Source organism: Paenibacillus phytohabitans, from assembly GCF_013141775.1.
Lineage (GTDB): Bacteria > Bacillota > Bacilli > Paenibacillales > Paenibacillaceae > Paenibacillus_AQ > Paenibacillus_AQ phytohabitans.
In genome coordinates this window covers 1-57,671 of the sequence record NZ_WHOB01000039.1, presented here as the reverse complement: position 1 = coordinate 57,671, position 57,671 = coordinate 1, and the positions used below count along the sequence as shown (strand labels likewise).

Below are 57,671 nucleotides of genomic sequence, written 5' to 3'. Positions count from 1 at the left end.
GCGTGCCCAGTCCATCTTCATCTCTCCAAAAATTCCTCACACCTTCTGCAATCAGCGTCATCATATGCTTCTACCTCCTACATTTTTAACATCATCAGCGCCGGTGTCCCCACCAGCACAATCACAATTAAGAAGATAACCACCATCGGGAAGACCAGCTTTGAGGAAGCCTGTTCCCCGTGGGTCCGGCTGATAGCCTTCCGCTTCTCCCAGAGCATCCGCGACAGATCACGCAACGACAGAACAAAGTCAGCTCCGCCTCTGCGGTAATTTAGCAGTACTGTAGTTGTGAAGATGGAGACTTCCTGCACCGCACAACGCTTGCTGAAGTTCTCAAACGCCTGCTGGAACGAATAGCCGCCTTCCCATTCCGCTGTCATCTTCAGCAGTTCAGCATACAGCGGATGGGCACTGTCTCCCTGGCGGCTGTTGACACAGCGGAGGATTGCCCGCTGCACCGTCTCGCCGGCACCAACAAGTAAGACTAGGCTATTCAGCAGCTCCGGCAGCTCAAGCAGAATTAGCTGCTCCCGCAGGCGCACCTTCTTGTGCAGGTCACTGACCATCGCAACCGGAAGTAGAACTGCCAGGAGGCCGCCAATTGAGATTCCCGCCTGCTCACCCGTAAACAAAGTTAGTGCGCTGCCTCCTGTGATCAACAGCCAGCTGTAGCTGAACATCTCTCCCATGAATATCAATGTTCTTTCTGCGCTATGGCGCATGCCGTAGATCCGCTGCAGTGAGCGCTGAATTTTGAACATTACTGCCGGGATTAGGCTAACGACCTTCCCCTTCTCCACAAGCAGCAGGATTGGCTCGCCCAGCCACCGCAGCCGGAGCCCTGCCATGGGCAGTCCACGCAGCGCTGCGTAGCGGCCGCCGCATTTGAAGCGCAGACTCAGCCAGCCGGCGGTGAAGATAAGCATGACTGCAGCACATAACAGTGACATGTCAACCCTCCCTCCTCTTCACAATGGAATATCCATGATCTTGGAGGTCCAGAGATAGCAGAGAAATAAGGCAATCAGCGCCAGTGTGGAGACCGCTATTCCAGCACCTGTATACATTGGCTGCATATAGTCTCCCGCTGTCAGGCTCATGAACATCACCATCATCAGCGGAGAGACGAGTAAGGCCTTGGCCTCAAATTTCTTCTGGGCAATACTGACCGCAATATCCTGCTGGATATCCAGCTTTTCTCCAATAATTGTAGAAGTGCGGCGCACGATCTCCACGAGATCCCCGCCCGTCCGCTTGCAGACCATGAATACATCTGCAAAACGTTCCACATCCTCCATGCCTGCCCTTTTGCTGAAATCATACAGAGCCTCTTCCACCGGCTCCCCGTACTCCATGCGGGTACAGATAATATTCAGCTCAGCGATCATGTCACCGCTGCCCTCCGGGTCAAGCATCCGTAGATCAAGCACCGCCTCGCGAAATGCATTCTCTACCGACCGTCCGGCAGATAGCGATGAAGAGAGCGAGAAGAGCATCTGCTTGAACTGCAGATTAAGCGCTGAGCGCCGGCGCTGGAGCAGGTATTTGCGCAGCAGGCGGGGGCCTGCTGCACTGCCCGGCACTAGCAGCACAGAGAGAAGCAGATGATGATAGAACAGGTAACCAAGGCCAAATAACAGTACACCACCCGTCACAATGACCAGAATTCGTTGCATAGCGTTCAATTCGTACCGGGTATAATCCGGAAGTATTGCTTGTTCGCCCGCAGCAGACCCGCCAGGCGGCTGAACCGGCTTTATTCCTTTCGCGAATATCCTTCTATCCGCTTTGGGTACACTCTGACTTCTGTTCTTCAAGGCATTCAGGACATAACCTCCTCTGGCTTCCGGCTGGCTGCGCTGAAGCGCAGCAATGAATAATCACTGATTCCGGCCATTCGCAGTTTGTTTGTATGCAGCAGCGGATTGCCACAGGCGGCAAGGCCGCCCAGTACCCGGCCATCCCGTTCCCCGGTTTCCCGAAATTCATATAACGGATTCAGCTCGACCTCTCCGCTGCGCAGACCCGCAACTTCACAAATCTCCATGACTCTGCGCGAACGGTCCCGCAGCCGCGAGAGATGTACGAATATATCAATCGCTGACCCGATCTGCTGACGGACTACAGCTACCGGCAGCTCCGCGGCACTGAGAACCATAGTTTCCAGCCGGCTGACCATATCACGCGCACTGTTGGAGTGGCCTGTTGATAACGACCCGTCATGGCCGGTATTCATCGCCTGCAGCATATCCAGGCACTCTGCTCCACGCACCTCACCGACAACAATACGGTTCGGCCGCATCCGCAGTGAAGTGCGGATCAGATCGCGGATGGTAATCTCGCCCCTTCCTTCCGTGTTGGCATTCCTCGTCTCCAGCGAGACCAGATTCGGAACTGTGACAATCTGGAGCTCCGCAGAATCCTCTACCGTAATCACACGCTCCTGCGGCGGTATGAACTGCGACAGGGCATTCAGAAAGGTAGTCTTACCCGAGCCTGTCCCCCCGCTGATGAAGATGTTGTACTTCGCCGCTACCAGAATCTGCAGCAGCTCTGCGGCTTCATGACTGAGCGCTTCACGCTTCACCAGCTCGGCCATGGTCATAGGCGTCTCAGGGAACTTGCGGATGGTCATTGCCGGGCCCCTTAGCGCAGCAGGCGGCAGCACGATATTGACACGCGAACCGTCCTGCAGCCGGGCATCTACAATCGGTGAAGACTCATTCACCACCCGGTTAACGCCTGAGACTACAGTCTGGATAATATCCTCCAGCCGGCTTCTGGATTCAAAAGCCAGCGGCAGTCTGCGGAGCATGCCATCCTCCTCCACAAAGATCTCCTCATGGCTATTGATCATAATCTCGGTAATGGCCGGATTATCTATCAGCGGCTGCAGGATATCCAGCCCCCGGAAGGAGTCAAACAGCTTCTTCACCAGCTCGTGCTTCTCTTTGGCCGTCAAAAATTGCAGATTGTCCCGTCCAAGAATAATCCGTTCAATAAAAGCGGCAAGCTCATGGTTTCCTATGGCCGAAGTAACGTCCAGCCCTGCCCGGATGTCGCTGCGCAGTGCTCTGAACATTTCTTCATTCATGCAGAACTCCCGGTAAATACACCTGGCAAAGCCGGTTCAATTATGCTTCTGCAGAGCTGCTGTACCCCGGCTATGAATTGGGGTGAGCTCAGGCAGAGCTCTCCGTAATGCTGCATCCCCCAGGAAGGAATATACGGAAGTGTACCCGCCAGCCCGGTTCCGGCATCCGCCAGGTTGTCATTCACCGCTTCCGTGCAGCAGTTCATCACGAATCTGCTCCTGCCTCTCAGCTCCGAAGGCATGCCGGAATGCGGGCTGTCGAAGTAGGTAAGCCAGCGTTCCGTCTTGTGCCGGCTTACCTGCTCGTTCTTCAGTACCCACAGCAGAAGTCCGCATCTGTGCAATACAGCCTGAGCCCGCTCCTCCTCAATGCTTCCGGTATCCGCAATGATCACATCATAGCTTCCGGACGCAGCCAGCCCTTCTAATATCTCCAGCGTATCCTGACGTGACATCTGGAGCATTTCCCTGAAATTCTCCACAGGTCTGAATGCATCACAACGCAGGCTATCATGCCTGAACGCATAATCCTTCCATAAGGGCTTCCCCCTCCCTCCCTTGTTCTCTCCCCCAGCCTTGAGTTCGTAGAGCAGGCGTTCAAAGCCCGGAGCGTTACCGCCCGGCATCCGCAGATATAATCCGCTGCTGTCCACACTCTCCAGGTTGAGGTAGAACACCGAGAGGCCCAGTGCACCAAGCTGCTTCGCCATATTCAGGGCAAGCGTTGTTTTGCCGCTGCCGCCGCTTGCCGAGACAACTCCCAGCAGCAGTGTTTGCTCCTTGGGGGCAGCAGCAGTCCTGACCCGCTTCAGATCACACAGCTGGAGAACGGACTCCAGCAGCGAGGGAAGCGCCTGGTATTTGGCAATCCTCATTCCTCCTGCCACATTACCGGCATTCGGCAGGTCTCCCGCATCACTCAACACTGCCCACGGAACCGTGCTCCTTCCTTCCACCAGCCAGGCTTCAATGAAGGATGGGTCTCCGGCAACTGCATCCGGAATTTCGTCTCCCTTCATAAATTCCATAAAAGTGTCCAGCCTGCTGAACGCTGTGATCCGCAGCATTTCCCCATATTCACTATGGTGCAAATAATGCAGCAGCGGTTCAATGTACTCGCTCTCCCGGACTGCAAGTACAATTCTTGCCGTCATGAAATCACTCTCCTCTCAGAATATTGGCAAAAATGGCAGCAAAAAAAGCACCGCCAATAACCGTGGGATACGGTCATTGAACGGTGCTTCCGTTACTGTTCCTATAATTTACAGCTATAGTAGCATATATATAAGAGCTCAGCAATATCTTTTTTACCAATATCCGAGTGAACCTCCCAGAATCCCCCTATCTTACATGTCCTGCAAGGGATATGTGATCATTCTCCGCGTACCTTTATAATACATACGAACATACATAAGTTAGTCCAGATTATAGAGAGGAGTTTTACAATTATGAAACTAATTCCCGGATTCCTTGCCGTTCTTGCCTTATCCGGTGCAGTCAGCTTATCCGCTGCCGCAGCAGAACAACCTATTACTGTCCTTATTGATCAGCAGAAGCTGAACCTGAGCTCCAGCTCGCCGGTCAAAGACAACGATTCTATCCTCGTGCCTATGCGCCCGATCTTCGAGAAGCTGGGCCTGGAGCTAGCCTGGGATGCCAAGACCAGCACCGTCACCGCCAGTAAGGAAGGCCTGAGCATCAAGCTGCAGATCGGCAGCAAAAAAGCCAGCGTGAATGGAACGGTCAAGTCGCTGGTATCCGCTCCCCGGATGATTAATAATGTGACGTATGTCCCGCTGCGCTTCGTCAGTGAAGCTACCGGCAATCAGGTGAGCTGGGACGCCAAAGCCAACACCGTAGCGATTACCAGCGCAGTAGACACTGCTGTGTCCACCAAAGAAATCTCAGCCCTGTTCGATAAGTACGCCGACTATTTGAATAATGAGAATGCCAAAGGTTTCGTGTCGCTTATCGATCCGCAGTCTCCGCTAACTGCGATTGGTCCGCAGCTTGAGGAACAAATGGCGGAGTATGATACCAAGACCACCATCGAGCAGCTGAACATTATTGATGTGCAGAAGAGTGAAGCAACTGTGCAGACGATCGAAACCAGCAAGAAGCTCGGCGGTGCTTTTATGCTGAACAGCAAAGCTGAGTACATCTATTCCCTGACCCGGAGTACCGGCAGCACACAGTGGCAGATCAGCAATCTGCAGATCAAAGCTATAGAGTATTCCCTTCCGGAGGGAACGCTCGAAGCGGCAGTTTCGGTCCCCAAAGCTGAGGAAGATCTGATCAATGCTGTGGTTCAGGCTAATTTTGAATATACGAACAAAGAGAATCTCGACGGCCTGCTCTCGACCATTGACGAGACTTCTCCCGCATATACTCAGACCAAACAGGTGTATGCCCAGATGTTCCAGGTCTATGATCTGGATTCTGCTATTGAGTCTTCCAAGATCATTGATTATACAGCCGATGAAGCCTCCGTATATCTGGTGCAGACGACTAAAAAACTAAGCGGTCCTGCATTACCGGATAGCCGCTCCACCACTGTGATAACCCTGAAGAAGTCTGCTGATGGCAAATGGAAGCTTTTCCAGAGCTATATGCTTAAGACAGAACCTTTGAAGCCGTAAGGAACCGCTCAGGAAACATTGAATTCATTTGCGTCAAAATACCCTGCAACCCAAAAAGCAGCGCCGCCCTTCAGAGGACGGCACTGCTTTTTATTAAACCCGGTTTCCCGCTACAGGAATCTCCGCTTCAGATCCGGTGACGGGAGCAGACACTGCTCATCCCGGCCGAACCAGCGGTAGCGGTTCCTTGCCACAAGCCTGTACAAGGCGTTACGCAGCGGTTTCGGCACCAGGATGAACACATATGCGAGCGGCCACGGAAACCGCAGTCTGCGGGCAATCCGCAGCACTGCAGCCGACTCTGTATAATAGCTGCCGTTCTCCACAAGCACCACTGTGTTTAACTGATTGCCGGGCAGGCTGCCAGCCCTCAGCAATTCCTTGGCCGCCTCACTCTGCAAGGAGGCGAACATGAAGTTCGCCCGGGGATCACGGGGAACAATGAACCGGACCAGCCCCTGGCACAGATGGCAGACTCCATCAATCAGCACAATGGATTTACCCTGCCTTTCCTTGTACTCTTCAGCCACTTCGCCGCCCCCTTCCTCTTAAGCATAGTGTACCCTTCATATCCACTTCTGAAAAAAAACAAAAAACGCGGGATAGCTCCCGCGCCTACAACGTCCGTACGTGTAATTATTCAGCAATTGCCTTGTTAATCCACTCGTCCCCGAGCATTTGCCCTTCGAAATCAGCTGTGAAGGAATCCATGCATCTGCAGATGAAATCTTTGCGGCATACCGGACATGGCGTCTTGAGCAGGCGGCTGATGTTCGTCATTTTCCATTCCGGAAACCGATTGTAGAACGCGCGGCACTCCGTTCCGTCAGCAAGCTTGATAATGAACTCGTACAATCCTTCCTTATCATTGCTGCTGGCTTTGGTCACATTCGTAATATTCGGTCTGTAAGACATCTTCATCACCCATTATTTAAATTTTTGGTAGTTAATAGCACACGCGACATTAACAGATACTTAGACATATTAAAGAATTTCCGGGGTGATGTCAACCAAACAGCAAGCTCGCACCCGCTATTTATTGCACTTCTAACCTTCTCCGACTCTATTTAGCCATTATTCCCAGCTTTGTTCATTCCTACCCGTTGTTTCTGCGGCTCCACATAGTATAAGACCGGACAACGGCTGTCCGGCCTTATATTGGAACATATCATTTTCAATGATATAACTTCACCATTCCTTACAGTACGTTCAGTTCAACCTCAATATTTCCGCGGGTCGCCTTCGAGTACGGGCAGAAATCATGAGCTTTCTTCGCCAGATCTTCCGCTACAGAGCGTTCAATACCCGGCAGCTTCACATCCAGTTTAACCGCAAGCTTGAAGCCTCCGTCGCTCTCGTCCTTGCCAATCAGCACGTTGGAAGTGATCTCCACATCCTGCAGCTTCACGCCCTCCTTACGGGCAATGTTGGCTAGCGCACTCTCATAGCAGGCACCATATCCTGCCGCGAACAGCTGCTCAGGATTCGTACCGGCACCGCCGGGACCGCCAAGCTCCTTCGGAATTTTGAGGTCATGCTTAAGGGCTCCATCCGATGATTCCACTGAACCCTCGCGGCCCCCGCGAACGGTTGCTGTAGCTGTATATAACGCCTTCAGTTGCACTGCAGTCATCTTTGATCTTCTCCTTTTTCAAGCGAATTTTGTACCGACACATACCTTTAACTTAAACATCCCCTGCATTTTGAAACGATTATGCAATGTTGTCACAACCTGGAGGGTTGCTTCTGACGGTGAATAGTGTACAATTAAATTGTGATAAATCAATGTACGGGAGGAATTATCCATGAGTGTCTATGATTATGAAGCCAACACCCTTAAGGGCCAGGAAGAATCACTCTCCAAATACAAAGGCAAAGTACTGCTCGTCGTAAACACAGCCAGCAAATGCGGTTTCACTCCTCAATATAAGGGTCTCCAGGAAGTGTACGATAAATTCAAAGACCGCGGATTTGAAGTTCTGGGGTTCCCCAGCAACCAATTCGCCAAACAGGAGCCGGGCGAGAGTGAAGACATCGCCGAGTTCTGCGAGATTAATTATGGTGTAACCTTCCCTATGTACGAGAAAATCAATGTCAACGGCAATGAAGCCCATCCTTTATTCAAATATCTCTCCAAAGAAGCACCCGGCGTACTCGGCTCCAAGAGCGTTAAATGGAACTTCACTAAATTCCTGGTGGATCAGGAAGGCCGCGTGCTCAAGCGGTTCTCACCGCAAACCACACCGGACCAGATTGAAGCAGACATCGCCAAGCTGCTGGAGTAGAGCGACCTAATTCATCTGTCTGCCGCAAAATACAAACACCCTTACTGCCCGAATGAATGCCGGGTGTGAAGGGTGTTTTTTTCATCATAAGCTCACCGGTAACTGCCTGGAATTAGCCCCGGCGCAAGCCTTGCCTTATCTAGCCAAGCGCATCTGTTCACGTACGTCCTTCCAGGATATCAATCGGATTTCTTCGTCCACCAGCAGCTGTCTGAATTCCTTGTCCATACAGTAGTTATATTCCATTTCTCTTTTGGCGGAAGAGGGGGTAAGGGTGCGCATTTCGGCAGTATCCCTTGAAGGGTGCACGACCAGCTCCGTTATTCCAGCTTTCATTTCTTGGATGGCCTGCGATAATTGCCGCCTCACATCAGGATAACCCTCCCCCTGCTCCTGCTCATAAGGCAGAATGATTAAATCATCAATCAGCGGAATTCCCCGGCGGTCTGCCGAATCAATTCTCTTCCGGAACAACTCCCGCATCTGCGGAGATAAAAAAGACTGGTTCACAATGTTCCGGGGCAGCTTGAACGGCAGCCGGTATTCCTCACACAAATCGAAGGCCAGCTCCAGAAAATCGCGTCCGCCCGCCAGTCCCAATAGACTGCCCTCATGACTGTCCAGATGTGTCGGATCAATCCCCATCCGTATGGCGGCTTCGATCTGATTGCGTACTTCAGTCCTGACTGCTTCTTCAGCAGCCTGATGCTCCACTTCAGCTGATGTCCCCCAAAAGTGCCCCTCTTGAGTCATTAACGATTGAACCCTTCCATCTCTCGTCACCGGCCCCCACTTATACTGCGGGAAACTGGAAGTAAGCGTAAGATGCACACCGATATTCGCTTTGCGGTTATGTGCGGCATAGTCAGCTGCCTGCTTAGCCCAGGGACCCGGCACCATGATCATAGCCGAAGTAATGGTACGCGCCTCCCACAGCTCCATAATCGCCTCATTCATAGAATGGCACAGGCCGAAATCATCCGCAGTAATAATCAAATAGCGTCCATTCGGACACCGTCGCTTATTCAAGTCTTCACTCCATTCCTTATGCACAATCCTCATCCCCTTCCTATTTGACTTCACTCCATGCAGCTGCAAACCCAAATAAACAGCAAAAAACCTGAAGTCCCTTATGGATAAGGAATTTCAGGTTTCTGCTGTTACATGTTATGCGGTAGAGAGGACTCGAACCTCCACGGGTATACACCCACTACCCCCTCAAGATAGCGTGTCTGCCATTCCACCACTACCGCGCGGTGTGTACAAATGTTAAAGCTTTGTTTGAGGCCAACATTCAATATTATAAATCCATTGCCGTAAAAAGTAAAGATGCCCTTTTAAGAATTTTCACTCATGTCAGAGTATCGCTTATTTAATTAGAATTCCCGTCATCCGCCTTGCGCTTACGGTACTCTGTAAATTCAATGTATTCCTTGATAAACTCCTTCTCTTTCTGCAGCAGTTCATCCGTTTGGCAATTCAATTGCCGTATTTGGCCAAAAAAATAATCCTCTCCGCTTTCTTTCACCGTGTCCACACTCCGCTTGCCCAGAATCAGCCAATCGAGGCTGACATTAAAAAATGCGGCGATCTCAATCAGCTTATGCGTGCCGGGCGTCGACTTGCCCCGCTTCCAGTCTCCCATGTTGCCGGTGCTGATATTCAGCTGCTCACAGAAAGCTTTCTTCGTAAGTCCTTGCCGTTTGATGAGAGATTCAATTCGTTCGTAAATGGAGTGCATTCGGTAACCCGCCTTCCGCCAAAATGTTTTTATACGTAAAAACGTTATTTTTTATTGTAAAATGACGTAAAAAAGTATATAATTAACTATTATTATGTCTTTTCCTAATTATAACATAGCGGCTGGATAGTCGATAAGAGGTGAGTGATCTGAACAGCAAACGACCTATTACTCCATATGGCTGGGCTATCAAACAACGTCTGACAGAACTGCATTTGGACCAGAAGAAATTCTGTGAGTTACACGGCATCCCACCCTATCGGCTATCCAACCTGATTCACGGCACACGTAAAGCCGACCGCTACCGCCGCCAAGTCGCCGAACTGCTGAACCTCCCGCCATCCTAGCTTGTCATTCCTGCACCACCCAAGGAGCGATTACCATTGCCGGACAGTATCTCTTCTTCCATCATTCAATCCCTGAATGCCATGAAGCATAACTCGCTGGTAATCGGCAGCACTGGAGACATCCGTTTCGCCAGCGATCACTGGGAAGACTTTAACCGGCTGTACGGCTTCTCAAGTGCTGGGGACTGGCTCGGATTAAATGTGCTGGAGCTGTTTCGGCAAAAGCTGGCTGATCCGGACGGGATGGTAAAGCTGGAGCAGCTGCTGCGTGATATTTTCAAGGGAATCCGCCTTGTTGCCAGCGCTGAGCTAACACTCTTGACCGGGAATAACGGCAGCAGAATATTTCACCTGGATATTTTCCCGCTCCTTACTGAACAACAAGCACCCGCGCATCAGACTGCCGTCCTTACACTGCATGATATTGGACCTTCCCCTAATGCAGAGGAATCTGCAGGTCCTGCCCTTATAATTCAATGCCCCAGCGTCGTCCATCTACACCCAAGCCCCCAGCTCGTGCCCATCTGTGCAGCCTGCAAATCAGTCCGCAGCAGCCAGGAGGAATGGATCACCATCGAACGTTTCCTGAAGCTGCAGCTCTCTTTACAGTTCACCCATGATATCTGCCCGGACTGCATCCGCGAGCTGTATCCGAAATATGCCGCGGCCCTAAAGTGGTGAAGCAGCCAGCCTTCCGGTTCATTGGCGGATCTTCGCTTTCCTCTTAATCAGGATCATTCTTTGAATATCTTCAAGCTGTATGGCATTTTCGACCCTTATCCATAACCATTTTCCGTCATGAAACTGGGCTGCAGTATCAAACATGGAACGGAAAGAGCCGCCGAACTCTGCACATCTGTCCCGATATACTTCAATCTCCTTTTTTCCAAGGACAAGCAGGACGGTAAAGCCTTTTTTTTCGGGGAACATGCAAAATAGAGTTTTTCCGCTTTTACGGTACCTAACGTTCCAGCCGTAATTCTTACCGCCGTAGTTCCATTCTGCTGTATGGTCGTAATTCTGCGCCGCAAAGCTCATTAATCCGGCCCAGGCATCCTTTGCTTCAGTGCCAAGCGATGAATACACCTCGTCTTCCGTTGGCATATGACTTTTATCGATAAACCGGTCACTGTTCATACCCACACTCCCCTGAATTTATGATCCAAAGCAAGCATTAACAGGCTGTCATTGTGAATATTGTAGCATTATATTGCAAAAAAACGGAAACCCTTATCGCTAAGGATTTCCGTTCTTCATTACTTATGTATGCGGTAGAGAGGACTCGAACCTCCACGGGTATACACCCACTACCCCCTCAAGATAGCGTGTCTGCCATTCCACCACTACCGCATATTGAGGCTTCATCGAACCCAGGGAATTCTCATCCCTTCAATCGAAGAAGATTATGGTGACTCGTATGGGATTCGAACCCATGTTACCTCCGTGAAAGGGAGGTGTCTTAACCCCTTGACCAACGAGCCAGATGATAAGTTTGTGTGTTTGTCACAACAAAAATGAGTATATCAAACCTCGCTAAATTTGACAAGCCTTTTTTCAAAAGAAAATATCAGGGAGAAATACGGCGTGCAGCCTACGCTTCTCCCCATCCCAGCCCCGCCTTCCCGCGAGGCCGAAACTATATTCTCCCCTTCTTAAATACGTCCGCCAGCGGCAGCTAGGACGCGGATTCCATCCGCGCAGTCATAGCCCAGACTCTGCGCTACTGCGGGATTCGTTACGTGTCCAGCCACCACATTCAAGCCGCGGGCAAGCGCCGCATTGTTGACCGCAGCCACATGAATGCCATGATTGGCAATCTGCAGCGCATAAGGGATTGTCACATTGGTCAGCGCCAGTGTAGAGGTCCGGGCGACCGCCCCCGGCATATTGGCCACCGCATAGTGCACCACGCCATGCTTCACATAGGTCGGGTTCTCATGGGTTGTAATCCGGTCGATGGTCTCAATCGAGCCGCCTTGATCAATCGCCACGTCCACGATCACAGAACCCTCTGCCATTTGCTGCACCATATACTCTTTGACCAGCTTCGGCGCACGGGCACCGGGAATCAGCACAGCCCCGATCAGCAGATCGGCTTTGCGGACAGCCTGCTCAAGATGATAAGAATCCGACATCACTGTAACGAGCCTTCCGCCAAAAATATCATCCAAAGCCCGCAGCCGGTTCGCATTCAGATCCAGGACTGTCACGCGTGCCCCCATCCCCAGGGCAATCTTCGCCGCATTGGTGCCGACAATACCGCCGCCGACAATCACTACCTCTCCAGGCTGTACTCCCGGCACACCGCCCAGCAGGACGCCTTTGCCGCCCTGCGGCTTCTCCAGTAGCCCGGCACCGATCTGCACAGCCATCCGTCCGGCAACCTCGCTCATCGGGATCAGCAGCGGCAGGGAGCCATCTTCAAGCTGGATGGTCTCATATCCAACCGCCGTCACCCCGCCCTCCACAAGCGCCTTGGTCAGAACCGCCTCCGGCGCCAGATGCAGGTATGTGAAGAGAATCAGGCCTTTGCGGAAATAAGCATATTCCTCCGGCAGAGGCTCCTTCACTTTAATGATCATCTCCGCCTTGCCCCAGACTTCCGCAGCGGTGTCCAGAACTTCAGCACCTTTATCCAGGTATTCCTGGTCATCGAAGCCGCTGCCTGTGCCGGCAGAGGCCTGGACGAACACTTCATGCCCCGCCTTCCGGAGTGCTTCTACCCCGGCCGGGGTTATGGCGACGCGGTTCTCATTATTCTTGATTTCTGCGGGTACGCCAACAATCATGCTGATTCCCCCTAAAAGTTTTGTGAGCAAAACTCGCTTCAGAAGCATAGGCTTAGTTTGGTTAGCATGGCCTTCCTGTGATATGAGAAAAGAAAGGCTCAGAAATGAGCCTTTCTCTTCTCAGCTAAGGTGATGCAGGCGGCCGCACGGCCTCCTGCGGTTTAGAACCCCAATTCCATTCACCCTAGTATATGCGGATTTCCTTCTTAAGGATTAACCTTTGTTTCGAAGGTCTGTTTACCGCCAACGAATTTCAGAACGACAGCCGCTTTAACCGGGTCGTGTGTTTCGTTCAGGGTAATTTTGCCTGTTGCGAGCTGCAGATCTTTGGTTGCTGCCAAAGCTTCTGTAATTTTGGCCGGATCTGCTTCACCGGCACGGGTGATGGCATCAGCCACCAGCTTCAGTGCATCGTAACCAAGGGCAGCCATACCATCCGGAACAGCACCGCCATTAGCTGCTTTGTAGGCTTCAACGAAGCTGGTTACTTCAGTAGCTGTATCTTCAGGCGAGTAGTGATTGGACATGTAAGTGTTCTCCAAGGCTTCTGCACCAGCGATTTCAGCCAGCTGCGGAGAATCCCATCCGTCGCCGCCCAGGAATGGAACGGTGATACCCATTTCACGGGCCTGTTTCACGATTTTACCAACTTCTTCATAGTAGCCCGGCAGGTAAATTACATCCGGGTTAGCTGCTTTGATACGTGTCAGAACGGCTTTGAAGTCAGAGTCTTTCTGCTGGTAGGACTCCTGGCTCAGCACTTCGCCGCCTTTAGCTTTGAAGGTCTCTTCGAAGAACTTCTGCAGACCTTTGGAGTAGTCACTCGAAGTATCTGTATAGATTACTGCTTTTTTGGCTTTCAGGGAGTCGATTGCAAAGTTCGCCATCACTTCACCTTGGAATGGATCGATAAAGGCTGCGCGGAACACATATTCATTCACATTGCCACTGCGCTCATCTACAGTAACTTTAGGGTTGGTGGCACCTACTGCAACGAGTGGAATCTTCTTCTCGGTAGCAACCGGAACGATACCCAGCGTATTGGTAGAAGTGGAAGCACCAATGATTGTAACAACCTTATCATTGGTAATCAGCTTCTGTGCTGCTTGCGTTGCTTCTTCAGACTTCGAAGCGTTGTCGGCAATTACCAGTTCCAACTGCTTACCAAGAATCCCGCCTGCTGCGTTGATCTCATCAACAGCCAGCTTCGCGCCCTTCGATGCGGAGTCGCCGAAAGAAGCTTGACCGCCTGTGAGCTCAAGGTCAGCCCCGATTTTGATTGTGCCTGCGGCAGCATTTCCGCCGCTTGCAGAGTTACCGCTGTTCTCTGTGTTGTTGCCACAGCCCGATGCTAATACCGCAGTCAGTACTGTCGACAAAATAATGGCCCCAATTTTCTTCATTGTTTCTCCCAGCCTCCCGATTAATTAATTTTTATATGTTGTTTCTGTGATGCTGCTGTAGTTAGGCGTATCTGTTTAGTGACCAAGATAAGCCATTTTGATTTCATCGGAATCGGCCAATTCCTTGGCGTCTCCTTCAAGTACTACCCTGCCTGTCTCCAGAACATAGGCACGGTCGGCGATTTTGAGCGCCTGATGTGCATTCTGCTCAACCAGCAGCACAGTGGTTCCAGCGTCATTGACTTCTTTGATGATTTTGAAAATATCCTGGACCAGCAGCGGCGCCAGCCCCATGGACGGTTCATCCAGCAGCAGCAGCTTGGGGTGACCCATAATCGCCCGCCCCATGGCAAGCATCTGCTGTTCCCCGCCGGACAGTGTTCCGGCCTGTTGCTTCTTACGTTCCAGCAGACGCGGGAAGGTATTGTAGACTCTCTGGAAGTCAGCTGCCAGGCTGCTGGAATCCTGCAGATAAGCACCCAGCTCCAGGTTCTCCTCAACGGACATATTCGCGAAGACACGGCGTCCTTCAGGACAATGAATCAGCCCTTCCTTAACAATCGCTTGAACACTTTGATTGACAATCGATTTATCCAGGAATTCAATACTTCCTGTCTTGGGTTTGAGCAGCCCCGAAAGCGTCTTGAGCAGCGTTGACTTGCCGGCGCCATTGGCACCGATCAGTGTAACGATCTCTCCCTGCTTCACGTTGATGCTGAGATCCTTCAAGGCATGAATAGCTCCGTAATAAACATTGATTCCTTGTACTGTAAGCATAGTTCTACGCCTCCTGTCCCAAATACGCTTCGATAACCTTCGGATTATTCCGGATTTCCACCGGAGTTCCGTCAGCGATAAGGATACCGCGGTCCAGGACGTAAATCCGGTTGCAGACACCCATAACCAACGACATATCATGCTCGATCAGCAGAATGGTAAGGTCGAATTCTTCACGGATCCAGGCAATGAGATTCATAAGATCACGTGTCTCGTTCGGGTTCATCCCGGCCGCAGGCTCATCGAGCAGCAGCAGCTTGGGTCCGGCCGCAAGCGCGCGGGCAATCTCAAGGCGGCGCTGGTTACCATAGCTCAGATTGCTGGCTACCTCTTGACTCTGATCGGCAAGATTGAATATTTTGAGGATATCCATCGCCTTCTGAGTGATTTCGTCCTCTCCTTTGAAATGCTTCGGCAAACGGAGCATAGAAGAGAACAATGAGTGTTTCGCATGCTGATGAAAAGCAATTTTGACATTCTCCAGCACAGTCATAGCCGTAAATAAGCGGATGTTCTGGAACGTACGGGCGGCACCCTTATGGTTGATTTTGTAAGGCTTCATCCCGCCAATGGATTCGTTATTTAGAAGAATGCTGCCCGATGAGGGTGGGTACACCCCGGTCAGCAGATTGAATAATGTTGTTTTGCCGGCGCCGTTGGGTCCGATCAGACCGATCAGTTCACCTTTATCAATATGAAGGGAAACATCACTGACTGCCTTAAGTCCGCCAAAGGATCGGCTGGCCTCCTTAACGTCAAGGAGCACTGCTGCCTTCGATTGCGTCATTTGCCTTAGCCTCCTTTTTGCCGAACTTGCCGAATGAGAATTTGGTTGTGCCCAGCAGGCCGCTTGGGCGGAAGATCATCATCAGGATGAGCACAATGGAGTAAATAATCATGCGCCATTCCGGGAATTCACGTAAGTAGGTGTAGAGCAGGGTAACAAACACCGCTCCGACGATGGAACCAGCCGTGCTGCCAAGTCCCCCGAGAACAACCATAACGATAATTTCAAACGACTTCAGGAAGTTGAAACTGCCCGGAGTGATTACGTAGAACGTATGAGCTGACAGCCCGCCAGCAATCCCGGCAAACAAGGCGCCGATGGTGAAAGCGATAATTTTGTAGCGTGTCGTATTAATGCCCATAGCCTCTGCTGCAATTTCATTCTCACGGATAGCAATACATGCCCGGCCGTGTGTAGATCTAATGAAGTTATTAATCAGAACCACAGAAATCAGGGTGAAGAAGAATAACATCGTCCATGTTGTTTTGGCAGGAATACCACTGAGCCCTGAAGCCCCGCCGACGAATTCTGTATTCAGCATGATAATCCGGATGATTTCACCGAACCCCAGTGTGGCGATGGCAAGATAGTCACCATTAAGCCGGAGGGTAGGCATTCCGATCAATACGCCGAATACCGCTGCCAGGAGTCCGCCTGCAATAATGGCTGGAACGAATGGCACGTTGTAGTCAAGGGTAAGGATCGCCGAAGTGTATGCGCCTACGGACATAAATCCGGCATGACCAATGGAGAACTGCCCGGTAATCCCGGTAATCAGGTTGAGCGATACGGCAAGCATGATGTTAACACCAATTAGAAGCAGCATAGATTGGTTCACATCACTTAGCACTCCCGTTGTTAGAAGAACTTTAACGACTCCATAGAACGCAAGGGCAACGATAATGCCCATCCAGAACTTTTTATTTATATTTTTCACGGTAGTTCCCTCCTACACTTTCTCCCGGACATTCTTGCCAAACAGTCCGGATGGTTTAAAGATAAGGATCAGAATCAGTACCGCGAATGCCACGCCGTCACGCCATGAGGAGAATCCGAGTGAAGAAATCTCTGTCTCTACCGTTCCCAGCAGCAACCCGCCTACAAGGGCACCAGGAATACTTCCGATTCCCCCGAGCACTGCAGCTACGAATGCTTTGAGTCCAGGCATAACGCCCATCAAAGGATCGACTGAGTTATACGTCATTCCAAAAATGACTCCGGCAGCCGCAGCGAGCGCTGAGCCGATTGCGAATGTAGCTGAAATGGTGCGGTCTACGTTGATCCCCATCAATCGCGCCGCTTCCACATCGAATGATACTGCCCGCATCGCTTTACCGGTTTTGGTATAACGGACGATATACTGCAGGACAAGCATTAGAATAATCGTTGTTAGCAGAATCATTATCTGATTGGATTCCACTTGGATGGAAGAACCGAACAGATGATATTGCTTCTTCTCCATAATGTCCGGGAAGCCTTGAGCCTGAGGCCCAAGAATCAATACTCCGGTATATTCCAGCAGGAAGGATACACCAATCGCAGTGATCAACGCGGCAATCCGGGTTGACTTGCGAAGCGGCTTGTAAGCCAGACGCTCTATTGTGATACCGAGCAATGCGCTGATGGTCATCGAAATGATCAGCGACAAGAGCAGGACAACGATGGGCGGCAATCCGGCATTCGCCAGATATTTGGCACTGTAGAGTCCGATGAACGAACCTACCATAAATACATCGCCGTGCGCAAAATTGATCAGTTTGATGATACCATAAACCATAGTGTAACCAAGGGCGATCAGAGCATAGATACTGCCTACGGAAATCCCGTTAATTAGTTGCTGAATGAAGTACTCCATCGCCATCCCCTTTTCCCCATAATAATCAAAATTCCCCTTTCTCTGCCTTGCCTCTCTTTTATTTCTTTATGATGTCATTTATATTAACACAAGGGTTGGGTGTCGTCACTAATTTTTATGTGAATTAATATAAAATTCAAGATTTAATGTTATGTTACATAACATGGTATGTGTAGTATTCGGTAGGTTTTTGTTAGTTTTCGAAAAATTCGTAGAAAACGGGAGTAAAACAGAGGATTTTAAAGCAGGATAGTTTTAGGATTTGTTTCCTTTTCTTATACAATACTTTATTTTCACGCAATTAATATAACATTTGTCTCTTTACAGCATCACTCCTTCAATTTATTAAAGGGGTAACGGGTTGAACCAGCAGACTTTTTGTCGTTATTTGTCTAGAAAGCAAATAAGCTGGCACCTCTTACACCGCGAGGTCCAGCTTATTGGCCTGATATAGTCTGCAGACCGTCTAACGTTTAGTCCAAATAAACTGCCTTACCCGTCTGTGCAGATTCATAGATAGCCTCCAGAATCCGGGAGACTACATAAGCCTGTTCAGGAGTCACGACCGGATCTTTATCCTCTTCAATGGCTTCAATCCACTTTCTCAATTCCACATCTGTAGCCTTCTCTGTTTTTCCTTCATAGAAAGCTACTCCTCCGGCATCGAGCTCAATTTCATTCGTGTACAGCTTACTGTGCTTCTCCCCGTTAATTCTGAGACCATTCTTCATATCCGCACCCGCTTCCGTTCCGCTTAAGCTGCACTTGGCTTCATCCACGTCAAGCGAATTAAGCGCCCAGCTCGCTTCCAGCGTAATCGTTGCGCCATTCTCCATCACAATCATCCCGAAGGCAGAGTCTTCCACGGTGAATTTCTTCGGATCCCATGGCCCCCAGGCATTTGCAGCCTCTTCTTTCCGGGAAAGCTCATGGTATTTGGTACCCAGTACGACCTTCGGTTTGTAGTTGTCCATCATCCAGAGCGTCAGATCAAGCGCGTGGGTTCCAATATCAATAAGCGGGCCTCCGCCCTGCTTCTCCTCATCCAGGAAAACACCCCAGGTCGGAACCGCTCTCCGTCTGATGGCATGCGCTTTCGCATAATAGATATGGCCAAGCTCCCCTGCTTCGCAAACCTTTTTCAAATATAAGCTGTCTTGTCTGAACCGGTTGTCATAACCGATCGTCAGCTTCTTGCCTGTACGTTTCGCCGCCTCGGCCATACGCTTGGCATCTGCCGCTGTTTTGGCCATTGGCTTCTCACACATCACATGCTTTCCCGCTTCTAATGCCGCAATAGAGATATCTGCGTGCGCATCATTTGGAGTAAGCACATGAACGATATCAATAGATGCATCCTTCAATAATTCCAGATAATCCGTATAGACAACAGCATCCGCGTTTCCATATTGTTCTGCAGCCGACTCCGCCCGTTCCTTAATAATGTCGCAAAAGGCAACTACTTGGACCTTATCCTGTCTGCTCAAGCTCGGAAGATGCTTCCCGTTCGCAATGCCTCCACATCCGATAACTCCAACACGATACACTTTGCTCATATCCTCTCATCCTCACTTTTAATTTATTTTTTTGGACTTGCGGTAGGCCGCCGGGGTCATCCCGAGCCGCTTGCGGAAAACCGAATGCAGATAGGTCGCATTGGTAAACCCTTCGGACTCAGCAATGTGTTCTATCGGCAGGTTGCCAGCTTCAAGCTTGCTGCATACGGCCTGCAACCTTATCTCTTCAAGAATCCGGCTGAAGGTTTTATCCGGATCGATCTGCTTAAATATTCGCTGCAGCTGCCTGGAGCTGATATTCAGCTTCTCAGCCACATTCTCCAGGGTCACAGTTGCTGAAGAATTCGCTTCCATGTATTGAATGGCATATTGATAGCGGTAGGTCAACATATCCCGGACCGGTGCCGAAGTTCCCATCCCGCCTGCATCATAAGCTCTGGTTACCTTCAATAAAATACTGATCACGAGATGTTTAATAGAAGTATAATATCCCGTAAGCTTGCCGTCGCAGGCCTCATAAGCTTCGAGAAAGCATCTCATAGCCCTGTGATAATCCTGCGCAGGTACAGGGGGAAGCTTCCTCAGCTTCTCAACGCATTCCTCGGCTTCCGCAACCTCCCATGAATCCGCATCTTCTCTGAGCTTTTCCGCAATATTGACATGCAGACACAACTCATCCATCGCCTCTTCCGGGTCCGCTTCCTGACGATGCATCACTCCCGGTCCGGTTAAGTAGAGCATTCCTTCCGATAAAGGATACCGCTGATCGCCAAGAATGACCGTTCCCTTGCCCCGCGGAATGAAATGAAATTCAAACTCAGCATGGTTGTGGAAATCAATGACCTTTCCCGGCGGAAAAGAGGTCAAATGAAACCGGAGAACAGAAATTTCATAATGTCCCCACAGGATTGAAATATCCAGTCTTTCAAGCATATCCTGCTTCTCAAACATAATCCCGAAGGGAAAATGGCTCATTGTAATCCTCCTGCTTAAGCTAAGCTCTTCATGGATGAGTGATCAGGCGTTCAATTCGGCTAACCGGATAACACGGCCTGCCTTCGCGGAGAGATTCGCCGCCTCCATTAACCTTGTAAGCTCAGTTGCGATTTGAATATTCTCGGCAGCAAGCGTGTTGCTCTGAATGTGGTTGACCCATTGTTGAAATGCACTTTCCCGGTGGCCTTGCAGAGGCATATCTATCCAGGAATCCCCTTTGTCTGGCGCTTTAGCACTTCTAACGAGCAACTTCTCTTCAGGCGTTCCGTATAAAAGGGTTCCTTCCGTTCCATGCACCTCGATCGTAAACGGTGAGTAGCTATTCACGAACCCGGCTTCCACCACACCAATAGCCCCTGAACCGGTATAAAGCGTTGCCACCGCGTTGTCTTCCACTTCCTTACCCGTTACATATCCAAAGCTCGCGCTTACACCGGTCACCTCTTGACCCAGAAAGAGCCTGGTCAGGTACATGGGATGACAGCCAAGGTCAATTAAGGCACCGCCCTGGCATTGCTCCAAGCTAAAGAAATGCTCGGGAAGCCAGCTTGCAGTTGCACCATTATGAGATAAGCGGACTCTGACATACGTTATTTCTCCAAGCAGTCCCTGGTTTAGAATTTCTTGAACCGATAAAGTATAACCATCATTTAGACGCGGGAGGGAAACCGTTAGCTTCACCCCATGCTCCGAGACTTCTGACAGGATTTCATTGACCTCACTCAACGTTGCAGCCACAACCTTTTCGGTGAAGATGTGCTTGCCGGCTTGGGCAGCCGCAATGATGACCTCCCGGTGCAAACAGGTTGGCGCGTCGACAATAACGGCATCTATATCCTTCCGGGCAAGCAGGTCATCCAAGGAATCAAAAAACGGAACATTCAAGCTGTCTGCAGCCTTCTTGCCGCGCTCCGCATCCTCGTCCCACACCGCAGCGATTACAGTATCACTATGCTCCTGAGCCTGCTTCGTATAATCCCAGGCATGCACATGCCAAAAGCTGATTTTGCCAATCCTAATGCTCATTCTCTTGCACCTCCATATATATTATTCTGACATTACCTATAAGGTATCATATAACATGCAGGTTTTTTAGTAGATAAATGCGACAATAACTATATGTAATTACGACATCAAAAGGGAAGCTGCATCGTTCAATGATCCAGAACGACCCGACTGGATGCATGCAAAAAAGGAGCTCAAAATGAGCTCCTTCTGTATTAATTATACGGAGAGAGAGGGATACTCTCACTGCGCGAGAGATTGCGAAGAATCCCTAACGAAGCTTATGCTCCAACGAACCACTGAGGGTTCTCATCCCTAACAGGGAAGTATATCATACGGAGAGAGAGGGATTCGAACCCTCGCACCGCTTACGCAGTCTAACCCCTTAGCAGAGGGTCCCCTTATAGCCACTTGGGTATCTCTCCAAGTAATGGCTCCCCGAACAGGACTCGAACCTGTGACAACTCGATTAACAGTCGAGTGCTCTACCAACTGAGCTATCAGGGAACATTAACATGAACAAGGAATAATTTATCATGATTCTTTAGGTTAGTCAAGCTTAGCGAAAGAGATTGTAAGAACGTTTTCAAACTAGACAAATTTCCTTGGGACTACACCCATTCTCCGTCCAATGGTACAGCGACACGGTTAAGCAGTTCCTCTTGTTCAAGGCGGAGCTTCAGCAGTTCACGGGTAACGTGGCAGTGGTTAATGGCATCCATATGAACGGCAATCACGGATGCTTCCGGGGCTGCATGGCATACATCCACAATATCCTGTTCATTCATAGTGATATGTCCTCCGCTTACGAAGCTTGCCCCACCGGCATTCACGACGATAACTTCCGGGTGATAATCATCAAGTACCTGCCGGACTTCGCCGCACCAGATGGTGTCTCCCGCCAGGTACAGGTCGGGTTCTCCTTCCGCCTGGAATATGAAACCGGAGACTTTGCCCATTCTCTCTCCGATCTCTCCCGTTCCATGGCGGCCATCAGTACGCGTCAGGGTTACTCCACGCATAGAAGCTGCCGCACTGTCTTTAATCTCTGTAACATGGGCGAAGCCCTGCGCTGTAATTTTCTCTCCATCTCCCTCCTGGCATAGTACCGGAAGCTCATACGACAAAAGCTCCGCCGCCGCTGCATCCCAGTGATCCTGGTGGAGGTGGGTCACGAGCACAGCATCCGGCTCCAGCCACTGCTCTACAGGTCCCGGTAAAGGAACCAGCGGATTCCGCTGCTCATTCGTGGTATTTATAATTGGCGGATTGACTCCCTGTGCACTCAGCATCGGATCAACCAGAAAGGTTACGCCGCCGTATTCCAGCCATAATGAGGCGTGACGGATCAGTTGGATTTTGATAATAAACACCTCTTTCTTATACTTGTGCTTGGGTTCTGCTACAATTAATTATAAATCGGCCGCAGATAAGAATACATTGTGCCGCGAAAGAGATTAGACTGTTCTACTTTCACCCGGAAAGGAAATTACACTTATGACACCCTACCTCATTGACGATACGGATTACCGCATCTTACAGCTTCTAATAGAAGACTCTACATTAAGCCATAAAGATATCGGAGCTGAGGTTCACCTGACCGGCCAAGCCGTTGGCGCGCGTATCCGCAGAATGCGGGAGCTGGAGATTATTGAAGGCTACACCATCCGCTGGAACCCGCTCCGGATCGGGCAGAATATGCATGCTTTTATTACGGTTTTTCTCAGCACTAACGCCGCTCATCTGCCCTTCCAGAACTTTGCGAAGAACCATAAGAGTGTCGCGGAGCTGTACCGCATCAGCGGGGAGGGCTGTTACTGGATGCGCGTACGCACCGTGAATCAGGAAGCGCTGACCGCTTTTCTCGATGAACTGCTGGGATACGGCAATTACCGGGTCAACCTGGACATGGGCAAGATCAAGTAGTTCTGTGGCAGGCTGAGAGGAGGCAGAGCGAACCTTTTGGCAGGAGTGCGCTCCTTGCTTGAATTAGTTGGGGCTCATCTCTGTTTGCCCGCTCAGCCGACTTTGGGTGAAATTATAGCTACTCTTCCTATAGGAGCGGGATTGCTGGAGAATTGTTACCTTCAGATCCGGGATTGTTGTACTTTTTGCAAGATTTTTGGCGGTTTGGCGGTTGTGAACCCACATTGTTGTACTTTTTGCAAGAATTCTGGCGGGTTGGCAGTTTCGAGCCTCAAATTGTTGTATTTTCTGCAGGATTTCTGGCAAGTGAGTAGTTTTGAACCATACATTGTTGTATTTTCTGCAAGATTTCAGCCGTCTCGCACCTCTCCGTCCCTCCAATCTTCCGACTTTGGGCGATATATTAAACACACTTCCGCACTTCCCTCACTCCCTTCTGGCAACTTCGGCTAATTCCAACACATCCGCGTCTCTTCCCCTCCATTCTGCCGACTTTCAGCTAATTCAAAGACACGTCTGCGCTTCGATTTCCTCTTAGTCCACTTCCTGAGAATTAAAAGCACTGCCGACTGGCCTAGATAAAAATAAGCCGCCGCGAAGGAAGACGGGGAAAATCCCGCGTTCCTTTGCGGCGGCTTGTAGTTCGTTAAGCCGTAACAACTAGCGGCTACTCGTTCAGCAGCTTGCCGGCACGGAGCAGGCGGGTCAGAATAACGGCGGCTTCTGCACGGCTGGTGTTGCTGTCCGGTGCAAAGTATCCGGCGGATTGGCCGTTCATAATGCCGGTGGCGGTTAATGTGTCTACAGCTTCCTTAGCCCAAGCAGAGATACTGGCAACATCCTTAAATGTGCCTGGCCCCGGCAGTGCTGACGCAGAAGCTGCTTCATTAATTGCTGCATTGGCGTGAAGCAGCTTCCAGGCTCTGGCGGCCATGACCGCCATCTGCTCTCTGGTGACGGGCGCATCCGGACGGAAGGAACCGTCCGCGTAGCCTTGAACCAGCCCCAACAATACGGCGGTCTCCGCGTCAGCGGCGTACCAGGAGCTGGCAGGCACATCGCGGAAAGTGGCCGCTGCAGCTGGTAGAGCATCCGGCTGCAGGCCAAGCGAGCGGACCAGCATGGACGCAAATTCCGCCCGGCTGACGGTGCGCTGCGGCGCAAAGACACCGGCCGACTGGCCGTTCACAATCAATCTGCTGGCCAGCAGATTGATCTCATCCTTGGCCCAGTGGGCGGAGATATCGCCGAAGCTTGCCGGATTCACGGCAACGGCCATTATACCTCCGGCCAAGCTGCTCTTAACGGTAACCCGGGTCACACCTGCCCCGGATTCGAATACTGCCGGAACGTAACGGAAGGTTCCGTCCTTGGCATTATAGACCAGCGCCACTGCTGTCTTGACGTCCATTACTTCGTTAATGGTGAATGTACGCTCGACATGTACAGTGCCGAAGCTTCCGGCCGGAACTGAGGTCTTGCCGTCCGTAACATTCAAGGTGAAGCCTGCCGGCGTTCCCTTCACCTTATAGTTCTGCTTGCCTGCAGCGGCAAGCAGCCCCGCAAGCTCCGCGCCTGTCTGCGGCGCGAGCTTGAACTCCAGCGTTCCATCAGGCAGCTTCGCAGCCTTCAGGACGCTGTCTGCCAGGGCCAGCGGGAGACGGTAGGACGCGTCCCCGCTCCGCACCACCAGCACAGCGTCTGGACTCGCCGCTGCCGCTGCCCGCAGAGCAGTCCCGCTGAAGCGTGCGGTACCTTCTGCATTAGCCGCCACTTCAATTATCTTCTGCCCGGCGGCAACACTCTTAAGCTGCGCATCGTTATTAGCCGCAGGCACAATCACGGGCGCCGGGGTAGCCGCAGGAGTTGCCTGCGGGTTCGGGTTCGCATTCGGACTCGGAGACGCCGTCGGACTTGGAGCCGCAGTCGTACTCGGAGTCGGACTTGCAGCAGCAGTAGGACTCGGACTTGGAGTTCCCGGATCGACAGGGTCTACGGGGTCAACTGGGTCAGCGGCCGATATCACAAGATCATACACTCTTGTGCTGCCAAGGGCGGACACGGTAAAGGTAGTGTTCCCTTTAGCAACTGCCCGCAGCTTCCCTTCTTCCACAGTGGCAAGGCTGCTGCCTGCAATACTGATGACTGCCTGTGCAGTGATATCTGTACCCTTCTGATCCAGCACCTGCAGCTTGGAGCTGGTTCCTTCTTGTAATACCACAGGTCCGGTCTGTCCATCCCCAAGCTTGATCGAGAATGGCTTGACGCTGCTTGCGATACCTTGATTCTTCTCCAGAACCGTAAATGTTGACGAGGTGTTCGCCACCAGATTCATCCGCTCCCCGCGGATAATCAGGTTATCGGCCAGCAGACTGCCTCTCATCTCCTTCGTAATCTCTACTCCGTTAGTGCCTGCTCCATCGATCACGTTATCTGTTAGGGTGATTCCGTCCATATTCAGATTGCCGTGGACGATGAGTCCGGAATAGGTGCTGTCCAGCGCGATGTTATTGCGGATCAGCACATTGCTGTTGATGTTATTTTCCCCGGTATAGAGCCATATTGCCCCCAGATTCACACCATAGCCGGAATCATAGCTGCCGGTACGCAGCAAGGTATTGCGCTCCACAATGGTTGTGCCCTGGAACGGCTCTGCGCTGAAGCGTGTAGATACGGCAATCCCCGCTCCGTTCGTCACCGTGTCCTTCACAATATTGTCCTGGATCTTATTATCCTTGCCGCCGAACACGACGATATTATCAGCCAGCCACGGCAGAGATACATTGTTAAAGCGTGCCGTATTATTGAAGCTTGGCGTCCGCTCGCTGCCGTTGACATCATTCAGCCCGGCATCGGTGAAGGACCACATGGCGATACCATCATCGCCCGGATAGCGGATATCGCTCTGCTCCATCATGCTGTTCCCTGTACCTACAGCGAAGTTGATCCCGTCCGCCATCAGGTTGCGGATACGCAGGCCGGCCATATAGAGGCCATTGGTGCGCGCCTTCTCACCTTTGGGCTGGGTCAGCCATAAGCCTGCTTTGGTATGCTCAATCCATACATTCTGAATGACCGAACCTTGACCGAAGGCGCCGTGAAAAGCATTCGTAACCGCCTCATCGTCGCGCACGTTAATGCCGCCCTCAATCAGCAGATCGTATACTCCGGTCTTGCCGCCGTGCCCGAAGAACTTGGCGCCGTTCAGCGTTGTATACCACATGCCTGCGCCGCGGATCTCCGCATCGTCCAGATCCAGCAGTCCGCTGCCGACATTGAAGCTGCCTTCCGGGAACCAGACGCCTGCATCCTGAGCTCCGGCTGCGGCAAGTGCCGCCTTAAATGCAGCAGTATCATCGCCATCATCCCCGGCAATGGCTCCAAAATCAGTGACAGACAAGAACCCCTCAGGCTGAGCCAGCGCAGGTGCAACCTGCTCCATGTCCGCCAGATCGATTACATATGAAGCAGCATGATCATCCGCGCTTTTCTCTAGGCGGATTACTGCTCCTGCCGGAGCCTCACCGATCAGCGCATGAATCTCGTCATAGAAGCGGTGTCCGCTGCCTTGACGCGGGTCATTCGACCATGGGTAGCTGCCATATTCCCAGGCGTATTTTGACGTGAGATTAAGCACCCGGCGTTCCCCATTCACGAAGAGCGACAAGGTTTCTTCTGCTCCCGTCCCATCCGGACTGTCCGGTATGGAATAACGGAGTACGATAGAATTCGCAGGTTTGGCCAGCGTAAACTCCACATACTCACCGGTGTTCTTCAGGATGACTGCTTCGCGTCCTGAAGCCTCCGAAGCCAGACTGCGGTATTTCCGTGAAGGCGTGACCTGTGTTCCATTCGTAACGGCATCCTCCGCTTCATAGCTGATATAAGGAAGCGTAGCTCCGCGGTAGGTTTTATTGATGCTATCTTTGACAGTCAGGCTATCGATTGTGATCCCGCTCAATGACGCCTCTGCGCCACTGAATGAAACCGTATTGATTCCTGTCCGCAGGTCCAGCGTAAGCTCAGCCGTCTGCCATACGGAAGCGGAGGCTCGGGCAGCAAGGCTTACAACGCCCTGCTTAAGACCATTGACCCAGGTCTCCAGCTCAGCCGCAGCGGCGGAAGCATTCCGGTAACGGAGCACAACGTCGTATTCCCCCGCTACATCAGCATTCACGGCAAACCGCAGCACCCCGTCCCCATGGAACGCCTCTTGCCCGGCATACACAGCATCTTGAGGTATAGGAACAAAGCTCCACAGAGCGTCCTGCGCTCCAACCGCCCCTAGCTGAACTCCTGCGTCCCCATAAATAAGCGCAGATTGCTTATCCGCACTTAACAGCAGCCGGTATCCCAGCTTATCCTGGATACTCCACTGCGAATCTTCCTTGTCACCGGAATCCACAAGGACAACAGCGCCCTCCTGATCGCGCGCAAGATAATGGCCCGTCTGAACGTTCATCACCCGGTTCCGCCCGTTGAAATCCTGCACCAGCCATTGCGCCTGGGCGGGACCTCCGGAAGCATCGGCATAAACCAGCTTGCCGTCCTTTTCCGCCACTATCGTGCCGTCCATTCCTTGCGGTGCGATGGTAATGATATTCGTGTCGTTCTGAACCGGTGTAGCCGTATCCGTGTTTCCGGCTTCGCCTTCCGGCATGTTGAATTCTTGCGGTGCAGCTTCGAGTGTCCATTGCAATGACGCCTCAGTGTCCAGCAGCAATGCGCGCTCAGCATATCCCGTCTTATTCTGCAAGTTGATGTACTCATCGTTATATTCACCGTAGAGACTGCGGATGGTGTAATGCTTGGCATCTGCAGCGAGACTGACATCCCATGCTGAAGCGCCGGTATCTGCCGGATCACCGCCGGTACTCTCCAGGAAGGAGTAATCACTATTCAGAGTAATATAGTGGCCCGTGGCACGATTCACGATATATTGCTGCCCTGCATCCGTAACGATACTCCAGTGCGAGTAGCCGTTATCTGAAGCAGGCTGGCCGTATAGGACCACGCCGTGTTCGTTCTCATACAGGTAATCTCCGGTGCCTGCATTTTTGAACCGGACTGGGGCGACAGGAAGAGGTGGTACCGGTTCGTAAACCGGCTCAGCAGTAAACTGCGCACTGTCCCTGACGGCAGCATCCGCAGCCTTGCTAATCCGGATTACCGGATAGCCGTTATCATCAGCGGCACCATACAGGTAATGTCCTGCCCAGGCACTTTTGAAGGTAGTACGTCCGGTTTCCTGTATATCAACTATCCATCTGATGCTTGCCCAGACGTCATATACCGTCTGCTCCGTCCGGACGGGGCCTGCGGGCTCTTCCTGTTCAATGACCGGTGCCAGACTCTCCAGGGAAATGTACCTTCCGGTGCCTCGATTCTTCAGCTTGACCGCTCCGTTACTGCCGGGTATGTCGATCAGCTGCCAGACGAAGGAATCGTCTCCGGGAATAAGCTCTCCGTACGTAGCCTGACCGACTGTGGGATCAGCAGCACCGCCACCCGCACCAGCAGTTGCAGTATCACCTGCATCCGGAGCGAGCAATGCCTCTTCCTCTTTAGCAGCCTTCTCCGCTATATCCTCCAGGTCTCCGCCCGCCTGATCCTGCGGATCATACACATCCGTTGTAACTGTCGCATCATTAACCGGAAGCGTAACCTTAAGCACAGGGGCAGGAACAGCATCATCTTTAAAATACTGATCTACTCCGTTCACTCCATCCAGCTTGAAGCGGAACAAATCATGTCTCTTCTCGGTTACGAGTACGAACTTCCACTTGGGACTGCCCCAATCGGGATTGATCACCCCGTATTCGGCATATTTGGTCAGATTCTGCAAAGAAATATACTTCAGCGGACGCTGGTTCGGCTCCTTATCCAGCACACTCGCGATCACATACGTGCTGTCGCCGGTATTTCTGCCGGTCCAGATGTACGCCGGGTCCACATTATCCTTACTGCCAAGCGGAGCCACTGAAATATGGCCATCCGGCATCTGCGCTACATTCATGTAGTGGCCTGTTTTTTTATTCTGAAAAAGCTTGCGGCCGTTGTACTTCTCAATCAGCCACTGGTCTGACCCATCCTCCTGCATATTGCCGTATTTCAGCACACCGTCACTGCTCTCATACCAGTAGAAGGACTGCCAGGTATTCTGAATCCGGTAATAATGAAGGGAGCCGTCTGTCGGGACGACCGGATCAAGCAGCTGCCACTGGGCAGACAGCGAGCTTGCATCAGAGCCTGCGCCGGCATGTCCGCCTCCCAGCAGAGACAGATAGTTTCCCGGAGTCCCTACATTCTCAATCGTCTGGTAGTCATCATAATCATCCGATTCATTGAAATCCCACTGATCGGAAGGCAGACTACTATTCATCGTCACGGCAGCAGCCGCACCATCCGCATAGTTAAGATAATGTCCGGTGGCTGCATTGCGGATGCGTTTATGGCCGTCATAGTCCTCGGCGTACCACAGGTATTGACTCTCATCTGCTGCATCCGGGGCGATAATCCCATGCTGAAGCTTCCCGCCCGCAGCTTCATACAGGAAATCGGTTGCTACTTGCGCATCGGTATAGGTGGCAATCCGCACCGGCTGCAGCTCGCTAACCGTGACGATCCGCCACTGCGCACTTGGATTGCCTCCCCAGCCCGGCCAATTGTTGGAGCGCACATCGCTGTCACCGTCATACTGGGGATTGAGCCATAATGCATTCCCTTCATCGGTCAGACCCTGATTGCGGAAGGTTACAAGCCCTTCCCCGGAGGTGCCCGGCGCCGGCTCTTGGACCCACTCACTCAGATTTGCTTTGGCCGGATCAATCTCAGCCGAGAAGACCCCATACCAATGCTCTTCATTCTGCTTGATGTAGTGTCCGGTCGCCCGGTTGCGGATCAACAGTGTCCCGGAATCTGTACCCGGTTCCAGAAACCACTGTGCTGACTCATTACTGAGCGGCTGTGCACCGTGCTGTACCTTCCCCTCATTCTCAAACATGACATTGCCCGGGCGCATCACACTTTCGATCCGGACAGGCGCTGCATTCAGACTCACAAAAGCCCACTGCGGACTCTCAAACGTAATGTTGATATCCGCACTGGCCTGGGCATAACCCAGCTGATTCTCCTCATGGATGACCAGCTTGCTCTCCGGAGCCGTTGCACTGCGGATGACCATATAGCCGGCTCTGTTTGAAGTATCTATCAGCCATTGGTCAGCGGTGCTCCCCCCGCCCGGGGCAGCAGCTGCCTTGAGTGAATCCTCTTTGCCTGCATTGCCTTCAAGCGTAATGAAGTGGCCGGTCTTCACATTCTGAATCCGTGATGAGCCACCCTCTGTGACCACATTCCAATGGGAAGAGGTATCCACCGGGTTAGTCATTCCGTAGCGGACAACGCCTTCGCTTGTCTCATACAAAAAATTGCTCTTCCACTTGTTCTTAATCAGAACAGTACCCGCTGGAATTTGCACTGCGCCTGTTCCCCCGAGGCCGTCTGCGTAGACAGAATTCCCGGCTCCCGGCAGACCCAGATTGGGAAAAATAAGCAGCAACGCCAGCAGACCCGCAATCACGGACCTGAATCGTTTCATAAGTGCGCCCCCTCTAACTAAAATGGACTTCTTTTCCATCTTAGTTTGGTAACGCTTACAAAACGATGTGTGATTTTATCCATCCACAGGTGTATTTGTACGTACATGCTTAAGGCAAGCTGCAGCCGCTACAATTGACAAAAGCTCAGGTTCGCAGGATAGTTAACTCATTCAGCCGCCAAGTTGTCCATACTTGAACGGATGGAACTAATTCTACGGAGGCATTCATGAATAACAAGATCGAACAACCCCGAATCCCGGAACCGGAGCTATTGCTGCCGCAGCAGATTCACTCTCTGTCTTCCAAGGACGAATTCAGCCGCTGCCTCATTTCCGGAGCGCTAATTGAATACCAGGATGCTGCCAGAGTGTCCTTTGATAAGGTTATTTTCAAAAATGTAACGATCACTGAATCCTCTCTGCACGGCATTGAGCTAACCGATGTCATCTTCGATCATTGTGACCTGTCCAATGTCGATTTCAGCGATGCCTTCATGCATAGGACAGAATTCAGGGATTGCCGTTTGATTGGCACGGACTTCACGAGAGCGAGGTTTCAAAATGTATCGGTGACCGGGTGCATCGGGGAGTTCGCGGTGTTCCGGTTTGCTAATTTCAAAGGTGCATCCTTCGAGCGCAGCTCGCTGATCAGCGCCGATTATTACCAGTCCATCTTAAGCGGCCTCTATTTCTCGGAATGCAATCTGGATCAAGCCACACTGGCCGGGTGCAAGCTGAAGGATATCGATCTGAGCGATTGCGAGTTCACCGGCCTCGTGGTTGACCTCCAGGATCTGGACGGCTGTGTCATCTCGGCGGAGCAGGCGGCTTCTTTCGCCGGACTGCTGGGCCTCGTGATTAAATATTAAGTAGCCGGACCCGCACCTGCCTCCAGGGTGACCAGTTTCAGCTTGCCCGAACATTTCCCGCAGCGGTAACGCTTCGGATCGGCTCTGCGCTTACGCGGATATTCCATGGCGCAGGCTGTGCAGACCAGCTTGTACCGGTAAGGCTGCGGTTTCCGCGCCTTGTCTCCCGGCAGTGTCTGGCAGTAGCGGCTGCCCCCGACCCGGGCGAGCAGTGTTTTGAAATCGGCATCCCGGTGCATATATCCCCGCTTCGCCAGATGCAGATGGTAATGGCAGAGCTCATGCTTGATGATTTTCTCCGTCTCCTCCCGGCCGTGGATGGCAAGCTGCTGGGGATTGATCTCTATATTATGGCTTTTGGTAAAATATCGTCCGCCCGTTGTCGTAAGTCTGCTGTTAAAGCTGGCTGTATGCCGGAAAGGCACGCCGAAGCTGTTCAGTGACACCTGCTCGATCCACTGCTGCAGCTCTTCGTTGCTCATACTTATCATAGCGCTCCTTCACGGCTCCTCTCCTTAAGGAATTAAGATCTCTACTTGAATTGTAACTTGCCCATAGGCTACACTGTCAAGAAGGAAGACAAGTCCGGAGGGAGAATGAGTTATGCCGAAAATGCGGTATGTAATTTTGCAGCAGGATCAGGAACTGCAGTTCGTGGAGATGCCGGAGGAGTATGCTTACCAGCTGAGCGCCCTCAATCTTCGCCTGAATAAAGAAATTGACAAGCTGACTGCGGAGAATGTACCCGGTCTGCCGCGGGCGATTGCCGAGTGCGATTCCCTGGAGCTGCTGCGTGAGGAGCATCACCTGGAGTCCGGGCTGGCATATATCAACCGTCTGGAAAATGCTTTTGCCTCTATACAAGAGACTGAGTATCCGCTGATCTCGCTATTAACGGAAATCCGCGCGCTGCAGGCCCAGCTTGAGCAATGGTATGAAGAGGAAGAGGAAAGTGTGCAGTAGCTGGCAGTTATATGATGGAGCTGTACGGCTAATTGCCACATGTAAATGAATGCTGCTGCCGCACCTTTGGGCGGCCTTCCCCATATGCTATCTGTACATAGGATGCATGCCAGAGGAGGGGTACCCTTGCCGCAGTGGCTTTGCCAACAGCTCATGAAGGCTTATTTCAAGAAAGACCGCCGTCAGATCAAACTGCTGAATGAATGCTGGTTCTTTTACCGGAATTCTGCCGAAACCCGTGAATTCATCACCAAAGACGTATAGGTATTATTCCGGATTATATCCGTAAGCGCCAAAAGGGAGTGACCGCGCAGCCGTAGAAATCATGGCTGTGGGGCACTCCCTTTAACATATATATCCGGGCCGGATTCTGTTGCTTAGAACATCGGGAATACATACTTCACCAGGAAGAACAGCAGTCCAAAAATAATGATGATATACGCGGCATATTTAATAAAGGTGGATGCGACGAGACTGGAATCCGATTTCTTGTGTACCTCTGTCCGTTCGACCTCAATGCTTCTATCCTTGGTATTCGGTTCCATCTTCAATCTCTCCTCTCGGTTCGTTAGCTGTATGTCTTCCATTAACCCCCGTGTTTCGGACTGAAACAAAAAGAAACGGCGCCGTCCTAGGGACAGCATCCGTTTCTGCGGGAAATCAGCTTTTAGTCAAAACTGCGTTGGCCTGGCCAGGAGCCCTGCAGCTTGCGGACCAGTACGATCTGTCCGGTATGGTAGGAATCATGCAGAATCAGACTCATCACTTCTTCGCCCGGTGCATGTCCGGAGCCGCCCCATTCATAAGCACCTTCCTCAAGGGCCACAATAATCTCCCGCAAAGAGGCATGAACGGACTTCAGCTTGGCAACTGCCTGGTTCCACGCCTCTTCCCCGCTCTCCGTTACCGTAAACGTAGCATCATTGCTCTCAAGATCAGGCAATTTCTCCAGGCCCTTAAGCTTGCGCAGCAGACGTTCCTTATAATAAGTCAGATGATTGACAGTCTCCCAGATTGAATTGCCCGCTGCCCCCTCCGGCTTCCAGCTTGCCTGTTCACTAGTCACCCCTTCAAGCGCGTCTTTAAGCGGCGGCTGCCAATCCTCAACATCCATCACATAATCCCAGTTCTCCACCAGAACATCGCTAATCTTATTTTGCATATTTCACCCTCCTAAAAGTTTTGCGGAGCCTATGCACCTCGAGTTTCTTCGCAGTAAAGCAGGCTTCGAAAGCATCGGCTTCGTTTCTCGGAGCATTCGCTCCCTGATTACAGAGCTTAGAAAATCCGAATTTCGTAACGGTTAAACAACCTTAATGAAGGTTACATTAGAAATGTAGCATATTTGCCGGAGCGCTTCAAGTAACTAGCAAAACTTATTTTTAACTGTTACAATCAAAGGAAACATCGTGGTGAAAGGAAAGATGCAGCTTGCTGTGGGAGGATTTCATTAACAGCTACTGGCGGAATTGGCGGACAGGCGACCGGAGCAAGGACCGGGATAGGCTGGATGAACCGGAGTGGCTGGCAGAATGGCTGGCGGCACAGAAATTACCTGCGGCAGGACCGATTCTGCCGGTTGAACTGGAGCGGCTGAAGCAGCTGCGCGGATTATTATGGGACGAGGTACAACGGCTGGTGCAGGGACAACCTACGGAAAGCGCTCTGCTGGAACAGCTGAATGTATATATGAGCAACGGGCCTGTTCTGCGGAAAGTAGTCTGGGGTACCGGCGGCGAAGCCGGGATTTCATTGCTCCCCCAGCGTGCAGACTGGGAGCAGATTATGGCGGAGATAGCCGCTTCTTTTGCCGCGGCATTACTGGAGAAGGAAACCTCACGCTTCCGCATCTGCGGAAATCCCGACTGTCTCTGGGTCTATTACGACGATACCCGCAACCGCTCAAAGCGCTACTGCGACGACAAGCTCTGCGGGAACCTGATGAAGGTCAGACGGTTCCGGGCGCGCAAGAAGGCTGCGGAGGATGAAGGGAATCTGCCGGACTAGCATTTAGACAGACTGCAAATGCCGGGTCTCCTGAAGCGGAGTCAATGTTGTGTTTTTGCCTGATTTTTTGGCAGTATAGAGCAGTTTATCCACTTCCTCAAACAGCTGTTCTTTGGTGGCTCCTTCGGAGTAGCTTTTGAGTCCGATACTGACGGTCACTGCAGTATTCTCCAACTCTTCATGTAGAGTCTCCGACAGTTGCTGACGTACCCTGTCTGCCAGCTCGTAGGCTTCTTCGGATGTCTTCTCAAAGAACAGAATCGCAAATTCCTCGCCCCCATAACGCGAGGCAATATCCGCTGGAGAGATATTGTCTTTAATCACCTTGGCGACCCGCGCCAGCACTGCATCGCCGATACGGTGGCCGTATTTATCATTAATCCGCTTGAAATTGTCTATATCAATCAAAGCCAGATGAAACGGCGCTCCCTGATTCCCATACTCCAGCGCTTTGTCGTAGAACTCATGGAAGGAGATATGATTGTACAGGCCGGTCAGCGCATCCGTAGTGGACAGCTTGCGGATCACCGCATTCTCGATCATCAGATTCTGCTTGGCCGTCAGTGTCGCTTCCAGATCACTCGCCAGCTCCCGCCCGTTAATAATAATAATACTGGCTACCAGCGTACCCACCAGCAGAAATAGCGGAATGGCAATCAGATCGAAATCATTCAGATAATATTTGAACCAGTAATCCCAGCGGTAGAGAATGAAGAACGCAGCCGCCTGCAGGGCAGACGTAAATAAGGTCAGATCCAGCCGGAAAAAGATCGCCGACGCGAAAATCGGCAGCAGCATCAGCGCCCCGATAATCCGGATATCCATATTGAGATGGATAATCATCATGGCAATAATGGTCCCGGACACAAACAGCAGGACAAAGGAATATTTTGGCGCAATCGCATCAACGAACTGGGTCAACCCGACAACCGCACTCATCAGCAGCGTCGGATACAGCAGGACATCATAATAAAATTCATGCGGGCCCATTGGGTATGAAAGAAACAGAAAAGCCCAGAGCTGCGCAGCAAAATGCAGAGCAATTACGAGCCAATAGGTACGCAAAAAACGCTTGATCCACTTGGCCTGCCGCTGTGCGGAAGTATCCGAGGGGCCCATGAAATCTCTTAATCTCAATCCATTCACCCGCTGCATGTAGATTTGATCAACACATTTCTATTATTTTAACATGTATGGATCTGGTACGATACTCACTTGTGGGATATGTACTGGATTTTTTGGGGTTAATGCGTCTATATATAGTGAGGGAAATCGCGGCATGGGCTACTTGCTGTCTATTCCTTATAGTTTCCACAAATTCTGAGGTGCGAAGGACCCGGGGATTTCGTGGGAGCTTGGCATTCGCACCAGCTCTTAGAGCCTATCTTACTCTATTGCTTTTAATCTGCAAGCGACCGGAGCTAGTTATGAAGCCTGTATAGTTTTTCAGACAACTATTTCATTGAATTCCAAATTACAAACAGCCCAACCCGCGCATCGCGTAAGGTCCGGCTGTTTGTGGTGTCTCGGCTTATTGATCAGCGTCCTCAGGCATTCATCAGCAGCTGGATACGCTCCACATCCTGGCTGTATTTTTTGGCCAGTCTGGCTTTGCCGAGGTTGGATTTCACGATTTTTTGCATCCGTTTATCTTCGGTCACAGCGAATTTAGCCAGCATCCGGAAGCCTGCCTCAGGGGCACGCTCGACGAATACGCTGAGTGCATACTCCAGACCTTTGGACAGGACGCGGAAATCTTCCGTACCATAGCGGGTCTTCCCCTCAGCAATCTCATCCAGGATGTGCTCCGACAGCTCCAGAGCATACAAGACATGGGCAGCATCCTTCAGCATGGGCGGATGGGCCAGCGTCGCTACGAAAGCCCGCTTCTCCAGCGCACTGGCCTTGCCCATCATCGCATCGAACAAGCTTCGGAGCGCTCCAAAGTCCTGTTCTCCGATTCGCTGCAGCGCCATCGCTGCCGCTTCACGCATCCGCCAGCGGGAATCATTCATGGCTGCTTGACAACGCTCCAGAATGATCTGCTGCCTCGAAGAATCTGCATAGCGGTAATAGGTCCCCATCGCCTGCAGCGCACAGAAAGGCAGGAACTCACGGGGATCATCCGTCGGCGCATCCGCCTCCGCTCTGCTGCTCCATTCGGCAAGCAGCTCCCAGGCATCGCCGGTTACCCAATCCGACCCGAAGGCATCTGCGAATGTGGAGGCCGCCCCCAGATTGGCCCGCGGACCCGGCAGATTCGACTCGCCGAGCAACCGCTTCTCAAGCTGCTTGAATTTCCCGGCGTCCTGAAGATCCTCATAGAAAACGTTCTTGGTCACTTTGCTGTTCATAGTACCCCTCCATCATTTTGGAAAAGCAATTTTGATATGTTCCTCGCAAAACTCCTTACATACATTGTTGCCCCAGAACAATCCTTCAAAACGTGTTAGAGCAATAGTCTCCTCACGAATCTCCACCAAGCCTGCCTTTACAAACTTATCGAACAGCTCAGGAAAATGTTCCTCCGGGAAGGTGCCAAATTTACGGCGGAACAGTTGGCGGTCAATCGCAGTGCGGCGCAAGCCCATCGCCAGGAACTGGTTGGGCAGATCCTCCGGCGTCACCTGGTAGCCTAAGGAAACCGGCAGCTCTCCTGATGTAATTTTTTTCACATACTCCGGAAGCAGCTTCACATTCTGATAAGCATAGCCGCCCACTTCGCCGAATGCCCCCAGTCCGACAGAGAGCAGGTCCAGATGATCGTCAAAATGCTTACGGCTGTAAATATGATGTCCTCCCGGCTGCACGAAATCATAGGTGGATTCGACCGCGTAGCCTTGCGACTCCAGATAACGGCAAGCCTCGTAATACATCTGCTGCTCCAATGCAAGATCACCGCAGGCCGGAAGCTCGCCGCTGGCAATGCGTTTGGCGAGGCCGAAGCCGGGAATGATCTTCAGCGGGAATAACGTGACATGACCGATTCCAAGCTCCACCACCTTCTCCAGATCCTCCAGCCATTCCTCCATGCTCTGACCCGGCAGATTGTACATCAGATCCAGGCTGACATTGGATATTCCGGCCTCCCGGGACTGCTGAATGGTCCGCAGTGAATCCTCGCTGGTCTGAAGCAGTCCGAGGCGTCTCCCCAGCTCATCATTGAAGGTCTGAACGCCCAGACTGATTCGGTTGACGCCAAGAGCAAAGAGCAGCTTCAGCTTGGCTGCGGTAAATGAGGCGGGATTCCCCTCAAACGTGATTTCTTCAATATTGTGCATGGGGAGTGTGGCCTGCAGCTGCTCAAAGAGCGCCATGATCTCTTCCTCGTCCAGAACGCTTGGAGTTCCTCCGCCAATATAAAGCGCCTCCACGGAGCAGTTGCGGATCTGCGGCGCCGAACCGTACATCTCCAATTCGCGGAACAGCGCGGTCAAATATTCCTGGCGGGCTGTCTGCTCATTGAACGCCTTGGGATACGGGCAGAACGGGCAGATGGAGTCACAGAACGGAATATGTACATATACAAGTTTAGAGCTTGGAGCGGCATGATTCAAGTTCATCATGGACGGCAGACGTTTGCTGTCCTCCGGGGTAACCGGAGAATTGCCCATGGGATAGTGGCCGATCCCTATCTCCCGGAACGGGTATACAGGCTTGTTCATTCGATCAAGTCCTTCCTCCAATTGAATTCATAAGCATATCCTTATAGATGTGGCGCGATGCTGCCAAGACCTTGGTAAGAAGGGCGTCACTGTAATCCTTGGACTGATAGAACGCGGGAACCAGCAAGTTATCATTCTTATGGATAACTTGCTCCTTAAGGGCGATATGGTACAGTGCCGTATGAGGGTAGATACGAATCCCTTGACTGGCCAGAATATAGACGGGATTCAATTGGTTGACCAGTTGTACGGTCTCTGCCATGGTCTCCTCATGCTCTCCCGGCCCGCCGAACAGCAGCGACACCGAATATGGGATCTGATACTGCTCCAGGAGGCGTCCCAGCTCCAGCAGCTGCTCCGGGTGGAATTGCTTGCCCATCCGCCTGAGCATCCGCTCAGAACCTGAATCTGCCCCGATATCCACAAAGCGGCAACCGCTTCTCTTCAGCAAGCGGACCAGTTCCTCTGTAATATTGGCCGGGGTCAGGGCACAGCTCCAGTCCAGTGAAGTGCTTGTGCGGCCGATCAGCCCGCAGAACTCCATCGTATCATCCACATCATGATTGAAGACGCCGTCTACAAAAGTGATACTGTTCACTTGATAGTCTGCCTGCAGGATCTTCATGTCTTCCATGAATTGTTCCGCAGGAATCCGGCAGCCGCCGGAATTCTTATAGCCCTCTGAGCAATAGATACAGTGCCTGCTGCAGCCTCTGGAGGCCTGATAGCCCATGGAAGCCTTTTTGATGCGGGGATTCGGGATAAAATACTGCGGGGAGAACAGCGTCTTGGCGGGAATGCGGCTGTACACCGGATGATAGGCAGGAACCGCAGTAACTACCTTGTCTCTGCCTGCGGCCTGCCCCCGTTCAAGTTCATGGGCCAGCCGGACAGCCTCCGTCTCACCGCTTCCCTTAATCCCGTAATCCGCCCCCAGCTCTTCCACCAGTTCCTCCGGCATTACAAGCATCGCGGCTCCTCCAAGCAGAACCTTGGCTGAGCTGCATGTACGGCATACCTTCATTACTTCTCTTATAAAAGGCAGATAGCTCTCCGGCTGCTGAATCACCTGATTGTCGATGTTGCGCACAGACAGGCAGATCAGCTCCGGTTCAAACACCCGCAGTTCATCCCGGAGTGCCTCAAACGGTTCAGCCATAAAGGCCATATCCAGAAAACGGGTCTCGAAACCGGCAGCCGTCAGAGCCGAGTAGACCATCCCCGCCCCAACCGGAAGAACCGGCATCGGCTTCTTCAGGGTATTCGTAGACACTACCAGTATTCTCATGATTACGCTCCACCCTGTCTCCCTATTTTAAATAAACATCCAATCCGGATTCCGCTCCCGGTACGGACGGCATATGCTGCTCGCCTGCTCCAGATTTAGCTGGGGGGACATGAAGAACTTCGGATGGAGCAGATCATCCGGCTCCGGGGAACCAACGTACCTGTACATATCTGTTGACGGCAGAATGCGGATGCCAAACAAGCCGAAGATGCGCTGAACCTTCAATTCCTCCATAAGATCCAGCGTCTCCCTTAAGGTCTCGGAGGTTTCCTCCGGCCCGCCGATAAGCAGGCAAAAGCTGAAGGATAAATCCTGTTCCTGACAGAGCTGCACGACAGCCCGGATTTCGGTCTGGCGGAAGTTCTTCTTGAACGACCGCAGGCAGATATCGCTGCCTGAATCAATGCCAAACTCCACTTCCGTACACCCTGCCTGCTTAAGCAGCCCGGCGAAGTCTGCAGTGAAGAACCTGGGATTCAGGAAGCAGCCCCAGGACACAGGAACCGCCCGCCCGATCAGCTCCCGGCAAATATCCTCAGCATGCTCCAAGGGATAGTTGAACACACTGTCCACGAAATCAAAAGAACCGATGTCATGCTGCAGCACCATCTGCTCAATCTCGTCTGCAATTCCCTGCGGCGACCGCAGGCGGACTGCCCTGCCCTCCAGCGACGGATAGGCGCAATAGGTGCAGCTCAGCGCACAGCCTCTCTTGGTCAATACATTATGGCGCACCTTGCGCTCCACATCATAGCTATGCAGAAATCCGCTGCGGCTCGGAAAATAAGGGTGGTCCAGCTGTTCAGGCGCCTCCGGCGTCAAGTATTTCCATTCCCCGTTCTTTGTGCAGAACATCAGTCCGCTTACGGTGGATGGCTCCTCTCCCTTCTCCAGATGGGATAAGAGTTCAACCATACTGTCACAGCCATCGCCTACAATCCCGTAATCGGCCCCCGTCTCCTGCAGCCACTGCCTGGGAAGGAGCGAGAAGCCCGCTCCCCCCAGAATGACAATAGCCGCATGGCTCCATTGCCGGACCCAATCCACCAGGATGCAGACCTGCTCCACGAAACTCCGGGGATACTGCATGCAGCAATTATCCAGATTACGGATCGACACGCCGATGTAATCCGGTGCATAGGCATCCAGGTAAGAGGTAACAGCCTCCCGGGTATAGTCCAGCTGGGTCATATCCAGCATGCCTGCTTCATAGCCGGAAGCTACAAGACTGGCATGAATATAGCTGAGACCAAGGGGAAAAACGGGCGGCCGCTTCTCCGTATTCGCCGATATTAGCAGCACTCTGCCCATACTACTCCTCCTTGAGGAAAGTGAGCATTGCACTGGCTACGGTTTCGCTCTCCTCAAGAAACATAAAGTGTCCGGTGCCTGGAACCGCCAGCATCCGGGAGTCAGGCAAGTACCGGTTCAGCTCTAAGGCCTTGGGCAGTGGCGTGATCCGGTCCTCTTGGCCGGTTATAATCAGGGTTCTCTGGCGGATATCCTGAAGGATCGGCCGGAGATCGGGATGCTTAATCTGGATCATCAGCCGGTGGGTCGCGGCGGGCAGCTTCGACCATCCCTCCAGAATCAAATGCTGAACCTCTTCATGCTCTGCTGTGAAAAAATACGGAACCGCAGCTGCATTCGTCTGCTTCACTGTAACCGGCGTGATCTCCTCGCCGTGGCCCGGCCGCTTGAACGGAACCTGAAAGGTGGCGGCTGCCCCCATGAGCACCAGCTTCTTCACCCTGCCCGGATCACGTGCAGACAGCAGCAGCGCAAGCGTGCTCCCCAGAGAATGCCCCACAATGGAGACCTGTTTCAGACCCTGCTCGTCCAGCAACCTGACGATATCATCAACCATGTCCTCAAGAGTGAACGGCGGACCGGAGTAATCCGACTGGCCATGCCCCCGCAGATCAGCAGACAGCACCTGATAATGAGGCTGCAGCGCCTGGGCCAATTCCCGGAAGACGAGCGAAGAGTCCCGGTTGCCGTGCAGACACAATACGGCCTCGCCGGTGCCTTGACACCTGTAAAATAAAGGTATGCCCTTTGTCTTCAACATTTGTGACTTTCCTCCCTTGATCTTGTCCGCCTACCGGCTCATACGATGGCTTCCTCCAGATAGTCAACGACCCGGCCGATCTCCCGGCCCTGCGTCCCATCGACTGCAAACAGCTGCCACTCCTCCCTGGTCCGCCCCACCAGAATGGCCGGCACGCCGGGCGCTACGGAGCACCGTGAGGCCAGCGCGTCTTCCCAGTCATAATACAGCTCGAAGCCGGGAACCGCCTGCCCCGTCTTCTCCTTCACAAATTCATGGGTAATGAAGTGGGGCAGCTGCCCCACTCTTGCAATCAGCGCACAGGCTGCCTGGCCGCCGAATTGCTGCTCCAGCTGCTCCAGCAGCGGCCCGCAGCGGCTGCTGGCCTGCTGATCCCCAATGACGAAGATCCGCGGCTGCTTCTCCGCCAGCGCACCGAGCCTGACCTCCTCATCCCTGATGTTCTGAACGGTGAAGGCAGACCAGTCATCGGCCTGCTCCGCGCGCTCCTGCTGCTGTTCCCAGCGCACCTGCCCCTGCTCCGCCGGGCTGTCAAAGTAGGAGAATCCCAGAGCCGACGCGACCCGCAGCCCGACGGCCCGGGCCATCATTTTGGCGGATTCCGCTTCTTCAATCGGTTTGCTCCAGGAGCGTTTACGGATGCCCGGCTGGCCGTCGTATTCAATCAGGCTGATGCCTGCGCTGGCGATCATGGACAGCTTGATCGCCGTGAAGCAAGGCATCAGAGAGGCCAGCGCCCATTCATGCCCCGGCCCCGCTGCGACGACAATCTGCCCGGCGACCTTTCCCTTGAACGCTTTGCCCTTTACCCCCGCCACCCGGTCATAATTATAGTGCTCAAAATCCAGATCCTCGGCGGAGCACGGCTCGCAGCGGTCGATCCAGTTCTTCCAGACTGCCGGAAGCGAGAGCGCATAGACCGGGGAGGAGAAGATAAAGCCATCCGCTTCCTTCAGCTTGTCGTACAGTTCTGTCAACTGATCCTCCGGCTTCTTCAGCAGATGGCAGGGCTTGCCGTTCATGCAGTTGCCGCAGCCCTCACAAGGAAGAATATTGTAATCATTCAGCCGCAGCAGCTCCGTCTCCACCCCCTGCTCCTCCGCTGCTTCGAGCGCGACGGACAACAGATATTCACTGGAGCTGTGATGCTTCTTCATGGACCCGGCGAGCCCGATCATCTTCTTCATCCCACAGCCTCCTCCGCATCCAGCTCAGCCGTATCAAATCCAAGCGCCCTCAGGTCCATGAGTGCAAACATCCGGAAATCAGCCGGGGTACACAGCACATTGGCTTTGGCCACCTCATATCTGGATACCAGACCTGTTCCGTTTGCTGCGGCAAGCTCCTCGGCTTTCTTCCGGATCTCGGTGCTCGCCATGTCGCGGATGAACTCGGGCTTCCGTCCCACAACCCCCTCATAGAGGCTCTGGCTCTCCGCCGTCCAGGTCACCGGTGCTCCGGCGGCCGATTCGAAGAAGGTGCCTGAAGCCAGCGCCGCAAATAGCTGCTCAAACTCCTGGAGAACTGCTCCCCCCGGCTTCGCCACTTGAACAGTCCGGCTGGCCCATTCGGCACAGTATCCGCATTTGTCACAGTCCATCCTGTCACACCGCTTGGCACGGAAGCCCTCCAGGAAGCCCTCCAGACTCTCATTGTCAATGTTCGCCTGGAAGCTGAACAGCAGGCTGTAGACCTGTCTCATTTTTTCGGAAGGTGCGAAATCCTCCTTAATGTTCTTGGAGAAATTGGGCATTTCGAAATCGGCCTCCGCCATCCGCGAGTTGAGCAGACTGAGCAGATTGCCCTGATAACTCCGCCCGGAATAGGCCAGCGCCGTATCCGCAATCTTCTCCGTAGTCTTCATCCGCTCGGTCAGCTTGAATTTGTGATAGCCCAGTTCCTCATAGATATGCATATCTTCCGGGCGAATCCATTGCGATTTCAGCAGCTCCTCGGGATGCTGGAGCTTACGCTCCGTACAGCGCAGCATGTAATAATCCAGCGCAAAGCCGTCGGTCACATGATTGCACTGCGAGGCATGGCTCTGAAAATTCGCATGGTTCTGGCGCATCGGGCAATCCAGCAGGCAGTCATTGGTCGCAATGAGCTGATAGTCGCAGCTGGTACTCTTGCGCAGGCTCTCCAGAAAGGCAAAATCACGGTTCCGGCTCTCGGGCAGGGTAATCTCGCTGACGCCCCGTTCTTCAAAGTAATGCGCTTGTCTAAGCGTGTTGACGTTGGCAAAGGTAGACAAGCTGATCTTGACGTCGGGCAACGCTGTACGCACCATATCAACCAGCATGGGGAGGGACACAGTGACATATTCCGGCTGAAGCGTACCGATCCATTCCAGCAGCTCGCGCAGGCGGTAATGAAATTCCTTGGTCGTCTCCAGATTATCCAGACAAGTGGCATTCAGCAGGTAATTGAACTTGAACCCGTAGGCATGAAGGAGCTTCACATGCTCCTCCACCCTTGTCCGGTCTATGGTTGGCAGCGCAAACGTTGGCCGGCCGCCGCCCACCAGATCAGAGGATAACTTGCCATAGAATACATCCACATGTGAATCCTTCAGCAATAAAGGTAACCGGTCATCAAAATTGGTACCGACAGACAGCTTCATCACTTCAGAACCTCCCCTTTAACCTCGGCCGGTTTTTGTCCGCGTGCCAGCTTCACACGGCTCTCGAACGTCTGCTGGTTCGCTTCCGAGAAGAATTCCTTGCATACATTATTGCCCCAGACAATGCCTTTGGCGGACAGGCGAATCTCATGCTCATCCGTTTCAAGCAGGCCTTTGGATACCAGGTCATCGATAGTCGGACCGAAGACTTCTTCCGGCTGATACCCGAACATGCCGGCAAAATCCTTCCGCTTCACCGACAGCATGCGCAGGCCCTTGGCCATCATTCCATGCATCGCCTCCAGATCATCGGCTTTACTGGCGATGAAGACGGACAGGAACTGCTGCTCAAGACGGCTGCTGTACTCCTGAATGTCACCCTGATTGATGTACATCAGCTTGTTGACATAACCGAAGGCGGCCGGACCGTGCGCGAACAGATCCTTCTGTTGTGTATAGTACAGCAGGACATGCCGGTCTTCGAAGCCCGGCTTGGCAAAATCCCACACACTATACTGAACATATCCCTCTTCCTGCAGCAGCCGCTTGGCCTCCAGATACATATCCACTTCCAGATTAACGTCCCCGGTAGGCGGAATTGTGCCTTCCTTAATCATTTTGAACAGCGCAGTAAACGGCACGACACACAGGGAGAACACAGTGATATGATCGATTCCGAGCCGCACGGCCGTCCGGACATCCTCCAGCCACTCCTCCATGGTCTGCTCGGGCAGATTGTACATCAGATCAATCCCGATATTCTCAAAGCCCGCTTCTTTCGCCTCGTTCAGCACCTCGAAGGCCCGCTGCGAATCATGGCTCATCCGGAGATGCCGCCCCATCTTGTCGTTGAAGGTCTGCACCCCTATGCTGATCCGGTTCGCCCCTTGGGCACGGATGGCCTGCATTTTCTCCAGCGTTAAGGTAGCGGGGCTTCCTTCAAAGGAGATTTGCGCATCCGGCAGCACCCGATAATGCTCCTGCACGCTCTTCAGCATCTCCACCATCCGCTCTGCAGACAGAGCCGTAGGCGTGCCGCCCCCGAACGTCACTGCACTGATCGTGGACTGTGAACCATAAGGGGAAGAGGCATAGATGCCGATTTCGGCCTTGACGGCCTCCATATACTGCTCTACCTGCTTCTCCTGATAAGCCATCTTGTTGAAGGGGCAGAAGATACAGACCGACGCACAGAATGGAACATGCACATAGACTGCACCGACATTGTCCGCCGGAGGCTGACTGCTCAGACCCATCACTCCATAAATGTCGGCCGGAGCAATCTCGGTCACAGGATTCGGATAGTGGGATACACAGATTGGATCTCTATGGGGATACACATTATAGAATGGCTCATAGGACGTCTTAACTGCCATGATGAACACCCCGCTTGGATTCCATTGCCGTCATGGCCGCAGCCAGACCGGAGGATACAGCTTCAATGCCTGCTACAGGCAGGCAATTCATAACGGTCTCCGTCACTTCCTCACGGGTCGCCCCCAGCTCATATGCCTTCAGTGCATGCAGCCGGATGCCGTAGGTAGAACGGTCAGTCACTACACAAGCCAAACGGACCAATTCCCGCACCTTGGGCTCCAGTGTCCCCGTATCCTCAATCGCCTTGCACATGCCTTCAAATGCGGCGCCTACCTGCGGATTGACTCTCATCAACATATCGCTCATTTGCTATAGCCTCCTTATTATTTGACCGATTGCACCGGACGTCCCTTAGCCAGCTTCATCCGGTGCTGCAGCCCGTAATCCGCATACTTAGAGGAGAAGAATTGCTTGCTGACATTGTTGCCCCATATAATTCCGTCGTCGGTCAGCCGGATTCCTTCGGCATCCTGAATCAGCAGACCGTCCTGAACCAGACGCTCAATTGTATCCGGGAACAGCTCCTCCGGCTCCCGCCGGAACATCCGTACGAAATCCGCACGGCTGACTGACAGCATCCGCAGGCCCTTGGCCATTGCCCCATGCGCCAGCTCCAGCTCATCGGCCTTCTCCCCGCAATTGACCGGGAGCAGCCCATTCTGCACGCGGGACATATATTCATTCAGATTGCCGCTGTTGACATACATATAGCCGTTGATGATACCGAACGCGGCCGCACCGATTCCGATCATATGCGACTGCTCGCTGAAATATAAGGTCGCGTGCCGGTCCGTCTTGCCCGGCTTGGCGAAATCAATCACACTGTATTGAAGATAACCTGCCTCAAGCAGCATCTCCTTGGCGATGGTATACAGCTCGATCTCTCTGTAGACATCCCCGATTCCCGGAATCTTCCCTTCCGCTATACGCGAAGCGATCTGCGTATGCGGCACCACACAGAACGAAATCACACAGATATGGTCAATCTCCTGTTCAATGGAGGTGAGGATGTCAGCCCGCCATTGATCCAGTGTCTGACCGGGCAGATTGTACATCAGATCAATCCCGATATTGTCAATTCCGCAGCTTCGGGCATTCTTCACCAGCTCGAAGGAATCATCGACACTATGGTATAGCCCCAGCAGTCCGGCAAGTTCTTCCTGAAAGGTCTGCACTCCCACACTGATCCGGTTTAATCCCTGCAGGGCTAAGGCTTCAAGCTTGTCAGCCGTGAAATTCCGGGGGTTGCCCTCAATGAAGATCATGGCGTCCTCCGCAACGTGAAAAGCCTGCTTCATGTGCTGCAATATTCCCGTCAGCTCTTCCGAGGAGAGGCAGGAGGGGGTTCCGCCGCCCAGATTAATGGAGGAAACCGTAATGCTGCTTCCAAAAGGCGTAGCCGCATACTTGTCAATCTCCTTCCGGACAGCAGCCAAATAATCATCCACCTGATCCTGCTTCTTCAGATAACGGTTGAACGGGCAGAACGAGCAGGTTGCATCACAGAAGGGAATATGCAGATACAAGGCTGTCGGCGTATCTTTGGTATTCACCTGCTCAAGCTCCATCAGCGACCACACTTCAGACTCGGTGTGCTGGGAGATCGGCACAGGATAATGGGAGACACAAATGGAGTCTCTTTCCTTGAATAATTCAACATACTGCTTCGCTCTGCTCATATGGAGCGGCCTCCCCTTCATTTGGATTGCAGCATCCGTCCCGCGTACGGTGAATCTTCAGACGGCTCTACCGGGATGCGGCGGATTTCCATCGTCATCTGGTTGCGCAGATCCGGACAAGCCGAGTGCACAATATTACCCTCAGGGTCCCACGGCAGCTTCGCATCCATATTCAGCGCGAGCAGCATCGGGAAGACCGAATGGAATGCCGTTCCGCACAGATTGCCTGCGTTCAGCGGAGAGACCTTCATGACATCCCCTTCTTTATGCCCTGCCCGGCAATGCCCCTTAACGCCCGTTACCTTGAGTTCAAATTCATAATTCATTCGAAATGCCTCCTCCATATATTTGGTGATAGATTTCACTTACTCTGCCGCAGGCTCTTCGACAATGGCCACTGCCCGTACCCAGGCCGCTCCTGCCTGTCTGATCTTGATTGGAAAACAGGCCACCTTAAACCCGTAAGGAACCGGAATCTGCTCCAGATTCGCCAGGCGCTCCATATGGCAATAAGTCTGCTCTCTTCCCCAGAAATGGGCCGGAAACAAATAGGCGTTGTCCCGGGTTCGCTTATAATCCCCGATCATATTCTTGAACGGACGGTCGAACCCGTAGCTGTCAATGCCCATGACCCGGATGCCTTGGTCAGTCAGCAGCTTCGTGGCCTCTCTGCTCATGCCCGGATAATCCGTAAGGTATTGGGGCGTGCCCCAATGCCGGTCTGCACCTGTACGGATCAGCACAATATCCTGCGGCTTCAGCTCGTACCCGATCTTGGCCAGCGCCTGCTCAATATCCTGCTTCTCAATGGCTTCACCCGCTTGCCTATGCGTAACATCCAGCACCACACCGTCACAGTAGCACCACTCCAGCGGCACCTGATCTATAGACGCTGCAGGCTTGCCTTCGCTCATAGAGCCGAAATGCAAGGGGGCATCAAAATGTGTCCCGGTATGCGTGGAAGCGGAGATCATCTCCATATTCAAGAATTCTTCATCCGGAAAGTCTTTTCTGCTCCCGTCGAACTGGCGTGCAAAGCGGTCCGCCCCTTCCTGATGGCCGGTCTGCTCGAAACCATATGGAGCCAGCTCGCCCGGATTCTGCTCCATATGCACACTCAGATCAATGAATTGATATTTCATGCCCTCACCTACTTCATTATTCTCAGCGCGTTCAGCCCCAGGATGTTCTGGACATCCTCCTTCTTGATCTCCTTCACACCCATCATCAGCTTCATGGGCAGGGGAATTGCCACCTTCTGCATGTAATTCAGCACTTCGGCAATGTTCGGCGTTACCGTCCAATCCGATCCCCAGAGAATCTTGTGGCTGCCGCAGACCGAGATCATCTTGGCCAGCTCCATCCGAAACACCTTGGGATTGTTATGAATAAGGATATTGGCTACCGCAGTGATGGTCACATACATGTTCTCGTGCCGGCCCACCATGTAATAGCACAGGTCATTCCATGGATGTCCCATATGCTCCACAATCAGGGTCAGCCCCGGAAAATCAACAGCTACATCATCAAGCAGAATCGGATAGTTATGCTTCATCCGAAAAATACTGCCTGGCGTAATTCCGGTATGCACGCTTACCGGAATTCCCAGCTCGCTGCACCGTTCATACAGCGGATAGAGCAATTCCCGGTCGTTCAGGCCGAAGCCGCCATAATCATTAGGATTCAGCTTAAAGCCTTGCATTCCAAGCGTGTTAATCGCGTAATCCAGCTCCGCCAGCGCTTCCTTCCCCTTATAGGGGTTGACACTCGCGAATCCGCGCAGCTTGTCAGGGTGTGCCCGGACCGCCTCGGCGATTTTTTCATTGGACAGCACCTCATAGCCGTATACATCCTCAAAGCTGAGCTGATGGACCCAGCTCATGGCAATTTGATTCTCGGCCATACAGGAGAGGTAATCCTCGAGCAGATTGTTGTCATCTACGAATCCTTCTTGAGCAGCACCAACCATCTTCTTCAAATATTGCAAATCATCGAATCCTTTTTGCTTCTTGTAATCGGGGACGGTTCCGGCGCCAGCCAGACTGAGCTCCAGACTTTTATTCTCCTTGACGGCAAAATGGGCATGAGTGTCTACAATAACAAGATTGCTTTTCACGTTTCTCTTCTCACCCCTTTGGATTGTATGGAATTGCTTACTGCTGCCCGGGAGCTATACATCTCTGTGGCCCTTCTCTGCACTCGGGGCCAGCGGTGCCGTGGCGAAGACCAGCTCCATTTCGCCCGGCCCCTCATTTACCACCCGGTGCCGCTCACCCTTCCTCGCAATGAACAGGCAATGCTCCTGAAGGGAATGCGGAATATCTTCAATGAACGCCGTTCCTTGTCCCCGGACCACAAATACGGTCTCTTCACCGTAATCATGGAGATGCTCCTTGATCTCTTCCCCGGCGCGGAGAATCACATGACCCATAATCAGCTGCGAGGCTCCGACCGTTGCCGGACTCGCCAGCACGCGCATCTGTCCTCCCCTGGCAAGAACCACCGGCACATCCTCAAATTGAACCACTGTACTTGTGTACACCTGCTTCATCCTCGCACCCCTTTATCCGGCTGATTTATATTCAGATACACCCGATTCTTCCTTTTTGCCCAGGCCAAGCGAGATCAGAATCGTAAGCACCATCATTCCGGCTGCCACCAGATAGCTGGGATGCGTTCCGATCCTGCTGTAGAAGAAGCCGCCAAGCGTCGACCCCAGCGCAATCCCGACTCCCTGCAGGGTTCGGAAGGTCCCTAATGCCGCGCCCATTTCCATCGGATTGATCTTGATGACCTTATCCGTAATAATCGTGTTGACCAGAGTAATAATAGGCCCCTCTGTAAGTCCAATCAGCGCATAGCCGAAGGTCAGCAGCCAGGGGTTGAAGTCAAGCGCATACAGCAGCACGAGTGCTCCCAGACAGATCGACTGGGCCCAGATCAGGGGCGCATGTCTACCCACCTTATCCGAGATCCAGCCAATGAATACCGCCCCGAACGAGGCTACGGCTTCATAAGGAATGAAGAGCAGGCTGAGCAGCACGAGGGAAATATCCTGTTCCTTGGCAGCAAACGGCACCAGGAAGGTCGTAAACACACCCACCATGAAGCACAGGGTTCCAACAATTCCCGCCAGCAGGATTTCACGGACGCCCAGCCATTTGAAGGAGCTTTTGAAGGCTTGCCCGATGCTTCTGCTTGTATTCTTGACCCCAGTCTCCCTCAGCAGCACCGTGGTAACCAGCGTGGACAGCAGCAGGAGTGAAGCCAACACCGCGAAGGAGGTATGCCAGCCAAAATAATTGCTCAGCAGGCCGCTAAGCACATACCCCAGCACCGACCCGGCACCAATCGCCCCGGACACAATGCCCATCGCTCTGCCCCGCTCCTCGGGCTTGCACACATCCATCACCACCGCGAAGATCGGTGTGGACACGAAACCTCTGGCGAAGCCGAACAGCAGCCACCCCGCCGTAAACAGCAGGACTCCGTGGGATGCAGCTACCATGAATACGGCCACTGCCGACAGGGCCAGGGAAGCGATAATAATCTTCTTCCGCCCGTAGCGGTCCGCGAACACGCCGGAGGGAATCGACAGAAAGGTCATCACCAGCGAGGCAATCCCCGCTATGCTTCCAATCTCACCGGAGGTCATGCCGAGATCGCTGCTGATCAGGGGTGCGATGGGGAAGATACTGACCATAATCGAAAAAACGAGTAAAATATTGATGGCTAAGAGTGTGAAAATTTTGTTGTTGCTCATATCAATTGTCCTCTCCTCACAGTCATTGACTGCTCTCAATAATGATGAATGCAGCAGCATAATCACCGTGATGACTAATGCTTACGTGAATCGTCTCCTGCTGCTGTAGATAAGGCTCTAGGCCTCTGCTGCGGACCAGATAGGGCTGGCCGCTGGCATGGTTGAGAAACTCTATTTCATTCCAGCCCAGCTCACAGTTCATTCCGGTTCCGATGGCCTTCAGCAGCGCTTCTTTGGCGGCAAATCTGCCCGCAAGGAAGTCTGCGGCATGTCTTTTTTTACAAGTGAACAATTCTCTCTCTTCCTTCGAAAAATATTGCTGCATGAAGATATCACCGCATTTCGCCATCATCTGCTCCACAAAGCTAATGCTGATAATATCCGTGCCGATCCCTCTGATCATGCCTTCAAGGCAATAGCTTCCATCACCTGGCCCACGGAATAAGCTCTGAGCGCCTTGCCTTCAATAAAGATGCCAAAGGTCTTGGCCAGCCCTGTAGACACAAGCGCCAGCTCTGTCGAATCCAGAGCCAAATCTTCATACAAACGCGACGCCTCCGTAATTTCTTCCTCAATTCCGATATCCTCAATGATGGCTTTTACCTGGTCGAATACCATTAGATACACCCTCCCGCTTGAGTTTATGAGCCATAACCTTCGTTGTTCACAAGCCTTCGCCCTTCACAACCAGTGCCGAAGAGACCCCGCCCCTCCCTCTGGACAGAATAAGTGAGGACTCGACAGATACCCGGCGGCTGCTTCCCGCCACGAAATTCAAGTCGTTGTCCGGAGCCGATTCCGCTAAATACGGAAGACCGGGCAGCTGCCCGTGATTCATGGCAAGCACGCTTAGTGCCACATCGAACGCGCCTGCAGCCCCAATCGTGTTGCCGAAGGATGTCTTGGGACAGCCCGCCCATTTGTCCGATGCACTGCCACCGAATACCTCTTGGATTGCCGCGCATTCAATCCCGTCTTGACGGGAGGAAGCCGCCCCATCCAGTGAGAGATAGCCAATCTGCTCCGGTTGGATCTCCGAATGTCCGATGGCCAGCCGGATGGCCCTGGCATATTGCGTCACACTCTCCTGATGCGGGGCGGATTCCTGCCCGTCATTCGTGAATCCGAAGCCCTGGATACTCGCTCTCACCCGGCCGGTTGACTCACGCTTCCGGAGGCTGCGTTCAGATTCAAGGCAGAGGAAAGCCGCCCCTTCAGCCAGGGCTATTCCGCTCCGGGCCGCTACAAACGGACGATACGCAGTCTCCGGGCTGTCCGCCTTCAGGTTCAGCAGCCCCTCCGAGTTGTAGAAGGAGAGCGCCCACGGATCAAGCGGTGTCTCTGCACCGCCTACGATGGCGGCATCAATGATTCCGCTGCGAAGGGCTCTGGCCGCATAAGCAATGGCAAGCAGTCCGCTGCTCCGGTCTGCGATAACCGTCTTGCTGTAGCCCTTAATGCCGAAGGCCAGGGACATATGCCCCTGTGCAGCGGCCGGAAACCAGTTGCTTGCGAGGTTAGGATCAATGAAGGGGGCACCTTCGTTATGCAGAACACGCAAGCCATTCCTGGCACTCTCCCATCCCCCCGAGTTGTTGCCGACGAAGATGCCGATCCGCTCGCGGCTCATCGTGCCAAGATCCCAGCCGGCATCATCCATGGCATCCTTCGCTGCCAGGATCGACATTACAGAGAACCGGGAGCACTTCTTGAACAGACGCTTCGAGATGACCTGCTCCGGCTCCATCCCGCTGACTTGTCCGGCGAAGGGAGGCGCTTCTCCAACCGTACCCTCAAGCTGGAGTGGGGTCATATAGTTACGGCCGCTCAGGAGTCCGTCCCAGAAGGCCCCGGCAGTATTCCCGCAAGGCCCAACCATACCTACTCCGGTTACGAATACTTTATTCTTCATGGGCTGCACATCCATTGTTCAGTCTGAAGCTTCCCCGTCATATTACAGAACTCGCTCTTCGCCAGAATCATGGCGGAATGAATGCCGGAGAAGCCGCTTGCATTGGTCAGAATATGGTACAGGTCACGCTTTAAGGCTTGCCCCGGCACATAATTCAAATCGCAGGCCGGATCCGGCTCGTCCAGATTCGCCGTGGGCGGGATATAGCCTTCGTTCAAAGCCAGCAGACAATGTACGATCTCAATGGCGCTTGCTGCCGAGAGCGGATGACCCACCATCGACTTCGTGGAGCTGATCGGAATGGAATAGGCTAATTCGCCAAAGGTTCTTTTGTAGGCAGCGGTCTCAAAAGCATCATTCTGCGGGGTCGAGCTTCCATGCGCATTGATATATTGAACCTCTCCCGCTTCAATGCCGGCATTCTCAAGCGCCTCGTTCATCGTCAGACTGAGCGCCTCCCCGTTCTGGGGCAAATCGGTCATATGATAGGCATTGTTCGTGCTGGAGAAGCCGGTGACCTCACCATAGATTCTGGCCTGCCGCCGCAGTGCATGCTCCAGCTCCTCCATTACAACCACTGCACAGCCCTCACTGAGAACGAATCCGCTCCGGTTCCGCTCAAAGGGTCTGGAGGCACGCTTGGGATCATCGTTGAACTTTGAGGTCAATGCACCAATTGCATCAAAGGAAGCGATGGTCATGGAGCTGATCGGCGCTTCCGCTGCACCGCATATCATGATGTCATGTTCTCCTGCCGCGATAGATTCGTATCCATACCCGACAGCATCAATACCGCCTGTGCAGCCCGTTGACATGACCAGCGCTTCTCCCTGAAGCCCGAACTCATGCGCCACATCAAAGGCAATATAGGAGAACATGCCTTTGCGGTATAAATCATCCTGTCTAAGCCCCTGGGCAATCGGCCCCTGGCCGCCCTCCGTCACCTGCAGAAAGGTCTGCTCAGAGAATGGGGTGTCGGCAATCGCATTGGCGATGCAGACCCCTGAACGCTCCCGCATTTCCTTAGTGAACTCCAGCTGCGCATCGGCAACAGCCCTTACAGCGGCGTTGACTGCCAGAATTCCCGGCCGGCCCATGCCTTCCCTCGCTGCTTCATCGGCCGTCCTGCCGAGATGCTCAAAATCCGGTATTCTCCCGGTGACCCGGCTCTTCAAAGCCATATGCTCATAACCCTGCAGGCTGTCATATCCAACCTTGCACTGCAGGCTGTTCTTCCAGAAATTCTCCGGCGTATTCCCCAGCGGGGTAAGCAGCCCCATTCCGGTGATAACCACTCTTCTTCCCATCACATTTTCCATCCAGGCCTCAGCTCCGAATCCTTGGTTTCTCGATATTAAGCTTGACCGCCTCCATCTGCTCCTTCGTGGTACGGTTCAGATGGGCTTCCACCTGCTCTGCGGTGAGGCCGCTTGCGGGATCTACCTCAAACTCCTGAATCCAGGTCATGTACGTGCCCTCGCCCTGCTCCTCATAGAGCCATTCCAGATTCATGTGCTTGAACGGCAGCAGCGGCGCAAGACGTCTGGCCGTAATCCGGAAATTAGGCCGGTCTAACCATCTTTCGGATGTCCACGAGCGCGACGGGCGATTTGGCTCGGGAAATGTAGTCAATTCAAAACGGATGTAGGACTCCCCCTGCTCCAGCACCCGCGTTTCTTTATATTCCGTGAACAAATCCGTCCAGCCCGCAATATCGTTGGTTCTGTCAAATACGGTGTTCCTGTCTGCCTGAATCCAGATACTGTTCTGAATCGTTGTCACTGTACACGCCTCCCTAATAGTATTAATTACATGGTATCGTTAAATTTTGGAGGGGGACATAACCCGGCTGTTAAGCTTGCGTTAATTTACAGTTATTCTGCAGCACGAAGACAGCACAGGCTCCCCATCAAAAAAAATCAAAAAAAAGACCTGACAGAAAACTGTCAGATCTAAAAGCTAACCGAATATCCGATTCCCCGGCGGAAGTGAATGATGTCGCTTCTGCCGGCTGTCGTTTCAATTTTGTGCCTCAGCTTGTATACATACTGCCTGACAATTTCAGGGGATGTATAGCTGTCCCACAGGTGGTGCAGTATCTTCTCGGTGGGGATGTACTGGCCCTGGCATTCCAGCAGCAGGTCAAGCAATTCATATTCTTTACTGGTGAGTTCAATGATAACCTCTCCGACTTTCAGGGATTTAGAGTGAAGGTTAAGCGCGATATCCTTGATTTGTCTGGTACAGTGCGTATTCACACTCAGCTCTTCGTCGAACCAGCAGCGCAAACGGCTGAATAATTCCTCCTGGAAGCCATGGCCTCCCGAGCTGTCGATGTAAATATGATTGGAAGGGAACTGGACGGTTATGCCCTGAGTGCTGATCTTCTCAACAATAAGGAATACTTTAAGCTTAAGCATCTGCTGCAGGTATTGCATCGTATGAATGAAGCCCAGGTTAAAGTCCGGGGTACTGACCACCACGCCGTCAAACCTCAAGCCATCCTTAACAATATCGACCAGCGCCTCAAGCTCCTTGAAATGAAATACCTTACAACCATACACCCTTGAAAAAAAAGAATGAACATTCTGAAACCTACACCCCTCACAAGGCTCTGTGGAACCCGCACAACAAACCAGTGCAACCCGCATGCGCTTCTCTCCAATCCCATACTTTTCAACCTACACCGAATTTCACCAAGGGTTTCGTTTTCTATTTTATAGTATTAATTAGGATAAAAAAGGAAAAATATCATAGCGTTATATTAAAAAAATCAATTCGCAGAATACTGCATAACTCATTGCCGCACTCTGCTTCGCGGACAACCTTCCCTATGCATCCGTTACTCTCCGCTATCCTTCCGTCAACAGGTCATCAGACCTAATTTTTATCAATAATTCCTCGCGGAATGCGACAGCGGAATCACAATAGATCAATCTTCAAGACTTATGCATTTGCCGCATTCCCAACTTTATGTATTTCAAAAAAACATGCTCATTATTTACTATTTTTTTTGAAAACAAACCTTTCTCTGCGATCCGACAAAATCCGAGTTATTTTAGACATAAAACAAACACAGTTTTAATCCGAAAATAATTTATCAGAAAAAAATTTTCTTTGCCAGGTGCAACATTTCCCACCTAAAAGCCATCTTAGTAGGTAGAGGTGATGCACAATGAAACCAACTAATCTACTGAAGCGCGCAAAAAATATGAGCATCGCGTGCGGAATCCTGGCTGCCAGCTTGTCATTTGGGGCATCCGCTTTTGCCTTTTCTGATCTGAACGGAAATCCTGCCGAAACCAAAATTAATGCGCTGCATGACGCCGGTGTGATCAACGGTATAACCAGCAACCTTTTTGCTCCCAACGCTAAAGTGACCCTGGCGCAAGGCGTTCAATTTCTCGTCAAAGGGCTGGCACTGACGCCACAGACAGATACGGGCAGCACTTCCACGGCCAGCAGTTTTTTTGACAATGTAAAAGATAATGCCTGGTATGCCTCCTCGTTCCTGACCGCCAAGCAGAGCGGTTTGACTCTGGCACAGAATGCCAATCCGAATGCAAACTTGACCCGTGCAGAGTTCGCTCATCTGTTGACCGAAGCCTTGCAGAGCAAGGGTGATTTCCCGGTTACCAAAATGTATTTCATGGTTGAGGATGGCGAAAAGCTCTCTTCTGATGTTATGAACAGCCTGCAGATTCTGCTGAACACGAAGGTGATTACGCTGGACAACGGAAAATTCCGCCCGGCTGATATCATCACCCGCTCCGAGGCCGCTGTTATGGTTCATGATGCTGCTGAGTTTGCAGCGCGGGTGATCAACCAAGACGATACAGTCATTGAGCCTTCTGAACCGGAACCAGTTCCGGTTAATAACTACATTTCAGATGTCGTACTTGAAAAAGCTGCTGAAGGCGTCAATAAAGCCACCATCACCGTCGATAATCTGCCTAACCCCGGCTACGGCCTGGCGGTAGAGCGCATCGAATTCACCAGTGCCACCAAAGCAGTGATCTACTTCAAAATAACCCTGCCCGATCCGGATATGATGTACCCGCAAGTTATCACCAAAGGAACGGTCTCCACTTATCTGCCCGAAGGCTACACTGCTACAGCAGAGCCTGTAATGGGTTCGCGTTGGCTGCAGCCGGCAACCGATGTTGAGTGATTCTTGATAAAGACTTATTGTAAGGTTACAAGCAAATGAATTGAAAAACAGATCATGCCTGATTTCTGGGTCATGATCTGTTTTTTTATTTTACGTATATCACACTGAGTGCGACCTCCACGCCATCTTCGCCTGGGGCCGCTATGATCTATTTCAATCCACGCACTCCACACGGAGTGCGACTTGCCGTTTTGTTGTTCAATCTGTTGTTCGATTTCATTTCAATCCACGCACTCCACACGGAGTGCGACTGCATCGCCGCCCTCTTTAGTGCTGGCCAGCTCGAAATTTCAATCCACGCACTCCACACGGAGTGCGACCCGGTCATGTTCGCCAACCTCAAGCTTCTGCTTATTTCAATCCACGCACTCCACACGGAGTGCGACTCAATGGCTGCCTTTAAATCATCAAGGTTAGGAGATTTCAATCCACGCACTCCACACGGAGTGCGACGGTGAGATTACGGTCAGCTACGATCTGGACGAAATTTCAATCCACGCACTCCACACGGAGTGCGACGGTGAG

General features: G+C 52.4%; 57 protein-coding genes, 5 tRNA genes and 1 CRISPR repeat array (1 of these 63 running past the window's edge). Of the genes, 10 read left to right on the top strand and 52 right to left on the bottom strand.

The genetic code is table 11. From position 1 onward, the window contains the following. From GC101_RS14545 to GC101_RS14525, 5 genes are all read right to left on the bottom strand, one after another. Window positions 1-64, bottom strand: partial view of a Flp1 family type IVb pilin gene (locus GC101_RS14545; protein ID WP_076242375.1) — the beginning only. It extends 125 nt beyond the left edge of the window; the window shows 64 of its 189 coding nt (coding positions 1-64); it begins with the start codon at window positions 62-64; its stop codon lies off the left edge, out of view. A gap of 13 nt (window positions 65-77) precedes the next feature. Then, window positions 78-950, bottom strand: a complete 873-nt coding sequence (locus GC101_RS14540; RefSeq protein ID WP_171717823.1) for a type II secretion system F family protein — start codon at window positions 948-950, stop codon at window positions 78-80. An 18-nt stretch (window positions 951-968) separates the two neighbouring features. Further along, the gene (locus tag GC101_RS14535; protein WP_343049707.1) at window positions 969-1,760 is read right to left on the bottom strand and encodes a type II secretion system F family protein; all 792 of its coding nucleotides are present in this window, start codon (window positions 1,758-1,760) and stop codon (window positions 969-971) included. Window positions 1,761-1,822: 62 nt separating this feature from the next. Next, window positions 1,823-3,094, bottom strand: coding sequence for a TadA family conjugal transfer-associated ATPase (locus GC101_RS14530; RefSeq protein WP_171717822.1), 1,272 nt, complete (start codon window positions 3,092-3,094; stop codon window positions 1,823-1,825). Beyond that, entirely contained in the window at window positions 3,091-4,248 is a 1,158-nt protein-coding gene (locus GC101_RS14525) for a P-loop NTPase family protein (protein ID WP_171717821.1), read from the bottom strand. Before GC101_RS14525 ends, GC101_RS14530 begins: the two co-directional genes overlap by 4 nt. Window positions 4,249-4,542: 294 nt before the next feature. On the opposite strand from GC101_RS14525, the gene GC101_RS14520 reads away from it, so the two are divergent. Beyond that, window positions 4,543-5,733 (top strand): copper amine oxidase N-terminal domain-containing protein, encoded by a 1,191-nt coding sequence (locus GC101_RS14520; RefSeq protein ID WP_171717820.1) that lies wholly within the window; start codon window positions 4,543-4,545, stop codon window positions 5,731-5,733. A gap of 110 nt (window positions 5,734-5,843) precedes the next feature. Here the strand turns inward: GC101_RS14520 and GC101_RS14515 are convergent, their stop codons facing one another. The 3 genes from GC101_RS14515 to GC101_RS14505 all read right to left on the bottom strand — a co-directional run bounded on the left by GC101_RS14515 (window position 5,844) and on the right by GC101_RS14505 (window position 7,351). Next, window positions 5,844-6,263 carry a DCC1-like thiol-disulfide oxidoreductase family protein gene (locus tag GC101_RS14515; protein WP_171717819.1) on the bottom strand — a complete coding sequence of 140 codons (420 nt, stop codon included), beginning with the start codon at window positions 6,261-6,263 and terminating at the stop codon, window positions 5,844-5,846. A 106-nt stretch (window positions 6,264-6,369) separates the two neighbouring features. Beyond that, on the bottom strand, window positions 6,370-6,648 hold the full coding sequence (locus GC101_RS14510) for a hypothetical protein (RefSeq protein ID WP_171717818.1): 279 nt from the start codon (window positions 6,646-6,648) through the stop codon (window positions 6,370-6,372). 283 nt (window positions 6,649-6,931) lie between these two features. After that, entirely contained in the window at window positions 6,932-7,351 is a 420-nt protein-coding gene (locus GC101_RS14505; RefSeq protein ID WP_042140820.1) for an organic hydroperoxide resistance protein, read from the bottom strand. 187 nt (window positions 7,352-7,538) lie between these two features. Here GC101_RS14505 and GC101_RS14500 point away from each other — a divergent pair, with 187 nt between their 5' ends. Next, window positions 7,539-8,018 (top strand): glutathione peroxidase, encoded by a 480-nt coding sequence (locus GC101_RS14500; RefSeq protein ID WP_171717817.1) that lies wholly within the window; start codon window positions 7,539-7,541, stop codon window positions 8,016-8,018. A 135-nt stretch (window positions 8,019-8,153) separates the two neighbouring features. On the opposite strand, the gene GC101_RS14495 is transcribed toward GC101_RS14500, so the two are convergent. The 3 genes from GC101_RS14495 to GC101_RS14485 all read right to left on the bottom strand — a co-directional run bounded on the left by GC101_RS14495 (window position 8,154) and on the right by GC101_RS14485 (window position 9,759). After that, window positions 8,154-9,047 (bottom strand): polysaccharide deacetylase family protein, encoded by an 894-nt coding sequence (locus GC101_RS14495; protein ID WP_171717816.1) that lies wholly within the window; start codon window positions 9,045-9,047, stop codon window positions 8,154-8,156. A gap of 141 nt (window positions 9,048-9,188) precedes the next feature. Continuing rightward, window positions 9,189-9,271 (bottom strand) — tRNA-Leu (locus GC101_RS14490). A gap of 119 nt (window positions 9,272-9,390) precedes the next feature. Further along, window positions 9,391-9,759: a helix-turn-helix domain-containing protein gene (locus GC101_RS14485; RefSeq protein ID WP_042134309.1), complete on the bottom strand. Its 369-nt coding sequence runs from the start codon at window positions 9,757-9,759 to the stop codon at window positions 9,391-9,393. 149 nt (window positions 9,760-9,908) lie between these two features. Here GC101_RS14485 and GC101_RS36135 point away from each other — a divergent pair, with 149 nt between their 5' ends. Further along, window positions 9,909-10,106: a Rha family transcriptional regulator gene (locus GC101_RS36135; protein WP_076242814.1), complete on the top strand. Its 198-nt coding sequence runs from the start codon at window positions 9,909-9,911 to the stop codon at window positions 10,104-10,106. A 36-nt stretch (window positions 10,107-10,142) separates the two neighbouring features. Further along, window positions 10,143-10,787: a nitrogen regulation protein NR(II) gene (locus GC101_RS14480; RefSeq protein WP_171717815.1), complete on the top strand. Its 645-nt coding sequence runs from the start codon at window positions 10,143-10,145 to the stop codon at window positions 10,785-10,787. A gap of 18 nt (window positions 10,788-10,805) precedes the next feature. On the opposite strand, the gene GC101_RS14475 is transcribed toward GC101_RS14480, so the two are convergent. From GC101_RS14475 to GC101_RS14405, 15 genes are all read right to left on the bottom strand, one after another. Next, the gene (locus GC101_RS14475; protein ID WP_171717814.1) at window positions 10,806-11,243 is read right to left on the bottom strand and encodes a DUF3788 domain-containing protein; all 438 of its coding nucleotides are present in this window, start codon (window positions 11,241-11,243) and stop codon (window positions 10,806-10,808) included. Between the two features lie 130 nt (window positions 11,244-11,373). Continuing rightward, window positions 11,374-11,456: transfer RNA gene (locus tag GC101_RS14470), tRNA-Leu, on the bottom strand. Window positions 11,457-11,512: 56 nt separating this feature from the next. Next, window positions 11,513-11,587 (bottom strand) — tRNA-Glu (locus tag GC101_RS14465). 171 nt (window positions 11,588-11,758) lie between these two features. After that, entirely contained in the window at window positions 11,759-12,895 is a 1,137-nt protein-coding gene (gene ald, locus GC101_RS14460) for an alanine dehydrogenase (RefSeq protein ID WP_171717813.1), read from the bottom strand. Between the two features lie 206 nt (window positions 12,896-13,101). Then, the gene (locus GC101_RS14455; RefSeq protein ID WP_171717812.1) at window positions 13,102-14,298 is read right to left on the bottom strand and encodes an ABC transporter substrate-binding protein; all 1,197 of its coding nucleotides are present in this window, start codon (window positions 14,296-14,298) and stop codon (window positions 13,102-13,104) included. Between the two features lie 75 nt (window positions 14,299-14,373). Further along, window positions 14,374-15,075, bottom strand: coding sequence for an ABC transporter ATP-binding protein (locus GC101_RS14450; protein WP_042134260.1), 702 nt, complete (start codon window positions 15,073-15,075; stop codon window positions 14,374-14,376). Window positions 15,076-15,079: 4 nt separating this feature from the next. After that, window positions 15,080-15,862 carry an ABC transporter ATP-binding protein gene (locus tag GC101_RS14445; protein ID WP_171717811.1) on the bottom strand — a complete coding sequence of 261 codons (783 nt, stop codon included), beginning with the start codon at window positions 15,860-15,862 and terminating at the stop codon, window positions 15,080-15,082. After that, window positions 15,831-16,799, bottom strand: a complete 969-nt coding sequence (locus GC101_RS14440) for an ABC transporter permease subunit (RefSeq protein WP_171717810.1) — start codon at window positions 16,797-16,799, stop codon at window positions 15,831-15,833. Before GC101_RS14440 ends, GC101_RS14445 begins: the two co-directional genes overlap by 32 nt. Window positions 16,800-16,811: 12 nt before the next feature. Then, window positions 16,812-17,717: a branched-chain amino acid ABC transporter permease gene (locus GC101_RS14435; RefSeq protein WP_039296535.1), complete on the bottom strand. Its 906-nt coding sequence runs from the start codon at window positions 17,715-17,717 to the stop codon at window positions 16,812-16,814. Window positions 17,718-18,190: 473 nt separating this feature from the next. Next, window positions 18,191-19,273, bottom strand: coding sequence for a Gfo/Idh/MocA family protein (locus GC101_RS14430; RefSeq protein WP_042134256.1), 1,083 nt, complete (start codon window positions 19,271-19,273; stop codon window positions 18,191-18,193). Between the two features lie 18 nt (window positions 19,274-19,291). Next, window positions 19,292-20,209 carry a helix-turn-helix domain-containing protein gene (locus GC101_RS14425; protein WP_171717809.1) on the bottom strand — a complete coding sequence of 306 codons (918 nt, stop codon included), beginning with the start codon at window positions 20,207-20,209 and terminating at the stop codon, window positions 19,292-19,294. 42 nt (window positions 20,210-20,251) lie between these two features. Beyond that, window positions 20,252-21,256, bottom strand: coding sequence for a Gfo/Idh/MocA family protein (locus GC101_RS14420; RefSeq protein WP_171717808.1), 1,005 nt, complete (start codon window positions 21,254-21,256; stop codon window positions 20,252-20,254). Window positions 21,257-21,571: 315 nt separating this feature from the next. Next, window positions 21,572-21,660 (bottom strand) — tRNA-Ser (locus GC101_RS14415). 6 nt (window positions 21,661-21,666) lie between these two features. After that, a tRNA-Asn gene (locus GC101_RS14410) sits at window positions 21,667-21,742 on the bottom strand. 104 nt (window positions 21,743-21,846) lie between these two features. Next, a complete protein-coding gene (locus tag GC101_RS14405) occupies window positions 21,847-22,599 on the bottom strand; it encodes an MBL fold metallo-hydrolase (protein WP_171717864.1) in 753 nt (250 codons plus the stop codon). Window positions 22,600-22,732: 133 nt separating this feature from the next. Between GC101_RS14405 and GC101_RS14400 the strand changes: the two genes are divergently transcribed. Next, on the top strand, window positions 22,733-23,161 hold the full coding sequence (locus GC101_RS14400; protein WP_171717807.1) for an Lrp/AsnC family transcriptional regulator: 429 nt from the start codon (window positions 22,733-22,735) through the stop codon (window positions 23,159-23,161). A 667-nt stretch (window positions 23,162-23,828) separates the two neighbouring features. Here the strand turns inward: GC101_RS14400 and GC101_RS14395 are convergent. After that, on the bottom strand, window positions 23,829-30,758 hold the full coding sequence (locus GC101_RS14395) for an S-layer homology domain-containing protein (RefSeq protein WP_171717806.1): 6,930 nt from the start codon (window positions 30,756-30,758) through the stop codon (window positions 23,829-23,831). Between the two features lie 227 nt (window positions 30,759-30,985). Between GC101_RS14395 and GC101_RS14390 the strand changes: the two genes are divergently transcribed. Continuing rightward, window positions 30,986-31,627: a pentapeptide repeat-containing protein gene (locus GC101_RS14390; RefSeq protein ID WP_171717805.1), complete on the top strand. Its 642-nt coding sequence runs from the start codon at window positions 30,986-30,988 to the stop codon at window positions 31,625-31,627. On the opposite strand, the gene GC101_RS14385 is transcribed toward GC101_RS14390, so the two are convergent. Beyond that, window positions 31,624-32,109, bottom strand: coding sequence for a SprT family protein (locus GC101_RS14385; RefSeq protein WP_171717804.1), 486 nt, complete (start codon window positions 32,107-32,109; stop codon window positions 31,624-31,626). The genes GC101_RS14390 and GC101_RS14385 overlap by 4 nt on opposite strands. A gap of 121 nt (window positions 32,110-32,230) precedes the next feature. On the opposite strand from GC101_RS14385, the gene GC101_RS14380 reads away from it, so the two are divergent. Next, a complete protein-coding gene (locus GC101_RS14380) occupies window positions 32,231-32,590 on the top strand; it encodes a hypothetical protein (RefSeq protein ID WP_039296308.1) in 360 nt (119 codons plus the stop codon). Window positions 32,591-32,716: 126 nt separating this feature from the next. Next, entirely contained in the window at window positions 32,717-32,854 is a 138-nt protein-coding gene (gene cmpA / locus GC101_RS14375) for a cortex morphogenetic protein CmpA (protein ID WP_099052445.1), read from the top strand. Between the two features lie 113 nt (window positions 32,855-32,967). On the opposite strand, the gene GC101_RS14370 is transcribed toward cmpA, so the two are convergent. Together GC101_RS14370 and GC101_RS14365 are read right to left on the bottom strand one after the other, a co-directional pair. Next, window positions 32,968-33,135: a hypothetical protein gene (locus tag GC101_RS14370; RefSeq protein ID WP_167549522.1), complete on the bottom strand. Its 168-nt coding sequence runs from the start codon at window positions 33,133-33,135 to the stop codon at window positions 32,968-32,970. Window positions 33,136-33,257: 122 nt separating this feature from the next. Next, a complete protein-coding gene (locus tag GC101_RS14365) occupies window positions 33,258-33,752 on the bottom strand; it encodes a DinB family protein (RefSeq protein WP_039296306.1) in 495 nt (164 codons plus the stop codon). Window positions 33,753-34,021: 269 nt separating this feature from the next. Here GC101_RS14365 and GC101_RS14360 point away from each other — a divergent pair, with 269 nt between their 5' ends. Then, on the top strand, window positions 34,022-34,597 hold the full coding sequence (locus GC101_RS14360) for a CGNR zinc finger domain-containing protein (protein WP_171717803.1): 576 nt from the start codon (window positions 34,022-34,024) through the stop codon (window positions 34,595-34,597). A 3-nt stretch (window positions 34,598-34,600) separates the two neighbouring features. Here the strand turns inward: GC101_RS14360 and GC101_RS14355 are convergent, their stop codons facing one another. The 22 genes from GC101_RS14355 to GC101_RS14250 form a co-directional block, all read right to left on the bottom strand. Beyond that, window positions 34,601-35,734: a GGDEF domain-containing protein gene (locus GC101_RS14355; protein WP_246354333.1), complete on the bottom strand. Its 1,134-nt coding sequence runs from the start codon at window positions 35,732-35,734 to the stop codon at window positions 34,601-34,603. A 410-nt stretch (window positions 35,735-36,144) separates the two neighbouring features. Then, window positions 36,145-36,951: a hypothetical protein gene (locus GC101_RS14350; protein ID WP_171717802.1), complete on the bottom strand. Its 807-nt coding sequence runs from the start codon at window positions 36,949-36,951 to the stop codon at window positions 36,145-36,147. Window positions 36,952-36,963: 12 nt separating this feature from the next. Next, window positions 36,964-38,262: a radical SAM family heme chaperone HemW gene (gene hemW, locus GC101_RS14345; RefSeq protein ID WP_171717801.1), complete on the bottom strand. Its 1,299-nt coding sequence runs from the start codon at window positions 38,260-38,262 to the stop codon at window positions 36,964-36,966. A 4-nt stretch (window positions 38,263-38,266) separates the two neighbouring features. Continuing rightward, on the bottom strand, window positions 38,267-39,550 hold the full coding sequence (locus tag GC101_RS14340) for a B12-binding domain-containing radical SAM protein (protein WP_171717800.1): 1,284 nt from the start codon (window positions 39,548-39,550) through the stop codon (window positions 38,267-38,269). A 27-nt stretch (window positions 39,551-39,577) separates the two neighbouring features. Continuing rightward, complete coding sequence (locus GC101_RS14335) at window positions 39,578-40,861, bottom strand: B12-binding domain-containing radical SAM protein (RefSeq protein WP_171717799.1); 1,284 nt, start codon at window positions 40,859-40,861, stop codon at window positions 39,578-39,580. Between the two features lies 1 nt (window position 40,862). Further along, the gene (locus GC101_RS14330; protein ID WP_171717798.1) at window positions 40,863-41,621 is read right to left on the bottom strand and encodes an alpha/beta fold hydrolase; all 759 of its coding nucleotides are present in this window, start codon (window positions 41,619-41,621) and stop codon (window positions 40,863-40,865) included. Window positions 41,622-41,659: 38 nt separating this feature from the next. Beyond that, window positions 41,660-42,808, bottom strand: coding sequence for a flavodoxin family protein (locus tag GC101_RS14325; RefSeq protein WP_171717797.1), 1,149 nt, complete (start codon window positions 42,806-42,808; stop codon window positions 41,660-41,662). Continuing rightward, window positions 42,805-44,244 (bottom strand): U32 family peptidase, encoded by a 1,440-nt coding sequence (locus tag GC101_RS14320; protein ID WP_246354340.1) that lies wholly within the window; start codon window positions 44,242-44,244, stop codon window positions 42,805-42,807. Before GC101_RS14320 ends, GC101_RS14325 begins: the two co-directional genes overlap by 4 nt. Further along, window positions 44,244-45,620, bottom strand: a complete 1,377-nt coding sequence (gene hemW, locus GC101_RS14315) for a radical SAM family heme chaperone HemW (RefSeq protein ID WP_171717795.1) — start codon at window positions 45,618-45,620, stop codon at window positions 44,244-44,246. Before hemW (GC101_RS14315) ends, GC101_RS14320 begins: the two co-directional genes overlap by 1 nt. Next, complete coding sequence (locus GC101_RS14310; protein WP_171717794.1) at window positions 45,610-45,927, bottom strand: carboxymuconolactone decarboxylase family protein; 318 nt, start codon at window positions 45,925-45,927, stop codon at window positions 45,610-45,612. Before GC101_RS14310 ends, hemW (GC101_RS14315) begins: the two co-directional genes overlap by 11 nt. Window positions 45,928-45,944: 17 nt before the next feature. Beyond that, entirely contained in the window at window positions 45,945-47,300 is a 1,356-nt protein-coding gene (gene hemW / locus GC101_RS14305) for a radical SAM family heme chaperone HemW (RefSeq protein ID WP_171717793.1), read from the bottom strand. A 17-nt stretch (window positions 47,301-47,317) separates the two neighbouring features. Then, a complete protein-coding gene (locus GC101_RS14300) occupies window positions 47,318-47,626 on the bottom strand; it encodes a TIGR04076 family protein (protein ID WP_171717792.1) in 309 nt (102 codons plus the stop codon). A 39-nt stretch (window positions 47,627-47,665) separates the two neighbouring features. Beyond that, window positions 47,666-48,442, bottom strand: a complete 777-nt coding sequence (locus GC101_RS14295; protein WP_171717791.1) for a cyclase family protein — start codon at window positions 48,440-48,442, stop codon at window positions 47,666-47,668. Window positions 48,443-48,450: 8 nt separating this feature from the next. Then, a complete protein-coding gene (locus tag GC101_RS14290) occupies window positions 48,451-49,416 on the bottom strand; it encodes an amidohydrolase family protein (RefSeq protein ID WP_171717790.1) in 966 nt (321 codons plus the stop codon). A 54-nt stretch (window positions 49,417-49,470) separates the two neighbouring features. Continuing rightward, window positions 49,471-49,851, bottom strand: a complete 381-nt coding sequence (locus GC101_RS14285) for a cupin domain-containing protein (RefSeq protein ID WP_171717789.1) — start codon at window positions 49,849-49,851, stop codon at window positions 49,471-49,473. Window positions 49,852-49,863: 12 nt separating this feature from the next. After that, entirely contained in the window at window positions 49,864-51,063 is a 1,200-nt protein-coding gene (locus GC101_RS14280; RefSeq protein WP_171717788.1) for an MFS transporter, read from the bottom strand. Between the two features lie 22 nt (window positions 51,064-51,085). Next, complete coding sequence (gene acpS, locus GC101_RS14275; protein ID WP_171717787.1) at window positions 51,086-51,466, bottom strand: holo-ACP synthase; 381 nt, start codon at window positions 51,464-51,466, stop codon at window positions 51,086-51,088. After that, a complete protein-coding gene (locus GC101_RS14270) occupies window positions 51,463-51,681 on the bottom strand; it encodes an acyl carrier protein (protein ID WP_171717786.1) in 219 nt (72 codons plus the stop codon). The genes acpS and GC101_RS14270 overlap by 4 nt, the downstream gene beginning before the upstream one ends. A gap of 46 nt (window positions 51,682-51,727) precedes the next feature. After that, window positions 51,728-52,975 (bottom strand): beta-ketoacyl-[acyl-carrier-protein] synthase family protein, encoded by a 1,248-nt coding sequence (locus GC101_RS14265; RefSeq protein ID WP_171717785.1) that lies wholly within the window; start codon window positions 52,973-52,975, stop codon window positions 51,728-51,730. Next, window positions 52,972-54,294, bottom strand: a complete 1,323-nt coding sequence (locus GC101_RS14260; protein ID WP_171717784.1) for a beta-ketoacyl-[acyl-carrier-protein] synthase family protein — start codon at window positions 54,292-54,294, stop codon at window positions 52,972-52,974. Before GC101_RS14260 ends, GC101_RS14265 begins: the two co-directional genes overlap by 4 nt. 7 nt (window positions 54,295-54,301) lie before the next feature. Next, window positions 54,302-54,757 carry an SRPBCC family protein gene (locus GC101_RS14255; protein ID WP_171717783.1) on the bottom strand — a complete coding sequence of 152 codons (456 nt, stop codon included), beginning with the start codon at window positions 54,755-54,757 and terminating at the stop codon, window positions 54,302-54,304. Between the two features lie 170 nt (window positions 54,758-54,927). Then, a complete protein-coding gene (locus GC101_RS14250) occupies window positions 54,928-55,539 on the bottom strand; it encodes a winged helix-turn-helix domain-containing protein (RefSeq protein WP_157763983.1) in 612 nt (203 codons plus the stop codon). Between the two features lie 611 nt (window positions 55,540-56,150). Here GC101_RS14250 and GC101_RS14245 point away from each other — a divergent pair. Further along, complete coding sequence (locus GC101_RS14245; RefSeq protein WP_171717782.1) at window positions 56,151-57,146, top strand: S-layer homology domain-containing protein; 996 nt, start codon at window positions 56,151-56,153, stop codon at window positions 57,144-57,146. Between the two features lie 150 nt (window positions 57,147-57,296). Further along, window positions 57,297-57,665: a CRISPR direct-repeat array (repeat unit 33 nt; unit sequence ATTTCAATCCACGCACTCCACACGGAGTGCGAC). Window positions 57,666-57,671: the final 6 nt, after the last annotated feature.

What these genes read in the sequence shown, in the direction of transcription:
- GC101_RS14540 (WP_171717823.1), bottom strand. Translation starts at nt 950, where the DNA reads ATGTCACTGTTATGTGCTGCAGTCATGCTTATCTTCACCGCCGGCTGG.
- GC101_RS14530 (WP_171717822.1), bottom strand. Translation starts at nt 3,094, where the DNA reads ATGAATGAAGAAATGTTCAGAGCACTGCGCAGCGACATCCGGGCAGGG.
- GC101_RS14525 (WP_171717821.1), bottom strand. Translation starts at nt 4,248, where the DNA reads ATGACGGCAAGAATTGTACTTGCAGTCCGGGAGAGCGAGTACATTGAA.
- GC101_RS14520 (WP_171717820.1), top strand. Translation starts at nt 4,543, where the DNA reads ATGAAACTAATTCCCGGATTCCTTGCCGTTCTTGCCTTATCCGGTGCA.
- GC101_RS14510 (WP_171717818.1), bottom strand. Translation starts at nt 6,648, where the DNA reads ATGTCTTACAGACCGAATATTACGAATGTGACCAAAGCCAGCAGCAAT.
- GC101_RS14500 (WP_171717817.1), top strand. Translation starts at nt 7,539, where the DNA reads ATGAGTGTCTATGATTATGAAGCCAACACCCTTAAGGGCCAGGAAGAA.
- GC101_RS14485 (WP_042134309.1), bottom strand. Translation starts at nt 9,759, where the DNA reads ATGCACTCCATTTACGAACGAATTGAATCTCTCATCAAACGGCAAGGA.
- GC101_RS14475 (WP_171717814.1), bottom strand. Translation starts at nt 11,243, where the DNA reads ATGAACAGTGACCGGTTTATCGATAAAAGTCATATGCCAACGGAAGAC.
- ald (WP_171717813.1), bottom strand. Translation starts at nt 12,895, where the DNA reads ATGATTGTTGGCGTACCCGCAGAAATCAAGAATAATGAGAACCGCGTC.
- GC101_RS14455 (WP_171717812.1), bottom strand. Translation starts at nt 14,298, where the DNA reads ATGAAGAAAATTGGGGCCATTATTTTGTCGACAGTACTGACTGCGGTA.
- GC101_RS14450 (WP_042134260.1), bottom strand. Translation starts at nt 15,075, where the DNA reads ATGCTTACAGTACAAGGAATCAATGTTTATTACGGAGCTATTCATGCC.
- GC101_RS14445 (WP_171717811.1), bottom strand. Translation starts at nt 15,862, where the DNA reads ATGACGCAATCGAAGGCAGCAGTGCTCCTTGACGTTAAGGAGGCCAGC.
- GC101_RS14435 (WP_039296535.1), bottom strand. Translation starts at nt 17,717, where the DNA reads ATGGAGTACTTCATTCAGCAACTAATTAACGGGATTTCCGTAGGCAGT.
- GC101_RS14430 (WP_042134256.1), bottom strand. Translation starts at nt 19,273, where the DNA reads ATGAGCAAAGTGTATCGTGTTGGAGTTATCGGATGTGGAGGCATTGCG.
- GC101_RS14425 (WP_171717809.1), bottom strand. Translation starts at nt 20,209, where the DNA reads ATGAGCCATTTTCCCTTCGGGATTATGTTTGAGAAGCAGGATATGCTT.
- GC101_RS14420 (WP_171717808.1), bottom strand. Translation starts at nt 21,256, where the DNA reads ATGAGCATTAGGATTGGCAAAATCAGCTTTTGGCATGTGCATGCCTGG.
- GC101_RS14400 (WP_171717807.1), top strand. Translation starts at nt 22,733, where the DNA reads ATGACACCCTACCTCATTGACGATACGGATTACCGCATCTTACAGCTT.
- GC101_RS14395 (WP_171717806.1), bottom strand. Translation starts at nt 30,758, where the DNA reads ATGAAACGATTCAGGTCCGTGATTGCGGGTCTGCTGGCGTTGCTGCTT.
- GC101_RS14390 (WP_171717805.1), top strand. Translation starts at nt 30,986, where the DNA reads ATGAATAACAAGATCGAACAACCCCGAATCCCGGAACCGGAGCTATTG.
- GC101_RS14385 (WP_171717804.1), bottom strand. Translation starts at nt 32,109, where the DNA reads ATGAGCAACGAAGAGCTGCAGCAGTGGATCGAGCAGGTGTCACTGAAC.
- GC101_RS14380 (WP_039296308.1), top strand. Translation starts at nt 32,231, where the DNA reads ATGCCGAAAATGCGGTATGTAATTTTGCAGCAGGATCAGGAACTGCAG.
- GC101_RS14370 (WP_167549522.1), bottom strand. Translation starts at nt 33,135, where the DNA reads ATGGAACCGAATACCAAGGATAGAAGCATTGAGGTCGAACGGACAGAG.
- GC101_RS14365 (WP_039296306.1), bottom strand. Translation starts at nt 33,752, where the DNA reads ATGCAAAATAAGATTAGCGATGTTCTGGTGGAGAACTGGGATTATGTG.
- GC101_RS14350 (WP_171717802.1), bottom strand. Translation starts at nt 36,951, where the DNA reads ATGAACAGCAAAGTGACCAAGAACGTTTTCTATGAGGATCTTCAGGAC.
- hemW (WP_171717801.1), bottom strand. Translation starts at nt 38,262, where the DNA reads ATGAACAAGCCTGTATACCCGTTCCGGGAGATAGGGATCGGCCACTAT.
- GC101_RS14340 (WP_171717800.1), bottom strand. Translation starts at nt 39,550, where the DNA reads ATGAGAATACTGGTAGTGTCTACGAATACCCTGAAGAAGCCGATGCCG.
- GC101_RS14335 (WP_171717799.1), bottom strand. Translation starts at nt 40,861, where the DNA reads ATGGGCAGAGTGCTGCTAATATCGGCGAATACGGAGAAGCGGCCGCCC.
- GC101_RS14330 (WP_171717798.1), bottom strand. Translation starts at nt 41,621, where the DNA reads ATGTTGAAGACAAAGGGCATACCTTTATTTTACAGGTGTCAAGGCACC.
- GC101_RS14325 (WP_171717797.1), bottom strand. Translation starts at nt 42,808, where the DNA reads ATGAAGAAGATGATCGGGCTCGCCGGGTCCATGAAGAAGCATCACAGC.
- GC101_RS14320 (WP_246354340.1), bottom strand. Translation starts at nt 44,244, where the DNA reads ATGAAGCTGTCTGTCGGTACCAATTTTGATGACCGGTTACCTTTATTG.
- hemW (WP_171717795.1), bottom strand. Translation starts at nt 45,620, where the DNA reads ATGGCAGTTAAGACGTCCTATGAGCCATTCTATAATGTGTATCCCCAT.
- GC101_RS14310 (WP_171717794.1), bottom strand. Translation starts at nt 45,927, where the DNA reads ATGAGCGATATGTTGATGAGAGTCAATCCGCAGGTAGGCGCCGCATTT.
- hemW (WP_171717793.1), bottom strand. Translation starts at nt 47,300, where the DNA reads ATGAGCAGAGCGAAGCAGTATGTTGAATTATTCAAGGAAAGAGACTCC.
- GC101_RS14300 (WP_171717792.1), bottom strand. Translation starts at nt 47,626, where the DNA reads ATGAATTATGAATTTGAACTCAAGGTAACGGGCGTTAAGGGGCATTGC.
- GC101_RS14295 (WP_171717791.1), bottom strand. Translation starts at nt 48,442, where the DNA reads ATGAAATATCAATTCATTGATCTGAGTGTGCATATGGAGCAGAATCCG.
- GC101_RS14285 (WP_171717789.1), bottom strand. Translation starts at nt 49,851, where the DNA reads ATGAAGCAGGTGTACACAAGTACAGTGGTTCAATTTGAGGATGTGCCG.
- GC101_RS14280 (WP_171717788.1), bottom strand. Translation starts at nt 51,063, where the DNA reads ATGAGCAACAACAAAATTTTCACACTCTTAGCCATCAATATTTTACTC.
- acpS (WP_171717787.1), bottom strand. Translation starts at nt 51,466, where the DNA reads ATGATCAGAGGGATCGGCACGGATATTATCAGCATTAGCTTTGTGGAG.
- GC101_RS14270 (WP_171717786.1), bottom strand. Translation starts at nt 51,681, where the DNA reads ATGGTATTCGACCAGGTAAAAGCCATCATTGAGGATATCGGAATTGAG.
- GC101_RS14265 (WP_171717785.1), bottom strand. Translation starts at nt 52,975, where the DNA reads ATGAAGAATAAAGTATTCGTAACCGGAGTAGGTATGGTTGGGCCTTGC.
- GC101_RS14260 (WP_171717784.1), bottom strand. Translation starts at nt 54,294, where the DNA reads ATGGAAAATGTGATGGGAAGAAGAGTGGTTATCACCGGAATGGGGCTG.
- GC101_RS14245 (WP_171717782.1), top strand. Translation starts at nt 56,151, where the DNA reads ATGAAACCAACTAATCTACTGAAGCGCGCAAAAAATATGAGCATCGCG.